This window comes from Pectobacterium odoriferum (genome assembly GCF_009931295.1).
GTDB classification, from domain to species: domain Bacteria; phylum Pseudomonadota; class Gammaproteobacteria; order Enterobacterales; family Enterobacteriaceae; genus Pectobacterium; species Pectobacterium odoriferum.
In genome coordinates this window covers 3054737-3112407 of record NZ_CP034938.1, presented here as the reverse complement: position 1 = coordinate 3112407, position 57671 = coordinate 3054737, and the positions used below count along the sequence as shown (strand labels likewise).

At 53.6% G+C, this 57671-nt stretch carries 57 protein-coding genes, 1 pseudogene and 1 riboswitch (1 of these 59 cut by a window edge); of the genes and pseudogenes, 46 read left to right on the top strand and 12 right to left on the bottom strand.

All coding sequences use genetic code 11. The features are described from left to right. Positions 1 to 255: 255 nt before the first annotated feature. The 6 genes from EO763_RS13970 (at position 256) to EO763_RS13945 (ending at position 5640) form a co-directional block, all read left to right on the top strand. Positions 256 to 735, top strand: a complete 480-nt coding sequence (locus EO763_RS13970; RefSeq protein WP_161529309.1) for an Hcp family type VI secretion system effector — start codon at positions 256 to 258, stop codon at positions 733 to 735. 81 nt (positions 736 to 816) lie between these two features. Continuing rightward, positions 817 to 1509, top strand: a complete 693-nt coding sequence (locus EO763_RS13965) for a hypothetical protein (protein ID WP_161529308.1) — start codon at positions 817 to 819, stop codon at positions 1507 to 1509. Beyond that, positions 1510 to 1941, top strand: coding sequence for a hypothetical protein (locus EO763_RS13960; protein ID WP_161529307.1), 432 nt, complete (start codon positions 1510 to 1512; stop codon positions 1939 to 1941). It abuts the gene before it with no gap. A 36-nt stretch (positions 1942 to 1977) separates the two neighbouring features. Next, positions 1978 to 2403 carry a hypothetical protein gene (locus EO763_RS13955; RefSeq protein ID WP_161529306.1) on the top strand — a complete coding sequence of 142 codons (426 nt, stop codon included), beginning with the start codon at positions 1978 to 1980 and terminating at the stop codon, positions 2401 to 2403. Between the two features lie 764 nt (positions 2404 to 3167). Continuing rightward, positions 3168 to 5180 (top strand): excinuclease ABC subunit UvrB, encoded by a 2013-nt coding sequence (gene uvrB / locus EO763_RS13950; RefSeq protein WP_103162972.1) that lies wholly within the window; start codon positions 3168 to 3170, stop codon positions 5178 to 5180. Between the two features lie 28 nt (positions 5181 to 5208). Further along, complete coding sequence (locus EO763_RS13945) at positions 5209 to 5640, top strand: VOC family protein (protein ID WP_161530400.1); 432 nt, start codon at positions 5209 to 5211, stop codon at positions 5638 to 5640. On the opposite strand, the gene yvcK is transcribed toward EO763_RS13945, so the two are convergent. Next, positions 5616 to 6548, bottom strand: a complete 933-nt coding sequence (gene yvcK, locus EO763_RS13940) for a uridine diphosphate-N-acetylglucosamine-binding protein YvcK (protein ID WP_161529305.1) — start codon at positions 6546 to 6548, stop codon at positions 5616 to 5618. The two genes, EO763_RS13945 and yvcK, sit on opposite strands and share 25 nt — an antisense overlap. Before the next feature lie 556 nt (positions 6549 to 7104). Continuing rightward, a riboswitch (molybdenum cofactor riboswitch) is annotated at positions 7105 to 7253 on the top strand. Here yvcK and moaA point away from each other — a divergent pair. The 6 genes from moaA to EO763_RS13910 all read left to right on the top strand — a co-directional run bounded on the left by moaA (position 7241) and on the right by EO763_RS13910 (position 10813). After that, entirely contained in the window at positions 7241 to 8230 is a 990-nt protein-coding gene (gene moaA, locus EO763_RS13935; protein WP_161529304.1) for a GTP 3',8-cyclase MoaA, read from the top strand. It overlaps the preceding riboswitch by 13 nt. A 34-nt stretch (positions 8231 to 8264) precedes the next feature. Then, positions 8265 to 8783, top strand: coding sequence for a molybdenum cofactor biosynthesis protein B (moaB, locus tag EO763_RS13930; protein ID WP_161529303.1), 519 nt, complete (start codon positions 8265 to 8267; stop codon positions 8781 to 8783). A gap of 18 nt (positions 8784 to 8801) precedes the next feature. After that, positions 8802 to 9296 carry a cyclic pyranopterin monophosphate synthase MoaC gene (gene moaC / locus EO763_RS13925; RefSeq protein ID WP_039512529.1) on the top strand — a complete coding sequence of 165 codons (495 nt, stop codon included), beginning with the start codon at positions 8802 to 8804 and terminating at the stop codon, positions 9294 to 9296. Then, positions 9293 to 9538: a molybdopterin synthase sulfur carrier subunit gene (moaD, locus tag EO763_RS13920; RefSeq protein ID WP_102118715.1), complete on the top strand. Its 246-nt coding sequence runs from the start codon at positions 9293 to 9295 to the stop codon at positions 9536 to 9538. The genes moaC and moaD overlap by 4 nt, the downstream gene beginning before the upstream one ends. A 2-nt stretch (positions 9539 to 9540) precedes the next feature. Beyond that, the gene (gene moaE / locus EO763_RS13915; protein ID WP_010297660.1) at positions 9541 to 9993 is read left to right on the top strand and encodes a molybdopterin synthase catalytic subunit MoaE; all 453 of its coding nucleotides are present in this window, start codon (positions 9541 to 9543) and stop codon (positions 9991 to 9993) included. Positions 9994 to 10105: 112 nt separating this feature from the next. Beyond that, positions 10106 to 10813, top strand: coding sequence for a Bax inhibitor-1/YccA family protein (locus tag EO763_RS13910; protein ID WP_010297658.1), 708 nt, complete (start codon positions 10106 to 10108; stop codon positions 10811 to 10813). Positions 10814 to 11214: 401 nt separating this feature from the next. Here the strand turns inward: EO763_RS13910 and EO763_RS13905 are convergent, their stop codons facing one another. The 4 genes from EO763_RS13905 to hlyD are packed head-to-tail and all read right to left on the bottom strand — an operon-like array spanning position 11215 to position 16292. After that, on the bottom strand, positions 11215 to 12351 hold the full coding sequence (locus EO763_RS13905) for an ABC transporter permease (protein WP_161529302.1): 1137 nt from the start codon (positions 12349 to 12351) through the stop codon (positions 11215 to 11217). Between the two features lie 9 nt (positions 12352 to 12360). Further along, the gene (locus EO763_RS13900) at positions 12361 to 13536 is read right to left on the bottom strand and encodes an ABC transporter permease (protein ID WP_161529301.1); all 1176 of its coding nucleotides are present in this window, start codon (positions 13534 to 13536) and stop codon (positions 12361 to 12363) included. Next, entirely contained in the window at positions 13529 to 15271 is a 1743-nt protein-coding gene (locus EO763_RS13895) for an ATP-binding cassette domain-containing protein (RefSeq protein ID WP_161529300.1), read from the bottom strand. Before EO763_RS13895 ends, EO763_RS13900 begins: the two co-directional genes overlap by 8 nt. Continuing rightward, positions 15264 to 16292 carry a secretion protein HlyD gene (gene hlyD, locus EO763_RS13890; RefSeq protein ID WP_161529299.1) on the bottom strand — a complete coding sequence of 343 codons (1029 nt, stop codon included), beginning with the start codon at positions 16290 to 16292 and terminating at the stop codon, positions 15264 to 15266. Before hlyD ends, EO763_RS13895 begins: the two co-directional genes overlap by 8 nt. Before the next feature lie 551 nt (positions 16293 to 16843). On the opposite strand from hlyD, the gene EO763_RS13885 reads away from it, so the two are divergent. The 7 genes from EO763_RS13885 to rhlE all read left to right on the top strand — a co-directional run bounded on the left by EO763_RS13885 (position 16844) and on the right by rhlE (position 25436). After that, positions 16844 to 18952, top strand: a complete 2109-nt coding sequence (locus EO763_RS13885; RefSeq protein ID WP_161529298.1) for a TonB-dependent receptor — start codon at positions 16844 to 16846, stop codon at positions 18950 to 18952. Continuing rightward, positions 18942 to 19961 carry an ABC transporter substrate-binding protein gene (locus EO763_RS13880; RefSeq protein WP_161529297.1) on the top strand — a complete coding sequence of 340 codons (1020 nt, stop codon included), beginning with the start codon at positions 18942 to 18944 and terminating at the stop codon, positions 19959 to 19961. The genes EO763_RS13885 and EO763_RS13880 overlap by 11 nt, the downstream gene beginning before the upstream one ends. Further along, the gene (locus EO763_RS13875; protein WP_161529296.1) at positions 19958 to 20947 is read left to right on the top strand and encodes a FecCD family ABC transporter permease; all 990 of its coding nucleotides are present in this window, start codon (positions 19958 to 19960) and stop codon (positions 20945 to 20947) included. Before EO763_RS13880 ends, EO763_RS13875 begins: the two co-directional genes overlap by 4 nt. Continuing rightward, positions 20940 to 21971: a FecCD family ABC transporter permease gene (locus tag EO763_RS13870; RefSeq protein WP_161529295.1), complete on the top strand. Its 1032-nt coding sequence runs from the start codon at positions 20940 to 20942 to the stop codon at positions 21969 to 21971. The genes EO763_RS13875 and EO763_RS13870 overlap by 8 nt, the downstream gene beginning before the upstream one ends. A 12-nt stretch (positions 21972 to 21983) precedes the next feature. Then, positions 21984 to 22835 (top strand): ABC transporter ATP-binding protein, encoded by an 852-nt coding sequence (locus EO763_RS13865; protein WP_161530399.1) that lies wholly within the window; start codon positions 21984 to 21986, stop codon positions 22833 to 22835. Continuing rightward, positions 22825 to 23634 carry an IucA/IucC family C-terminal-domain containing protein gene (locus EO763_RS13860; RefSeq protein WP_161529294.1) on the top strand — a complete coding sequence of 270 codons (810 nt, stop codon included), beginning with the start codon at positions 22825 to 22827 and terminating at the stop codon, positions 23632 to 23634. Before EO763_RS13865 ends, EO763_RS13860 begins: the two co-directional genes overlap by 11 nt. Positions 23635 to 23996: 362 nt before the next feature. Further along, positions 23997 to 25436: an ATP-dependent RNA helicase RhlE gene (gene rhlE / locus EO763_RS13855; RefSeq protein WP_161529293.1), complete on the top strand. Its 1440-nt coding sequence runs from the start codon at positions 23997 to 23999 to the stop codon at positions 25434 to 25436. A gap of 39 nt (positions 25437 to 25475) precedes the next feature. Here rhlE and EO763_RS13850 read toward each other — a convergent pair. Next, positions 25476 to 25742 (bottom strand): annotated as a pseudogene (locus tag EO763_RS13850) (EamA family transporter); the annotation flags it as partial. 1 nt (position 25743) lies between these two features. On the opposite strand from EO763_RS13850, the gene EO763_RS13845 reads away from it, so the two are divergent. Continuing rightward, on the top strand, positions 25744 to 25809 hold the full coding sequence (locus tag EO763_RS13845; protein WP_244322096.1) for a hypothetical protein: 66 nt from the start codon (positions 25744 to 25746) through the stop codon (positions 25807 to 25809). 42 nt (positions 25810 to 25851) lie between these two features. Here the strand turns inward: EO763_RS13845 and pepT are convergent, their stop codons facing one another. Then, positions 25852 to 27081: a peptidase T gene (gene pepT, locus EO763_RS13840; RefSeq protein ID WP_161529292.1), complete on the bottom strand. Its 1230-nt coding sequence runs from the start codon at positions 27079 to 27081 to the stop codon at positions 25852 to 25854. A 194-nt stretch (positions 27082 to 27275) separates the two neighbouring features. Between pepT and EO763_RS13835 the strand changes: the two genes are divergently transcribed. Next, on the top strand, positions 27276 to 28871 hold the full coding sequence (locus tag EO763_RS13835) for an ABC transporter substrate-binding protein (RefSeq protein WP_161529291.1): 1596 nt from the start codon (positions 27276 to 27278) through the stop codon (positions 28869 to 28871). Positions 28872 to 29143: 272 nt separating this feature from the next. On the opposite strand, the gene EO763_RS13830 is transcribed toward EO763_RS13835, so the two are convergent. Continuing rightward, positions 29144 to 29815, bottom strand: a complete 672-nt coding sequence (locus EO763_RS13830; RefSeq protein ID WP_161529290.1) for an epoxyqueuosine reductase QueH — start codon at positions 29813 to 29815, stop codon at positions 29144 to 29146. Positions 29816 to 30208: 393 nt separating this feature from the next. Here EO763_RS13830 and dusC point away from each other — a divergent pair, with 393 nt between their 5' ends. From dusC to pbpG, 8 genes are all read left to right on the top strand, one after another. Beyond that, on the top strand, positions 30209 to 31141 hold the full coding sequence (gene dusC, locus EO763_RS13825) for a tRNA dihydrouridine(16) synthase DusC (RefSeq protein WP_039493450.1): 933 nt from the start codon (positions 30209 to 30211) through the stop codon (positions 31139 to 31141). Positions 31142 to 31300: 159 nt separating this feature from the next. Next, complete coding sequence (gene mmuP / locus EO763_RS13820) at positions 31301 to 32713, top strand: S-methylmethionine permease (protein WP_161529289.1); 1413 nt, start codon at positions 31301 to 31303, stop codon at positions 32711 to 32713. Next, on the top strand, positions 32706 to 33653 hold the full coding sequence (mmuM, locus tag EO763_RS13815) for a homocysteine S-methyltransferase (protein ID WP_161529288.1): 948 nt from the start codon (positions 32706 to 32708) through the stop codon (positions 33651 to 33653). Before mmuP ends, mmuM begins: the two co-directional genes overlap by 8 nt. 16 nt (positions 33654 to 33669) lie before the next feature. Beyond that, on the top strand, positions 33670 to 34218 hold the full coding sequence (locus EO763_RS13810) for a hypothetical protein (protein WP_161530398.1): 549 nt from the start codon (positions 33670 to 33672) through the stop codon (positions 34216 to 34218). 376 nt (positions 34219 to 34594) lie between these two features. Next, positions 34595 to 35137: a class IV adenylate cyclase gene (gene cyaB / locus EO763_RS13805; protein WP_161529287.1), complete on the top strand. Its 543-nt coding sequence runs from the start codon at positions 34595 to 34597 to the stop codon at positions 35135 to 35137. Between the two features lie 61 nt (positions 35138 to 35198). Next, positions 35199 to 35555, top strand: a complete 357-nt coding sequence (locus EO763_RS13800; protein ID WP_161530397.1) for an FMN-binding protein — start codon at positions 35199 to 35201, stop codon at positions 35553 to 35555. A 78-nt stretch (positions 35556 to 35633) separates the two neighbouring features. Beyond that, positions 35634 to 36143, top strand: a complete 510-nt coding sequence (locus EO763_RS13795) for a DUF6622 family protein (protein ID WP_161529286.1) — start codon at positions 35634 to 35636, stop codon at positions 36141 to 36143. 150 nt (positions 36144 to 36293) lie between these two features. Next, positions 36294 to 37241 (top strand): D-alanyl-D-alanine endopeptidase, encoded by a 948-nt coding sequence (gene pbpG, locus EO763_RS13790; RefSeq protein WP_103157182.1) that lies wholly within the window; start codon positions 36294 to 36296, stop codon positions 37239 to 37241. 75 nt (positions 37242 to 37316) lie between these two features. On the opposite strand, the gene EO763_RS13785 is transcribed toward pbpG, so the two are convergent. After that, positions 37317 to 38003 carry a glutathione S-transferase family protein gene (locus EO763_RS13785; RefSeq protein ID WP_161529285.1) on the bottom strand — a complete coding sequence of 229 codons (687 nt, stop codon included), beginning with the start codon at positions 38001 to 38003 and terminating at the stop codon, positions 37317 to 37319. A 393-nt stretch (positions 38004 to 38396) separates the two neighbouring features. Between EO763_RS13785 and bglX the strand changes: the two genes are divergently transcribed. Then, positions 38397 to 40703 (top strand): beta-glucosidase BglX, encoded by a 2307-nt coding sequence (gene bglX, locus EO763_RS13780; protein WP_161529284.1) that lies wholly within the window; start codon positions 38397 to 38399, stop codon positions 40701 to 40703. A gap of 100 nt (positions 40704 to 40803) precedes the next feature. After that, complete coding sequence (idi, locus tag EO763_RS13775) at positions 40804 to 41379, top strand: isopentenyl-diphosphate Delta-isomerase (protein ID WP_161529283.1); 576 nt, start codon at positions 40804 to 40806, stop codon at positions 41377 to 41379. A 127-nt stretch (positions 41380 to 41506) separates the two neighbouring features. Here the strand turns inward: idi and EO763_RS23625 are convergent, their stop codons facing one another. From EO763_RS23625 to EO763_RS13765, 3 genes are all read right to left on the bottom strand, one after another. Further along, positions 41507 to 41614 carry a membrane protein gene (locus tag EO763_RS23625; RefSeq protein WP_039493465.1) on the bottom strand — a complete coding sequence of 36 codons (108 nt, stop codon included), beginning with the start codon at positions 41612 to 41614 and terminating at the stop codon, positions 41507 to 41509. A 121-nt stretch (positions 41615 to 41735) separates the two neighbouring features. Further along, positions 41736 to 42383: a LysE family translocator gene (locus EO763_RS13770; protein WP_161529282.1), complete on the bottom strand. Its 648-nt coding sequence runs from the start codon at positions 42381 to 42383 to the stop codon at positions 41736 to 41738. A 52-nt stretch (positions 42384 to 42435) separates the two neighbouring features. Next, positions 42436 to 43281 (bottom strand): helix-turn-helix domain-containing protein, encoded by an 846-nt coding sequence (locus EO763_RS13765; RefSeq protein WP_161529281.1) that lies wholly within the window; start codon positions 43279 to 43281, stop codon positions 42436 to 42438. Between the two features lie 164 nt (positions 43282 to 43445). On the opposite strand from EO763_RS13765, the gene dinG reads away from it, so the two are divergent. The 15 genes from dinG to EO763_RS13690 form a co-directional block, all read left to right on the top strand. Further along, positions 43446 to 45545: an ATP-dependent DNA helicase DinG gene (gene dinG / locus EO763_RS13760; protein ID WP_161529280.1), complete on the top strand. Its 2100-nt coding sequence runs from the start codon at positions 43446 to 43448 to the stop codon at positions 45543 to 45545. Between the two features lie 521 nt (positions 45546 to 46066). Beyond that, a complete protein-coding gene (locus EO763_RS13755) occupies positions 46067 to 47497 on the top strand; it encodes a serralysin family metalloprotease (RefSeq protein ID WP_039493473.1) in 1431 nt (476 codons plus the stop codon). Positions 47498 to 47602: 105 nt separating this feature from the next. Continuing rightward, on the top strand, positions 47603 to 47914 hold the full coding sequence (locus tag EO763_RS13750; protein ID WP_044203704.1) for a protease inhibitor Inh/omp19 family protein: 312 nt from the start codon (positions 47603 to 47605) through the stop codon (positions 47912 to 47914). Positions 47915 to 47931: 17 nt separating this feature from the next. Then, positions 47932 to 49659: a type I secretion system permease/ATPase gene (locus tag EO763_RS13745; RefSeq protein WP_161529279.1), complete on the top strand. Its 1728-nt coding sequence runs from the start codon at positions 47932 to 47934 to the stop codon at positions 49657 to 49659. Positions 49660 to 49686: 27 nt separating this feature from the next. Next, on the top strand, positions 49687 to 51015 hold the full coding sequence (locus EO763_RS13740) for an HlyD family type I secretion periplasmic adaptor subunit (RefSeq protein WP_161529278.1): 1329 nt from the start codon (positions 49687 to 49689) through the stop codon (positions 51013 to 51015). 2 nt (positions 51016 to 51017) lie between these two features. After that, positions 51018 to 52385: a TolC family outer membrane protein gene (locus tag EO763_RS13735; RefSeq protein WP_161529277.1), complete on the top strand. Its 1368-nt coding sequence runs from the start codon at positions 51018 to 51020 to the stop codon at positions 52383 to 52385. Between the two features lie 219 nt (positions 52386 to 52604). Next, complete coding sequence (locus EO763_RS13730) at positions 52605 to 52934, top strand: putative holin (protein WP_010281025.1); 330 nt, start codon at positions 52605 to 52607, stop codon at positions 52932 to 52934. A 1-nt stretch (position 52935) separates the two neighbouring features. After that, a complete protein-coding gene (locus EO763_RS13725; RefSeq protein ID WP_161529276.1) occupies positions 52936 to 53547 on the top strand; it encodes a transglycosylase SLT domain-containing protein in 612 nt (203 codons plus the stop codon). Next, positions 53537 to 54211, top strand: coding sequence for a hypothetical protein (locus tag EO763_RS13720; protein WP_161529275.1), 675 nt, complete (start codon positions 53537 to 53539; stop codon positions 54209 to 54211). Before EO763_RS13725 ends, EO763_RS13720 begins: the two co-directional genes overlap by 11 nt. Continuing rightward, on the top strand, positions 54201 to 54530 hold the full coding sequence (locus tag EO763_RS13715) for a hypothetical protein (protein WP_010294923.1): 330 nt from the start codon (positions 54201 to 54203) through the stop codon (positions 54528 to 54530). The genes EO763_RS13720 and EO763_RS13715 overlap by 11 nt, the downstream gene beginning before the upstream one ends. After that, positions 54523 to 54834 carry a hypothetical protein gene (locus EO763_RS13710; protein WP_103941275.1) on the top strand — a complete coding sequence of 104 codons (312 nt, stop codon included), beginning with the start codon at positions 54523 to 54525 and terminating at the stop codon, positions 54832 to 54834. The genes EO763_RS13715 and EO763_RS13710 overlap by 8 nt, the downstream gene beginning before the upstream one ends. 261 nt (positions 54835 to 55095) lie before the next feature. Beyond that, a complete protein-coding gene (locus tag EO763_RS13705) occupies positions 55096 to 55563 on the top strand; it encodes a Gp37 family protein (protein WP_039536940.1) in 468 nt (155 codons plus the stop codon). Beyond that, positions 55560 to 55757: a hypothetical protein gene (locus tag EO763_RS13700; protein WP_010281040.1), complete on the top strand. Its 198-nt coding sequence runs from the start codon at positions 55560 to 55562 to the stop codon at positions 55755 to 55757. Before EO763_RS13705 ends, EO763_RS13700 begins: the two co-directional genes overlap by 4 nt. Then, on the top strand, positions 55747 to 57174 hold the full coding sequence (locus tag EO763_RS13695) for a phage tail sheath subtilisin-like domain-containing protein (protein ID WP_130633475.1): 1428 nt from the start codon (positions 55747 to 55749) through the stop codon (positions 57172 to 57174). The genes EO763_RS13700 and EO763_RS13695 overlap by 11 nt, the downstream gene beginning before the upstream one ends. Continuing rightward, positions 57174 to 57671, top strand: the 5' portion of a protein-coding gene (locus EO763_RS13690) for a phage major tail tube protein (protein WP_005972713.1). The gene runs 27 nt beyond the window's last position; 498 of the gene's 525 nt are visible here — the first part of the coding sequence; it begins with the start codon at positions 57174 to 57176; the stop codon falls past the right edge of the window. The genes EO763_RS13695 and EO763_RS13690 overlap by 1 nt, the downstream gene beginning before the upstream one ends.

The following is a 57671-nucleotide window of genomic DNA, read 5'->3' as shown; positions in this document are numbered from 1 at the left end:
GGATGTTTTTTTATTATTGGCTGACTATTTTATGCCAAATGATAATGGTGTTATTTATTATTTCCTCACTCAATGGATTAACGCGATGTTTTTAATAAAAGCGCTAATCCATTTATTTTTAAAACCACGTTTAATTAATCTCTGGTTGCTCGTGAAATAAGGGTGGTAGAATAAATACCGTAATTTTTCTTTTATTAGGTGTGTTTTTATTAAAAGTATTTATGCGAACAACTAACGTGATTCAAGGAACGTATCATGGCGAATATTATTTACCTTTCACTTAATGGCGATAAACAAGGATTGATATCAGCAGGGTGTTCCACTATAGCATCGATAGGAAACCTGCATCGGTCAGGGCATGAAGACGAAATTTTTGTTTACGAGTTAAATACCAGCGTTATGCGGGAAGATAACGTTTCGTTCTATCCCCTCCAGATTAGAAAACCCATAGATAAATCAACCCCGCTAATATTCCAGTCCCTGGGCGATAAAGAGATATTAACCTGCGAACTTTCTCTCTATCGGACAGCAATGGCGGGCGGTAATGAGCTGTATTTCAAAATAAGGCTATTAGGCGGAATTATTTCGGGTATCAATGCTGTGTATCCTAATTCTTTGACGCATAACGATTTACAGCCAAGCGAAAGCGTGTCTTTTAAATTTAACACCATTGAATGGGAACATGTGGCTGCACGCACCAGTTCCTATCTGTTCTGGCAGGATGCCGCTATGTGAAATGATGACTGATTCATTTCATTCTGGCTATTTCTATCTTTCTGCGCTATTGCCTATAAATAAGAAGGCGTTGAGGGTTTTATGAGTAAACGATCGAAGATTGTGGGTGGTTCAACGGCAACGACGAATAAGAGCGGTTTAATTTACAGTGAGGTACTTGGCTGGATTGATTTAGGTCATGCCCAAGGAGACGATATCAGAAAGTTGTTACTGCAATTTGAGGCAGGCGAGAGTGGGGATAAACCGTATTACGATGTGAAATATTTCCAGGATATGCGGAAATTTAGGAAAAGAATCGGTACATCTAAATATACCGTCTGGCGCATCAAGAAAGGCGTGTCACGGAGCGAGCAGTTCAGCATCGCGTTAGCGATGATGATGGCAGTCGCTCCCCGTTTTGAGGGGTTCCAAGATGGCTTTCCGTTTAATTTTTTCACCGACAGCGGGTTTAGCGCCGAAGATCTCGTCTCGGATTTATTGGGCTTTTATCGCGTCGTTGATGGCATACATTACTTCTCTGAACTCAAACCGATTAGCAGGGATGAGGCATTAAAACGCTGGGATTTTTACGGTTCTATCGGGGCTTTCAAGAATAAATCATTCAGGCCGCTGCTCTTCCCCGATCCAGAGCTGAACCCGAATGCGCAGCCCTATTTCGGCGTGTTGCCTGCATTTATGACGAGAATAAAACCCTACACTTCCGTTCCGTCTGAACGGGTTGATATTGTGATTGATGATGGAACCGGGTGGCACCTGAATTTTTCAGGAGGGTAAATGGCGACGCTATATCGTTTGCTGCAAAATCTGCTTATGGGTTGTCTCATCGCTGTGGGGCTGTTGTGGTGGTTTTCGACTGGTTCTGATTCTGGTTTTGAATTTTACACAGTGGAGGACCAAGCCCTGTACGAAACGCTCACTGACGATATTGTCAAAGGCGCGCCGCGCATCTCGACAAATTATCGGTTTGTTTACTATCCACCACAGGAATCGGCATCGGAAGTGAGCGCGGTGTATTTTGAAGACACCACGGATGTCGCCTCGTTGAGAGACTACCTTATTTCCATCGGTTGTACCCTTGATAGGACGGAAGTAAATGTCGAAAACTGGCTAAGTAAGGATAAGACCAAAGCAATAACGATTTTTGTCGACCCAAAGGGAAAAACAGTGGGTTTGGAAATTCGATTGCCGCCACCGTCGTGGTGGTGATGAACTGGGGGACATGAGTGCTTTTGGGGAGGATAAATGGCGACGCTATATCGATTTCTGTGTGACTTGGGTATGGCTTGTATCATAGCGGCGGGGTTGCTGTGGTGGTTTTTTTCAGGCTTCGATCTTGAAAGTAAACATTACACTATGGAAGACAAAGCTCTCTACGAAGAGCTTACTGACGATATCGTCAAAGGTGTACCTCGTATATCGGCGGTTTATCAGTTTGTGAAAGCACCTCAAGAGGGCCCTGCATCGGAAGTGAGCGCAGTATATTTTGAAAACACCGCGGATATTGCCTCATTGAGAGACTACCTTATTTCCATCGGCTGTACCCTTGAGAAGGTGGAGGGAAACGGCGAAGAATGGCTGAGCAAGGATAAAACAAAAACGGTAGTGATTTTTGTCGACGCTAAGGGAAAAAGGGTTGGTGTGGAGGTTGTACTGCCAAAACAACTGTGATGGTGACTGTTGGCAAACCTTCGTCTGCGTTTAATCACGCAACGGTTTTTGTTGTTTTTTACCACCATCTGTTTCATGAGTGTAAAACCTACATTTTTATGCCGATTAATAGCTAAAACCTTCTTGAGTTTTCCCCTAACTCCCCGCTATGCCTGAATTGTTGCGATTTAGCCTTCTGCTGTTTTTAGTCTTTTTCCGTCTAATACTTATGCGATAAATCACAGAAAGAGTGTGAAGAAAATCCATATCAGGGGGGATCGCGAATGAAGCGGGTATTTCTCTAACTCAGTGCTGATGCGGTGTTGTGGGAGTTATCCACCATTTCTGTGGATAACTATGTGCATTATGGATAGACAACGCGTCCTAACCGAGAGCTGGCGCGGGTTGTCGCTGGGTTGGCGCTATTCTCCACGGTTTTTCTAATCTATTTATTATCATATGCTTAAGTAAAATCAAGCGTCTTGAACATCAATGGGGTGTAGTTGCATAAATTAGCGTCACCGCTCATCCCCGCATGTTACATTTTTACCAAATCTGGGGATAAATCACGATGATTTTATCTGGTAGATTGAAGAGGGATGTGCTAGCAAATTCATTTGTCGATTAATCATCCAATCCAGCGATAATTTCCTTGATGCTGTTTTTATATCCAGTATCATTGCGGTGGCGAATTTCATCATTGGGATTCAGAATAAAGTTCTGAGTATCCACCCACGAACCTCGCATTGCGCGATGGGTAATAACGATAAGTAGCGTGCTTAACGATGAGTAAAGTATTTACACTGAATTCCGACTTTAAACCGGCAGGCGATCAGCCTGAGGCCATTCGTCGTTTAAAAGAGGGTCTGGAAGACGGGTTAGCGCACCAAACGCTGCTCGGGGTAACGGGCTCAGGTAAGACGTTCACGATCGCCAATGTGATTGCCGACCTCAATCGGCCGACGATGATGCTGGCACCAAATAAAACGCTGGCAGCCCAGCTGTACGGCGAAATGAAAGAATTCTTTCCCGATAATGCCGTCGAGTACTTTGTCTCGTATTACGATTATTATCAGCCAGAGGCCTACGTTCCCAGCTCGGACACCTTTATCGAAAAAGATGCATCGGTTAACGAACATATCGAACAGATGCGTCTTTCCGCGACAAAAGCGCTGCTGGAGCGACGCGATGTCATCGTCGTGGCCTCGGTATCCGCGATCTATGGTCTGGGCGATCCCGATCTCTATCTGAAAATGATGCTGCATCTGACGCAAGGGATGCTGATTGACCAGCGGGCTATTTTGCGGCGTCTGGCCGAATTGCAGTATGCCCGTAACGATCAGGCGTTTCAGCGCGGTACGTTCCGCGTGCGCGGTGAGGTGATCGATATCTTCCCTGCGGAATCTGATGAAATTGCGCTGCGCGTTGAACTGTTCGATGAAGAAGTGGAACGGCTGTCGCTGTTTGACCCGCTGACGGGTCACGTTCTCCAAACGGTGCCGCGCTATACCATCTATCCCAAAACGCACTACGTCACGCCGCGTGAGCGTATTTTGCAGGCGATGGAAGACATCAAGGTTGAACTGGCCGACCGTAAAAAGGTGCTGCTGGCTAATGACAAACTGGTGGAAGAGCAGCGGTTGAGTCAGCGCACTCAGTTTGACCTGGAGATGATGAACGAACTGGGTTACTGCTCCGGTATCGAAAACTACTCACGCTACCTTTCCGGTCGTGGTCCCGGTGAGCCGCCACCGACGCTGTTTGACTATCTGCCTGCGGACGGGCTGCTGGTTATTGATGAATCCCACGTTACTGTGCCCCAGATCGGCGGTATGTATCGTGGCGACCGCGCGCGTAAAGAGACGCTGGTTGAATACGGTTTCCGGCTGCCTTCAGCGCTGGATAACCGACCGATGAAATTTGAAGAGTTTGAAGCGCTGGCTCCACAGACAATTTACGTGTCTGCGACGCCGGGTAACTATGAACTGGAAAAATCGGGCGGTGAAGTGATCGATCAGGTGGTGCGCCCCACTGGGTTGCTCGATCCGATCATCGAAGTACGACCTGTTGCGACACAGGTGGATGACCTGCTTTCCGAAATTCGTCTGCGTGCCGCGATTAATGAGCGGGTACTGGTGACCACACTGACCAAGCGCATGGCGGAAGACCTGACGGAATATCTGGAAGAACACGGCGAGCGGGTACGTTATCTGCACTCGGATATCGACACCGTCGAGCGAGTGGAAATCATTCGTGATTTACGTCTTGGCGAGTTCGATGTGCTGGTTGGGATCAACCTGCTGCGTGAAGGGCTGGATATGCCAGAAGTGTCGCTGGTGGCGATTCTGGATGCCGATAAAGAGGGTTTCCTACGCTCTGAACGTTCCCTGATCCAGACGATTGGCCGCGCAGCGCGTAATCTGAGTGGTAAAGCTATTCTCTATGGCGACAGGATTACGGCGTCGATGGCGAAAGCGATTGGTGAAACGGAGCGCCGCCGCGAGAAGCAGGAAGCCTACAACACCGAGCACGGCATTGTGCCGCAGGGCATCAATAAGAAGATTTCCGATATTCTGCAACTGGGTCGGCCGACGAACAAAGGCAAAGGGCGTGGCAATCGCAAAGCGGCGGAGCCAGCAGCACGCTATGAACTGATGACGCCGAAGGCGCTGGAGCTGAAAATCCGCGAGCTGGAAAGCAAAATGTTGACGCACGCACAGAACCTTGAATTTGAAGAGGCTGCCGCCCTGCGCGATGAAGTGCAGGCACTGCGCGCACAATTTATCGCTGTATCCTAACGATGCAAGCGCTCACTGAGGATCAATGATGGATCAGACTATACCGGGTGTTGAGGTGCTTTTTGTGGCAGGTTTTGGGCCGATTGTGAAATCCCTTTCTGCCAGCCATGCGCTCTATGTTGATACGCTGAAGTTGCCATTGAAGCCCGTTGCGGAAGGGAGCGACTATCTGGTGAGCGATGAAATGGAGGGCGTGAAGCATTTCGCGCTGTGGCCGCTCTCACAGGCTAGCGAGTCCTGTTTCGGGCACGAAAGTTGGCCTGCGGATCTTCCTGAACCGCAAAGCTGGCTGGAGTTCGAAGTGGCTGACATGGTGGAGGCGACCAGCACGCTGAAAGCGCAAGGCTATGCGTTGCTGGTGGAAAACCGTCTTGAGCCTTGGGGACAGCAGGTCACGCGTTTCCTGAGTCCCGAAGGCATTCTGATTGGTGTGACTTATACGCCATGGCTGCGGGATTGAGATCCCAGCAGCTGTAGCGCACGTTCGATGGCCTGACGCAGTAACTCACGGTCATGATGGTGGGGAACATCTTCTGCGGCCAGCGTCTGCTGCACGACCAGACGATCGCCGATCTGGCTGATATCGACTTTTGGACCGACAATCGCGACATCAACCACGGGTTTCCCTACCTTGTGTTCAATCCAGGATAGCTTCTCCACCAGCGTCAGGCGGGCTGCGGGGTTGCTCTGCTCATTGCCCAGATTGCCGATGTACACCATAGGGGCGGGCGTGCGGCGGAGTGCCTGTGTCAGATCCTCCAGCAACAGCAGCGGCATCAGGCTGGTCAGAAAGCTGCCGGGACCAATCAAAATCAGGTCGGCTTTTGCGATGGCATCAATCGCCTCGCGCGTGGCCTGCACCGTTGGATACAGCATCAAATCCTGCGGCAAGGCTGCCAACTGATCGATCTCGACTTCACCATAAACGGGGTTGCCCTGTTCATCAATCGCCATCAAATCGACAGGATGCTCGGACATCGGAATTAAAAACGCGTCTACCTTGAGCAGGTTGCGAATCAGATTGATAGCTTCCAGCGGACGCACGCTCAGGTGGTCGAGCGCTTTTAGCATTAGATTACCCAGATTGTGTCCGGCAAGTTCACCGTTACCGTTAAACCGGTACTCAAACATTGCGGATGCCACGCTGGGCGTTGTAATCAGTTGATTCAGGCAGTTGCGGGTGTCGCCCCAGGCAATGCCGCCTTCAGAACGACGGATGCGGCCCGTTGAACCGCCGTTATCTGTCGTCGTGACAATGCCGGTTAGCCGTGAACCCAGGGAAGAGAGCGAAGACATCACACGACCTAAACCGTGCCCGCCTCCGAGTGCGACAACCCTGTCGAGGTCGGCCAACGTGCGATTGCGCATAGAAAACCTTATGGATGAGCCAGAGTAATATGAATAACGTGTATACCCGTCATACTTCAAGTTGCATGTGCGTTGGCTGCGCTACTCGGCACACTTACGTGTACCTCGCCCCGTTGGGGCCGCTGCAAGCAGCGTTCAAACCTGCCTCTGGCAGATTTGTCAGTCACCCGAATCACTTACCTGAGTAAGCTCATCGGGATTCCTTTTCTTGCCGCGTTACAAGGCTTATAAATAAGCCTCGCCCTAGCGGGCCAACGCTCTGCGTTGTTCAAACGTTAACGTTTGTCCTGAAACTCGAATTATTTAGGGTATAAGAATTGTCGCTAAGGTAGCTGATTTCACCTTAAAACGCGAAAAATCCTCACGCAGGCATGACCTGAGACAATTTCTGTCGCGTATTTTTCCGTATGCTGTGCACCATAAGATATTGAAAATTCGATATATATTTAATTATATACCGATTTTGAGAGTGGTTGACTGTGCTTTTTCGCAGTAGACTGCTAAATGAAATCACGATTCTTGAGCGGTTATCTCGCGGCTGTTTAACGGATAACTGATAGGAATCAAACTCCTAGCCTTGGTGCCTAAGTGATGCGCTTGTTGCGCGTGATACGGTGCCTTGGCCGTGGCCTTCGCGGTCACCAGGGTGCGAGGCAGAAATGCCTGCATCTCCCGTATTTGGAAAGGTGTTTATGGTGAGTCAACTGACTGATGCGTTTGCGCGCAAGTTCTACTATTTGCGTCTGTCTATTACAGACGTCTGCAATTTTCGCTGTACCTACTGTCTGCCGGATGGCTATCAGGCCAATGGTACGAATCCACATCGCTTTTTATCACTCGATGAAATTCGTCGTGTCAGCCGCGCCTTTGCCGAATTAGGGACGGAAAAAGTCCGCCTCACCGGTGGTGAACCGTCTTTACGCCGTGACTTTGTCGATATCATTGCGGCAATCCGTGAAAACCCCGCTATCCGCACGCTGGCGGTAACCACCAACGGCTACCGTTTGGCTCGCGACGTTGCTCAATGGCGAGATGCAGGCCTGACGGCGCTGAATGTCAGCGTCGACAGCCTTGATGCACGCCAGTTTCATGCGATTACCGGGCAGGATAAATTCCGGCAGGTGATGGACGGCATTGATGCGGCCTTTGACTGTGGCTTTGCCAAGGTCAAAGTCAACACGGTGCTGATGCGCGATGTTAACGCCGGCAGCCTGCAAACTTTCCTCGACTGGATTAAACACCGCCCGATTCAACTACGCTTTATTGAACTGATGGAAACGGGGGAAGGGGGCGACGTGTTCCGCCGTCACCACGTTTCCGGTGAGGTGATCCGCCAGCAACTACTGCAACAAGGCTGGCAGCAGCAGCAACGTGCACGCAGCGACGGCCCGGCTCAGGTGTTCAGCCATCCCGACTATCAGGGAGAAATCGGGCTGATTATGCCGTATGAGAAAGATTTCTGCCTGAGCTGCAACCGCCTGCGAGTCTCTGCCATAGGGAATCTTCATCTGTGTCTCTTTGGCGAACAGGGCATTCCGCTGCGTGATTTGCTGGTCGACGATCGTCACCTCGATGATTTGAAAATGCGTATCTCGGGCGGGCTATCGGCGAAAAAGCAGACCCATTTCCTGCATGAAGGGAATAGTGGCATCACGCAAAACCTGTCATTTATCGGCGGCTAATCCGCGACATCACTGATTCTTAAAGGAGCCTGACATGAGCAAAGTCAGCAGCGAATTCGTTTCTCTCAATCTTGCGGTTCTAACCGTGTCCGAACGTCGTACGGCGGAAGATGACACCTCTGGCGACTATCTGCGCGAAGCGGCGCAGTCCTCAGGACATCGCATTGTCGACAGCGCCATCGTGAAAGAAAATCTGTACCAGATTCGGGCACAGATCTCGGCGTGGATTGCCAGCGATGAGGTGCAAGGCATTTTGATTAATGGCGGGACGGGCTTTACGGCTGGGGATGTGGTGCCGGAAGCCATCGGCGTCTTGTTCGATCGGGAAATCGAAGGCTTCGGCGAGCTGTTTCGCATGGTGTCGTACGAAGATATTGGCACGGCGACGCTGCAATCCCGCGCGCTTGCCGGTCTGGCTAACCAGACGGTAATTTTCGCTATGCCGGGTTCGACTCGCGCCTGTCGAACCGCATGGGAACGCATCATTCAGGAACAGCTGGATGCGCGCCAGAAGCCGTGCAATTTTTACCCGCACGTGAAAAAATCCTCTTAATGGTAAGCCTTATTCACTATGTCATCACTTAAGCCACAATTGACCCACATTAACGCCGCTGGCGAAGCCGCGATGGTAGATGTTTCCGCCAAAGTTGAAACCGTGCGTGAAGCCCGCGCGGAAGCTTTCGTTGAAATGGCACCGCAGACGCTGGCGATGATTATCGCTGGCAGTCACCACAAGGGCGACGTGTTCGCCACCGCGCGCATCGCTGGGATTCAGGCGGCGAAACGCACCTGGGAACTGATTCCGCTTTGTCATCCGCTGTTGCTGAGCAAAGTTGCTGTCGAGCTGGAAGCGCAGCCGGAGCACAATCGGGTTCGGATAGAATCCGTGTGTCGCCTGACAGGGAAAACCGGCGTAGAGATGGAAGCGCTGACGGCGGCTTCTGTTGCTGCGCTGACCATCTATGACATGTGCAAGGCCGTGCAGAAAGACATGGTGATTGGTCCGGTGCGTCTGCTGGCGAAAAGCGGCGGCAAATCCGGCGACTTTACGGCGGAGGGAGCATGATCAAGATTCTGTTTTTTGCACAAGTCCGTGAACTGATCGAGACAGACAGCCTGTCGTTGCCTGCCGAGTATGCCACCGTAGAGGACGTCCGACAGGCGCTATGTCAACGCGGCGCGCGCTGGGCGCTGGCGCTGGAAGCGGGCAAGTTGCTGGCTGCGGTGAACCAGTCGCTGGTTGAGCTCACGCACCCGTTACAGGACGGCGATGAAGTTGCATTTTTCCCACCGGTAACGGGAGGTTGATCGTGGCGGACACGCGTATTCTGGTTGGCGAAGAGAACTTCAATGTAGGGGATGAATATCAGTGGCTGGCGCAGTGCGATGAGGACGGCGCGGTGGTGACGTTCACCGGTAAGGTGCGTAATCACAATCTGGCGAAAAACGTTAGCGCGTTGACGCTGGAACATTACCCCGGCATGACGGAAAAGGCGCTGGCGGAGATTGTTGAGCTGGCACGCGAGCGCTGGGAACTGCCGCGTGTAAGTGTGATTCATCGGGTGGGCGCACTCTATCCGGGGGATGAAATTGTGTTCGTTGGCGTCAGCGCCGCTCACCGCAGCGCGGCGTTTGATGCCGCCCAATTCATCATGGATTACCTGAAAACCCGCGCGCCATTCTGGAAGCGAGAAGCGACGCCGGAAGGTGAGCGCTGGGTGGAATCACGCGACAGTGATAAACAGGCCGCGCAGCGCTGGTAGTCCATTTCTGTGTTAGGATAAAAGGATGGTGGGGAGAGAATATTCCGTCTCGATCCCCCAATCAGGCGGTTCGCGCCGCGTTAATCAGATAACTTCATGCAAAGGTAACATCATGGACAGATATCCACGCTCGGGTTCAATTGTTGAGCGCTCGCAGTCTGGTCTCCAGGCCTATATGGCACAGGTTTATGGCTGGATGACCTGCGGTCTGCTGCTGACGGCGTTCGTCTCCTGGTACGCAGCGAATACGCCTGCCGTACTGAATTTTGTTTTCTCCAGCCAGATCACGTTCTTCGGCCTGATCATTGCCCAATTGGGGCTGGTCTTTGTGATTTCCGGCATGGTGCAGCGCCTGAGCGGCACGGTCGCCACGTCGCTGTTTATGCTTTATTCCGCGCTGACGGGGCTAACGCTCTCCAGCATTTTCATCATGTACTCCGGTGAATCCATCGCCAGCACCTTTGTGATTACGGCGGGGATGTTCGGAGCGATGAGCCTGTACGGCTACACCACGAAGCGTGATTTGAGCGGCTTTGGCAGCATGCTGTTCATGGCGCTGATCGGGATTGTTCTGGCTTCGCTGGTGAACCTGTGGCTGAAAAGCGAAGCGCTGATGTGGGCAGTAACCTATATCGGTGTGGTGGTGTTTGTCGGCTTGACCGCCTATGACACCCAGAAGCTGAAAAACATCGGCGAGCAGCTGTCCGTTGATGACAAAGACAGCTTCCGTAAATACTCCATCGTGGGCGCATTGACGCTGTACCTCGACTTCATCAACCTGTTCCTGATGCTGCTGCGTATTTTCGGCAATCGTCGTTAAGGACAGCGCGATAATTTAAATGCTTCACTGCTTTATGTTAATCAGTGCAAAGGTTTCGGGCGTGTCAAACACCGTGTTTTTTGTGCCTCATCACACGCCCGACAAGGAGCGCTCAGTTGCCGCAGCTCCTTGACCTATGGCTCTATGGCGTTAATTGTGCCGCTACGCGGTGCCTTCGGCGCTCATGAACGCTGTTCGTGCCGCCAGTGACGCGTTTACTCGCCCCATAAATGGGGCTCACCCTTCGGGCCAGCACAAGTGCTGTTCAAAAACGGCTATTGCGTTTTTGTCCGACGCGGCACTGGCTTTCGCGGCGTCCTGCCGCTCACACATGCGGTCATGTCACCTCAGCACAATTTTTTACGCCTCTCTGGTTATGTGCTTCCCTTACCTGTCTGCTATTAAGCAATATTCCGTCTAAAAATGGCGTAGGCTGCCGAGCCAGTGGTTAGCGTGATGATAAACAGCGGCCATAGACTGCCCCAGATGATGCTGAAGTCCGCATCCTTGAGGTAAATCTGCTTGGTGATGTCGGTGAAGTGACGAATCGGGTTAATCCAGGTGATGTGCTGCAACCAGATCGGCATATTCTCAACCGGTGACACATAGCCGGAAAGCAGAATAGCGGGCATCAGGAAGACGAACACGCCGATAAACGCCTGCTGCTGCGTTGAACAGAGCGAGGAAATCAGCAGGCCAAAGCCCACTAGCGACAGGCCATAGATCAGCATCGTGGTGTAAAACAGCAGCAGCGATCCGGCGAAAGGGATATGGAAAATCAATATGCCCGCCAGCAGCACGATCGTAGCCTGAAACGTGGCGACAATCAGCGCGGGGATGGCTTTGCCAATAAAGATCTGGCTGGTGGACAGCGGTGAAACCAGCAGCTGTTCCAACGTACCCTGTTCCCGCTCACGTGCTACGGAAAGCGCGGTGACAATCAGCACGCCGATAGTGGCGATCATGGCAATCAGTGATGGCACCACGAACCATTTATAGTCCAGATTCGGGTTATACCAGTGGCGTACCACCAGCTCGCTGTTGTTTGGATTTGAATGGTTCTGAGTGGCGGCGTTTTGAGCCGGTCTGGCCGCCAGCAATGCTAACTGATAATCCAGTACGATGTGCTGCACGTCGTTGGCGGCGATCTGCGCGCTGTTTGAGCGCCTGCCATCCAGAATAAGTTGGATCGATGTACTGTTCCCGCTGGCGATATCGCGCGAGAACTGCGGGGGGAAGCGCAGGATGAGAAGCGCGTGCTGGTTATCCAGCGTCGGAGCAATATCCTGCGAGTGATGTAGCATCAGCACGTTAGAAAAGGATTTTGCCTTGGCAAAGCGCTGCGTCAGCTCTATGGCATGCGGCCCGTTGTCCTCGCTGTAAATCGCAATAGTCGCATTGGTCACGTCGAGCGTTGCGGCGAAAGGGAACAGGGAAACCTGAAGAATGACGGGCAACACCAGAATGGAGCGTGTTTGCGGATCGCGCAGCAGCGATTGCAGTTCCTTGATAATCAATGTCCACAGACGATGTAGCATAGTGGCTCCCTAATCCAGCCTGCGCCGGGTTTGCCAGGCCGTCAGGCCAATAAAGACCATCGCGGAGAGAATCAGAAACAGCAGGTTAGTCATCAGCACCGTACCGATATTTCCCGCGAGAAACAGCGTTTGCAGCGTGCTGACAAAATAACGTGCCGGGATGAGGTACGACACGCCGCGGACAAATTCCGGCATGCTGTCGATTTCAAAAATAAAGCCGGACAGCATGATAGCTGGCAGAAATGCAGCATTCAGCGCCACCATTGCGGCGTTGAACTGGTTGCGGGTGAGGGTGGAGATCAGCAGCCCCATGCCCAGCGTGCTGGCAAGAAACAGGCTGCTGATAACAAACAGCAAAATCAACGAACCGCGATAGGGCACCTGCATGATGAAGGTTGACACCAGAATACACAGCGTCATAGCGATCATCCCAAGGAAGTAATAAGGGATAAGTTTGGACAGCAGCAGCTCGGCACGGGTGACCTGCGTAGAGAGCAGCGCCTCCATCGTCCCACGCTCCCATTCACGGGCGATCACCAGCGAGGTGAGAATCGCGCCAATCACCGTCATGATGATGGTAATCGCACCGGGAATGATGAAATGCTGGCTGATGGCGGCCGGATTAAACCAGTAGCGCGATTGCACTTCGATAAGCTGCTCGAAGGTATCACCGCGATCTTCCGCCCGCTGCTGTTGCCAAAGTAGCCAGATGCCTTCCGCATACCCCTGCACAAAATTCGCCGTGTTGGGTTCGCTGCCGTCGGTGATGACCTGGATCGGCGCGCGATCGCCCGGCCGCGCCAGCCGTTCGGCAAAGTCCGTGGGGATGACGATCAGTCCGCGAATACTGCCGGCCTGCATCTGTTGAATCAGATGCTGACGATTATTGCTGATGGTCGGCGCGATAAACGACGAGGCTGCGAAGGCATTCGCCAGATCGCGTGCGTCTTCGCTCTGTTGCTCCATCAGGATACCGACGTGCAGGCGGCTGGAATCCAGATTGATACCGTAGCCAAAGATAAACAGCAACAGCAGCGGAATGACGAATGCAATCAGCCCGCTGCTGGGATCGCGCAAGATTTGGCGTGTCTCTTTCAGGCACAGCGCCCGCAGGCGACGCGTGGAAAAGTGCGTGCTGCCGCGCTGGTTCGTTTTATCCTGCTCAGATCTATTCTGTTCAACCATGTTCCGCCTCCCCGTCGTACGCCTGAATCAGCGCGATAAAGGCTTCCTCCATCGTCGGCGATGGTGTCTGTGTGCTGGCCGCCTGATGCTTCAACTCGTCCGGCGTACCGCTGGCGATCAGCTTGCCGTGATACACCAGTCCGATGCGGTCGCAGTATTCGGCTTCGTCCATGAAGTGCGTGGTGACCATCACTGTGACGCCACGATTGACCATGCCGTTGATGTGTATCCAGAACTCGCGTCGGGTGAGCGGATCGACGCCGGAGGTGGGTTCGTCGAGAAACAGAATATCGGGTTCGTGCATCAGCGCGCAGGCCAGCGCCAGCCGCTGCTTGAACCCCAACGGCAAGGCATCTGGCGTTTGGCGATAAATCGGCTGGAAGTTGAAGGCGTCGGTCATTCCGGCCATTTTATCGCGCTGCGCCTTGCCCTTAAGCCCATAGACGCCGGAAAAAAATCGCAGATTCTGTTCGACGGTCAGATTGCCGTAGAGCGAGAACTTTTGCGCCATATAACCCAAATGCTGACGGGCTTTACCGGAGCTGGTTTTCAGATCCATATCGAGCACCAGCGCTTTGCCGTCAGTCGGCACCAGCAGGCCGCACATCATCTTGAAGGTGGTCGATTTTCCCGCACCGTTTGGGCCGAGCAGGCCGAAGATTTCTCCTCGCTTCACCTGAAAACTGACGTGGTCGGTTGCAGCAAAATCACCAAATTTTTTCGTCAGCGCCTGGGCTTCAATCACCGTTTCACCGCCGCTGACGTCAATCTGCGGCATGATGCTCGCTAGCGATGAATCACTGGCCGGGCCGCCGCCCAACAGGTCGATAAAGGCATCTTCAAAGCGCGGATCGGTGTCGTGCAGGCTGCCAGCTTCCAGATGCAAGGCGGAGAGCAGCGATGCCCGATCCGCATCGGGCTTTAGCATCAGCCTAACGTACTGCCCCTGAATCACACCGTCGCTGACCTGTGGCAGGCGCAGCGCTTCCTGCAATACATCCCGATGTCGGCGATCGCCAGTATCCATCAAGATACAGCGTCCCGTCATGCGTGCGGTCAGATCGCGCGGCGCACCGCGATACAGCAGTTCGCCCTCGTTTAGCAGCAGCACATCCCGACACTGCTCCGCCTCATCGAGGTAAGACGTACTCCACAGGATCAACATGCCGTCGTCGGCCAGTTCGTGCACCATGTGCCACAGTTCACGACGAGAGATCGGGTCGACGCCCACGCCCGGTTCATCCAGCAGAAGCACCTTAGGTTGCCCCAGCAGCGTACAGGCCAGCCCCAACTTTTGTTTCATACCGCCAGACAGTTTGCCTGCCAGCCTGTCGGTAAAGCGGGTCAGGTCGGTAAATGACAGCAAGCGATCAAAGGTTTCTTTGCGCACATCGCCGGTGATACCGCGCAAATCGGCATACAGCGTCAGGTTTTCCATCACCGTCAGATCTTCATACAGACCGAATTTTTGCGGCATATAGCCCAAAATGGCATGGAGCTGACGATCCTCTTCGATGGGATCCAGATTTGCCACGCGCAGCGTACCGTGGCTGGGCGTTAATAATCCTGCCAGCATGCGCAGCAGGGTGGTTTTCCCTGCGCCGTCGGGGCCAACTAATCCGGTAACCGCACCGCTGCTTATCTCGGCAGTAAGGCTGGCGAGCGCGGGCTTTTCCTGTCCGGCGAAGCGTTTTTCCAGCCCGTCCAACGTAATCTGCGTGGAAGCATTAGTCATGACGAACGGGTTCGTTGGCGCGATTGGCATCTCCTATGTGCGCATCCTCAAAACGCAGCGTGACCGGCATCCCTTGCCGTAATCCATCATCGGGATCGGTAACGATAATGCGCAGTCGGTAAACGAGATCGGTGCGGAGATCTTCCGTTTCGACGCTTTTCGGCGTGAATTCGGCGCTGGGTGAGACAAAACCGACTTTACCTCGATAGGGCTGGCTGGGGCGGCCATCGGTGTAAATCAGCATTTGACTACCGGGCACGACGCGGCCGAGATCTTTCTCGCTCACGTAGGCGCGAACCCAAACCGGGCGAGTGAGGGAGAGGGTGAAAACGGTACTGCCCGGTGCCAGCATACTGCCTTTTTCGGCGGCGCGAGTGAGGATCACGCCGGGAGACGGCGCAAGCAGTTCGGCGTCCTGCTTATTCAGTTCCGCCTGAGCCAGTCCGGCTTCGGCCTGTGCCACCGCTGCCTGCGCAGCGGCAATTTCCTGCGGTCGGTTACCGCTTTCGAACTGGCTCAGCTTGTCTTTCGCCGCCTGTAGTGTTGCAAGCGCTTGATTGCGCGTCGTTCTGGCGTCGTCCAGCATGTTGGCGGAAATGGCGCGTTTGTCCCACAGCCCTTGCTGACGCTGGTAGAAGCTGTTGGCGTAATCATAGGCCGCCTGACTCTGGACAACCTGAGATCGCACCTGCGCGATCTCTTCCTGCCGGTAGCCTTCCTGCGCAAGCTGAAGCTGTGCTTGCGCGCTGGCGAGGTTCGCCTGTGCCTGATTTTGTGCATTCAGGTAAGGCGCGGCATCGAGCGTTGCCAGCGGTTGGCCGGCCTGCACGGCATCGCCCTCATCTACGTTCAGCTCGGCCACTCTGCCGCCGACGCGAAAGGCCAGATTGACGGTGCGGATATCGATATTGCCGTAGAGTGTGAGCGGTTTTTCCTGCTGCTGATGGTGGTGATAAAAGCCGTAACCCGCGCCGAGCAGGATAAGGACGAGGGAGGCGAACGCCAGTTTTCTCTTGTTCATCACGCATGGTTCCTTGTTTATCACGCATAGTTACTTGTTTGTCAGCGGTGTGCTTGTCGGCGGTAGCGATCCCGCAGGCCGTTAAGAGGGCAGTCGTCTCTTATTTCTGAAGGTTATTAATCATATGACGGGTTACAGGGGTTTATAGCGATTTAGAGTGATCTAGATCACAAAAATGCGTTACATCTGGTCGAGATTTTTGCGCAATACCGATGTTATCTGGCGTAACGCCTTTATTTTGTTAAAAAATGGAAGGAATTAGAAAAAATTGTAATTTATTCCGTTGAATGATAATAATTGCTATTAGCAATTACATGTTTATTGCTACCGATATAGTGATCCGGCAGCACTGGCGCGGTGTACAGCGTGAAAACCCTGTGTTCAATGCCTGAACCGATCATAACCCGCCAAGATGTTTCGCGTGAAACGAAGCATTTTGGCATTTTTTTGTCCGTGTCGCGGTGCCTGTTTTTTAGATAAGCCACCCGTCACCGGTAATGACTTTTATTCACGGTTGGATACATAACCAAAGGGGAAGGACAGTGAACCAGATGCGTACTTTACTCGCACTGATGCCATGCGTGCTGATTGCTCCGGCGTATGCACAGGATGACACGACCAAAAAGGATGAGGCGAGCGGCGATGAGATGGTGATTACCGCCTCACGCTCGAATATCCAGCAGCAGAAAGCGCCGCAGGTGGTCACCGTGATTACCAAAGAGCAAATCGAGCAGCAGATGCAGGTCACCTCCGACTCATCGCAAATTCTGAGCAATCTGCTGCCTTCGTTCTCCCCCAGCCGGCAGAAAATGAGCGGCAGCGGTGAAACCTTCCGCGGTCGTGCACCGTTGGTTCTGATCGACGGTATCCCGCAATCCAACCCGCTGCGTCCGACTTACCGCGAGATGCACACCATAGACTACTCGATGGTCGAGCGTATTGAAGTCATCCACGGTGCCAACGCGACCAACGGCATGGGGGCGACAGGTGGGGTGATTAACATCATTACCCGTCGCCCGGAAAACGGTTCGTTTAATCAGCACATCAATGTGCAAACAACAGTCCCAACCGAGAAGATTCGCGGTGAAACCGCCAGCTATAAAACCACCTATCGGGTCGATGGGCGTGAAGACTATCTCGACTACCTGTTCTCCATTGGTTATGAGAATCAGGGGCTGTATCTGGACGGTAACAATCGACCTGTCGGTGTGGATAATACCCAGGGCGATACTATGGACTCCCGCTCTTACGATCTGTTAGCGAAAGTCGGCTACTGGCTGGATGACTATCAGCGTGTTCAACTGAGCGTGAATCGCTATAACATCAAAGGTGAGAATAACTACCTCAGCGTAGACGGCGTGCGCAGACTTGGCATTCCAACAACGTCGGTACGCGGCACGCCGCCGGGTGAAGCGCCGCATAACAGTGTATGGACAACGGGGTTGACTTATGAACACCACGATCTGGGGGGAATGAAGCTGTCTGCGCTGGTATTTAATCAACGCTATGAGGCGCTGTTTGGTGCAACCCTGTCGGATACTTTTCAGGATACGTCCATTGCGCCAATAGATACGCTTTACGATCAGTCGCGCGCGATTTCCAATAAGTACGGTACCAAGCTGGCGCTGACGAAAGATGACCTGCTGGATGACACGCTGAAAGTCACGGTCGGTTTCGATACGCTGTACGATAAGGGTAAGCAGGATCTCTACCTGACCAAGCGTACCTATGTGCCCGAGATGGAATACACCAACTATTCGCCGTTTATTCAGGGCGAATATCAACTGCTGGATAACGTCACGCTGCACGCGGGCGTCCGCCATGAAATCGCTAAGCTTCAGGTCAACGATTACCAAACGCTAGCGTACTACAAAAATGTGACGGTACAAGGCGGCAGTCCGAAATTTAATGAGACGCTGTATAACGCGGGTATCGTCTATGCCGCGACGGATTCCCTCAGTCTGTTTGCTAACTACTCGGAAGGATTCGGTATGCCGGACGTGGGGCGTGCGCTACGCTCGATCAACCGTACGGGTGTTAACCTGAAAAATTTTGACGGCTTTAAGCCGATAGTCACGGATAACGTAGAGACGGGATTCCGCTTCAAGAAAGATCGTTTCGATCTCGAAGCCAGCTACTATCAATCCAACGCGAAACTGGGTGAACGCGTGGTGCAAACTGGGGATGTCTTTACTTCCCAACGTCAGCGAACTCGTATTCAAGGCGTAGAGGTCACGACGGGCTATCAGATCAATGAGCAGCATAAAGTCAATGCGTCTTACGCCCATATGGAAGGGAAATATGACAGCAATAGCGACGGTAAACTGGATAAGAAGCTTAACGGTTTGAACAATATTGCGCCTGACCGGGTTATTGCCAGTTGGTCGGCGAACTGGAACGATAAGTGGAGTTCATTTGTGCAGGCGAATTATGCTTTTGGCCGTAGCTTTGATGATGCAGGATTAGCGTTTGACGGTTACTTGCTGATGGATGCGGCTGTGGGGTACAAACTGCCGTATGGCCGACTCAATGTCGCAGTGGCTAACCTGCTGGATAAGCAATACATCACCTATTATTCACAGGCGGCGCAGGCCAATGATACGCGCTATTTCTCCGGCCGTGGCCGCACGGTGACGCTGGGTTATTCGATTGATTTCTAAGCTTAACCGGTTTAATTCCGCTCTCAATTCAGCAACACGACCGCGTTTTGCGCTGGCCGTGTTGCTGTCTTTTTTACTGGTGACGTTGGCGCAGGCGGCAGAGCCACCGCGTCAGATTCGGCACGCGCTGGGTGTGACCACGGTAACAGGGACGCCGCTGCGTATCGTGACGCTGTTTCAGGGCGCGACGGACTCTGCCGTCGCGCTGGGAATCAAGCCGATTGGCGTGGTGGAATCGTGGACGGAGAAGCCGATTTACCGCTACCTTCGCCCCGCCTTGCAGGGCGTCACGCAGGTTGGACTGGAAACGCAGCCCAGTCTGGAAACCATCGCGCTACTCAAACCTGACCTCATCGTGGCGTCTACGTTTCGGCATGAGAAAATCTACGGTCTACTGTCGCAGATCGCGCCGACGATTGCGTTGGACAAGGTGTCTGAATTTAAAGAAACGGTGCAGATGATGGGCGTAGCGCTGAACCGGGAAGATAAGGCGAACGAAATTTTATTCAATTGGGATCGGCGCGTGGATTCCCTGCGCGATCGGCTGAAAACCCGGTTCGGCGAACGCTGGCCGCTCAGCGTGTCTATTCTTGAATTCCGTGAAGATCACCTGCGTACCTATCTGCCCGCCAGCTTTGCTGGATCGGTGCTGTCGGAAATTGGTTTTGTCTGGTCGCGGCCGGAAAGCTATACGTCAGGCGTGATGCAAAAGCTTACGAGCAAAGAGAGCATTCCGGTGGTGGATGCCGATCTGTTCTTTGTTTTGCTGCGGTCAGACAAACCCGCGGTAGCGCAGAACTATCGTGACTGGCAGGCTCACCCGCTCTGGCAGCGGCTGCATGCGCCCCAGCAGCAACAGGTTTATTCGGTGGATAACGTAGCCTGGAGCCTGTCTGGTGGTATTTTGGGCGCGAATAATATGCTGGATGATATCGAACGGCAGTTTGCTGGCAAAGCTGAGACCGTGGGTAAAAAAAGCGATATCACCAAGGAGAACCCTACGCGATGAGACAGGGCATCGTGACGGCAGCGGGTGTCGTATTGCTGCTGCTGAGTATCGTCGCCAGCCTGATGCTGGGGCAGTCGACGATTTCATTTAGCGCCATGTTCAACGCGCTATTCCATTACGATCCGCAGCAGATCGATCACATACTGGTGCTGACGACCCGCCTGTCGCGGACGGTGATTGCCATCGTTGTCGGTGCCAGCCTTGCCGTTGCCGGCGCGCTAATGCAGGCGCTGACGCGCAACCCGCTGGCCTCGCCGGGGATATTTGGCATTAATGCGGGAGCCATGTTTGCCATCGTCCTGCTATCTTCGCTATTTACCTTTTCCTCGCAGATCGCGCTGGCGTGGACGGCCTATCTGGGCGCGGCCGTTGCTGGCGTCATGGTGTACGTGCTGGGAACGTTGGGCAATGCTCGTTCTAGCCACTTACGCATTGTGCTGGCCGGAGCCGCCATTAGCGCACTGTTTATTTCGTTTACGCAGGCGCTGCTGGTGATCAATCAGGACGGGCTGGATAGCATGCTGTTCTGGCTGGCCGGGTCGGTGTCCGGCCGCAGTCTGTCGATGCTGTTACCGCTCCTGCCGTACTTTGTTATCGCGCTATTGCTCGCGCTGCTGCTGGCGCGTCACCTGAATATTCTGGTAGCAGGTGACGAGATCGCCAAAGGGCTGGGACAGCGAACGGCGCTGGTGCGTGCGTTGTCTGGGCTGTGCGTGATCGGGCTGGCGGGCGGCGCGGTGGCGATAGCCGGAAATATCGGCTTTGTCGGGCTGATCGTGCCGCATATTGTGCGCCGCGTGCTGTCTGCCGATCACCGCTGGCTGCTGCCCGGCTGCGCTATTTTCGGTGCCACGCTGTTGCTGCTGGCTGATGTCGCCTCGCGTCTGCTGATCGTGCCGCAGGAAGTGCCGGTCGGGGCAATGACTGCGCTGCTGGGGGCGCCATTCTTCATTTATCTGGCGAGAAGGGGAATGCGGCATGGGTAAGGTGTATACCGTGCGCGTGGGAAGGGTCTCGCGCCAGATTGATCGCCGCACGTCTGCGGTGGCCTTGCCGCTCCTGCTGGTACTGTTAGCTGTCGTGTTCCTCTCGCTGTCGCTGGGCGAGGTAGTGCTGTCGCCCGCGCAGGTGATGTCTGGGCTGTTGGGAAAGGCAGACCGCGGCGTGCACTTTATCGTCAACGACCTGCGGTTGCCGCGTGCGCTGCTGGCGCTGTTGGTGGGTGGCGCGCTGGCGATATCCGGCTTGATTCTGCAAAGCATTGTGCGCAATCCGCTGGCCTCGCCGGATATTCTGGGGATTACCAGTGGCGCATCGGCAGCGGCAGTGTTCTTTCTCTCGTTTCTGGCGACGGCGATAAGCCAGCGCTGGCTTCCTGTGGCAGCGATGGGCGGGGCGTGGATCACCGCCGTCGCCATTTATCTGCTGGCCTGGAAACAAGGCGCATCGCCGCTGCGGCTGGTGCTGGTCGGCGTTGGGCTGTCTGCCATTATGGGCGCGGCGGTGACTATGATGCTGGTGTTTAGCCCGATAGGTACCACGCTGACGGCCTATGTCTGGCTGACGGGCAGTATTTATGGCGCACAGTGGCAGCATGTGTCGGCGCTGGCGGGCTGGCTGCTGCTCGGTGCGACGTTTCTGGTGGGGCTGGCGCGACACGTTAATGTCCACGAGCTGGATGACGCGCTGGCCTGCGGTGTCGGGCAATCTGTCGGGCGCATCCGGCTCGCGCTGTTGACGCTGAGCGTCGCGCTGGCAGGGGCGGCGATTGCCTATGCGGGCGCGATGGCGTTTGTCGGCCTGCTGGCCCCGCATATTGCGAAAAAGTTGGCGAGCCGTTCATTCCCCGGACTGGCGCTGGTGTCGGCGCTGACGGGCGGATTGCTGGTGATGGTGGCCGATTTGATTGGCCGCACGGCGTTCTTACCGCTGGATCTGCCTGCCGGTATTTTTATCTCCGTGCTCGGCACGCCTTTCTTTATCTATTTACTGCTTCGGCAACGTTACTGAGATCGCAAGATGATGCTAGAAAATGTGTTGCCAACACACGTCCCCCCAACTGACCGACAGGCGATTGCCAGCCAGTCGCTAACGCTGAGTTACGAAAAACAGGTCGTGATTGATGCGCTGGATATCACACTGCCCGCCCAGAAAATTTCGGTGCTGGTGGGCAGTAACGGCTGCGGCAAGAGCACGTTATTGAAGTCGTTTGCCCGCCTGCTGAAACCCACGAGTGGGACGATTATCGTCAACGGGGCGGATATTCATCGGCAGTCCACCGTTGAGGTGGCGAAGTCATTGGCGATTCTTCCACAAACGCCGACTGCGCCGGAAGGCCTGACGGTCTATCAACTGGTGAAAATGGGGCGCTACCCGCATCAGTCATGGTTGAAGCAGTGGTCGGCAACGGATGAAGAAAAAGTGCTTCAGGCGTTGCGCAGCACTGGCGTGCTGGCATTAAAGGATCGTGCGGTGGATTCGCTGTCCGGCGGGCAGCGCCAGCGCGTCTGGATCGCGATGACGCTGGCGCAGGATACCGATATCGTTCTGCTGGATGAACCGACGACCTACCTCGATCTGGCGCATCAGATGGAGGTGTTGGATTTGCTGCGGGAACTGAACCTTCAGCAGCAGAAAACCATCGTTATGGTACTGCATGATTTGAATCTGGCGTGTCGCTACGCGCATCACATGGTGGCGGTACATAACCGGACGGTGTTTGCGCAGGGAAACCCGCGCGACATTCTCACGGAAGCCACGGTAAAGACGGTGTTTAACCTGAACTGCCGCATCATTGACGACCCGTTCTTCGGCACGCCGCTGTGCATTCCATTTGGACGTGAAGCGGTGGAGCACGTGGCCGATGTCGGCTAACCGCCTGACGGCACCGCAGTGGGCGATGCTCTCCGGCACGCTGCAATTAACGGATGCCTCACAGCGGGCAGGGCAGGAGAGTTGCCCGAGCCGTCGGGTGCTGGATCCTGAGTATTGCCGCTGGCTGCTGGAAACGCTGACGCCGGTGTTGCTGTCGCCATCGATCAAGATTACCGCCTCGCTGCTGGCGAAGCGGATAGGGTTCTTAACCACGGCCGCCAGCCTGTACGCCATGTCGGTGTATAACAAAGGACTGAACATGACGCTGGATAACAGCGTGCTGGAATTCGGACACAACGGCCTGTGGACGTCCACCATGCCGCTTTACGATCTGACGGTGTTCCTGCCGGAACTGGGGCAACGAGACGTGTGGCGCGATAGCCTGTTCGACACGCTGTTTGCTCAACACGTGTCGCCGATCTTGCATACGCTGGCGACGGTGTCGGGCGCACCGCTGCGCATTCTGTGGGAAAACGTCGCCGTGCGGGTGTTTTCGTTATACGAGCAGCGCATTGAGTGGGACGATCCGGCGGCGGCATGTTCGCCGGGAATGACGCTGATACAGCAGGTGCAGCAGGATTTCGACGCCTTGCTGGCTGCGCCCGGCGAACGTTTTGGCTGTGATGACAACCCGCTGAAACCGTTCTTTCGTGCGAAAACGCGGGTTCCCGTCGTGGGGCGTTCGGTGAACTTTCGCGACGTGCGCTTTCGCCGCACCTGCTGTTTTTATTACAAGGCGTCGCAGCCGCAGGAATACTGCCAAAACTGCCCGCTACTGCGTCCCACTAGAAAAACGTAGGGAACGTTTTTGAGATTGCTGACAAAGTCCGTAGAGCGGGAATAACGGATAGATCGTAAAGACGCTGTGAATACGTCCATGTTCGCTCGGCTTGCGCAGATATGAATCTCATCCCTGCCCGCCATACAAAAACGGGCTAACGCAGATAAAAATCCCTTAGTGGTCAGAATCTCTGCTACAATCGTCGGCAGTCATGCACCGTAGTTGTGCTCGTTCACCGTGGTTGTGCGTATGTCATTGTTTTACGTAGATTGTTAAGTAAGTTGTTACGTTAATCGTGGCCCGCCAAACCCGTCTTATTGACCCTCTGAAAACTACACCGGCTGCTGTCCGGTCAGAGCGGATCTGGAGTTGTTCTTTTTATGTCATTTGATTCTCTCGGCCTGAGTGCCGATATTCTGCGCGCGATTGACGAGCAGGGTTATCGCGATCCTACTCCCGTTCAGCGTCAGGCTATTCCTGTCGTGCTGGAAGGGCGCGATTTAATGGCCAGCGCGCAAACTGGTACGGGCAAAACGGCGGGCTTTACGCTGCCGTTATTACAATTGCTGACCAGCCGTGAAGCGCAGCACAAAGGGAAAGGTCGCCGCCCGGTACGCGCGCTGATCCTGACGCCAACCCGTGAACTGGCCGCGCAGATTGATGAAAATGTGAAGGCGTATAGCAAGTATCTGAGCCTGCGTTCACTGGTCGTCTTCGGTGGGGTGAGCATTAACCCACAGATGATGAAACTGCGCGGTGGCGTAGATATTCTGGTGGCGACACCGGGGCGTCTGCTCGATCTGGAGCATCAGCGCGCCGTTGACCTGTCACAGGTTGAAATTCTGGTACTGGATGAAGCGGATCGTATGCTGGATATGGGCTTCATTCACGACATTCGCCGTGTACTGGCGAAGTTGCCTGCTAAGCGTCAAAACCTGCTGTTCTCCGCGACCTTCTCTGATGAGATCAAGGCGCTGGCGAACAAGCTGCTGACTAATCCCGCCTCGGTTGAAGTCGTGCGTCGTAATACGCCGTCTGAACTGGTTACGCAGCATGTGCATTTTGTTGATAAGCGCCGCAAGCGTGAACTGCTGTCGCAGTTGATTGGTGAAAATAACTGGCAGCAGGTGCTGGTCTTTACCCGCACCAAACACGGCGCTAACCATCTGGCTGAACTGCTGGAAAAAGACGGCATTACTGCCGCGGCTATCCACGGTAATAAAAGTCAGGGGGCGCGTACTCGTGCGCTGGCGAACTTTAAAGACGGCAGCATTCGCGTGCTGGTCGCCACGGATATCGCCGCACGTGGTCTGGATATCGACCAACTGCCGCACGTGGTGAACTATGAGCTGCCAAACGTGCCGGAAGATTATGTTCACCGTATCGGCCGTACCGGTCGTGCGGAAGCAACGGGTGAAGCGCTGTCACTGGTCTGTGTGGATGAACACAAACTGCTGCGTGACATCGAGCGTTTGCTGAAGCGTGAGATTCCACGTATCGCTATCGAAGGCTACGAGCCGGATCCGTCCATCAAGGCAGAGCCGATTGTGAATGGCCGTCAGGGCAACCGTGGCGGTGGCAGCAGTGGTGGACGTAACGCATCTCCTCGCGCACAGTCTGGCGCGCCACGCGGTCAGTCCGAGCGCAGCCAGAGTCAAGGCGAACGCCGTCCGGCCGATGGCAATCGCCAGCCGCGTAAAGCGGGCGGTAGTAGCGATAGCCCGTGGGGTGGTAATAAAGGTAATAGTGGTAAGGGCAGTGGCGAAGGCCAACGCCGCGCGCCGCGTCCGCAAAACCGCAGTAAGCCAGCGGACAAGTAAAATCGATAGGGAGCCCAGCGGCTCCCTTTTTTTATCACGTTATTTTGCTGTTGCAGGTTGCGCAACGGGACGACGTGGACGATAGAACATCGCTGCGTTGCCCGCCAGAATCAGCAACAGGCCGATAAGCGCGTTGGGCCGCCACTGATAATCTTCAAACAGCGTCGAAATCGACAGTGCCACCAGCGGAAAGAGCAGCGTGGTGTAAGCCGCCTGACTGGCACCGATGCGACCGATCAGGCTGAAGTAGGCTCCGAAGCCGATGACTGAACCAAAGACAGCCAGATAGAACAGTGAACCCAGCCACCTGAGCCAGCAATTCAAAAAGGAATACGGCCTGACGCCGTCGGCGCTGCGGCTGGCACAGAAGTAGGTGGGGCGGACGGATGTCCGCCTTTCTCTTTTCTGGACGCGATTATTTCGCCGCCAGCAGGCATAAATTCAGCGCCACTTCATACGATTTTACAAACGACGGTACGGGTAAAAATTCAAAGCGCGAATGGAAATTGTGCGCGCCGGTGAAGAAGTTCGGTGTGAGCAACCCTTTGGCAGACAGCGCCGCACCGTCCGTGCCGCCACGCATTGGTGTCACCTTGGGTTCAATGCCCAGCGTGTCCAGTGCGGCAAACAGCAGGTCGATGGCCCGGCGATCGTCAGTGATGGCGTTGCTGATATTGCTGTAGATATCGGTGAGGGTGTAGGTCACGCTGCCAGTCGGGTACTGCGCGCCAATCTTCTCTGCGATCGCGGCGATCTGCTGCTTCCGCTGTTCAAACGTGGCTAAATCAAAATCGCGGATAGACGCCTTAAGCTTCGCTTCATTGGCATTCGCCGTCAGATCGTTAAACCAGACATAGCCCTCGCGTCCCTCTGTGTGCTCCGGCGTCTGCTGGCGATCGAACTGGCTGATAAAGTCATGCGCCATGAGTAGCGGGTTAACCAGCACGCCTTTCGCCGACATCGGGTGAGCGGGCACACCGGTAAAGCGAATTTCCGCGGAAGCCGCATTGAAGTTCTCATACACCACTTCACCTAGCTCGCAGCAGTCGATGGTGTAGGCGAAATCGACATCAAAGCGTTTGAGATCGAGCGCTTTTGCCCCACGCAGCCCAATTTCTTCATCCGGCACGAAGGCCACCACGATATCGCCGTGCGGCGTCGCGTCGGTCAGGTTTTCCATGAGCGTCATCACCACGGTAACGGCAGCCTTGTTGTCCGCGCCGAGTACGCTGGTGCCGTCGCTAAAAATAATGTCCTGCCCAACATACGGCAGAATTTCCGGGTGTTCCGCCGTGCGCAGCCAGATGTCTTGTTCGGCATTCAGACACAGGTCTTCACCGGTAAAGTGCAACGTTTGCGGATGAATATGCGGCGACAGGCCGACGTCGACCGTATCGATATGGGTAATAAAACCGATGCGCGGTGCGGACGGACAGTTGCCCGGCTTCACGGCTGTCACGGTGGCGTGCTCATCAATGACCACATCCTGTAGGCCCAGTACACGCAGCTCGTCCGCCAGCAATCGCGCCATTTCATGCTGTTCCGGCGTGCTAGGCAATGTTGTCGAACTGGCATCGCTTTGGCTGGTGACGGCGAGATAACGGTAAAAACGCGTGCTGAGCTGGTGAGCCAAACGGTCTGTCATAACGAATCCTTTTTATTCAGTAATAGCTACGACAGTTATCCTAACGTAGAAATTATTTCATTCGATGGTTTTATTTGTCATTTTATGGTCATGGTTTTTATATTTCAGACAGCGGAAGTAAGAAAGCCAACGCACTAAATGGGACACGAATAACACTAAATAGGACACGAATAACACAATAAGCGAGGACTGGAATGAAAAAAGCAGGAATACGATTGACTCTGGCAGTGTTGACGCTGGCGATCGCTTCAGCGGCCTCGGCGAATACGCTGGTGTACTGCTCTGAAGGATCGCCGGAAAACTTTAACCCGCAGCTTTATACCTCGGGTACCAGCGTGGATGCCAGCGCCGTGCCGATTTATAACCGTCTGGTGGATTTCAAAGTGGGCACCACGGAGCTGGTGCCGAGTCTGGCAGAACGCTGGGACATTAGCGCCGATGGACGCGTCTATACCTTCCATTTGCGCAAAGGCGTGAAATTCCAGAGTAATAAATACTTCAAACCTTCGCGTGATTTTACCGCTGACGACGTTATTTTCTCCTTCATGCGGCAAAAAGATCCGCAGCATCCTTACCACAGTGTCTCGAAAGGGACCTATGCCAATTTTGAAAGTTTGTCCTTTGGCTCGCTGATCCAGAGCATCGAGAAAGTGGATGACCACACGGTGCGCTTTACGCTCTCCCATGCGGAAGCCCCGTTTCTGGCTGATTTAGCCTGGTACTTCGCGTCTATCCTCTCTGCGGAATATGCCGATGCGATGCTCAAAGCTGGGACGCCGGAGCGCGTGGATATGGAGCCGATTGGCACCGGACCTTTTGAATTAGCGCAGTATCAGAAAGATTCCCGCATTCTGTTTAAAGCGTTCCCTGCTTATTGGGAAGGCAAGGCCAAGCTGGATCGGCTAATTTTCACCATCACGCCGGATGCCTCCGTGCGGTACGCCAAGCTGGAAAAGAATGAGTGTCAGGTGATGCCGTTCCCTAATCCTGCCGACCTGCCGCGTATGAAAGAGAACAAGGACATCGTGCTGATGCAAAAGGCCGGATTGAACACCGGCTTCCTGTCATTCAATACCCAGAAGGCACCGACGGATAATGTGAAAGTGCGGCAAGCGTTAACGATGGCGATTAACAAGCCAGCGATTATCGAAGCCGTTTTTCAGGGAACCGGAACGGCGGCGAAAAACCTGCTGCCGCCAGGTGTCTGGAGTGCCGATAGCGACCTGAAAGATTATGACTACGATCCTGAGAAGGCGAAGGCGTTACTGAAAGAAGCGGGTTTGGCAGAAGGCACTGCCATCGAGCTGTGGGCGATGCCGGTACAGCGTCCGTATAACCCGAACGCCCGCCGCATGTCGGAGATGATTCAGGCAGACTGGGCTAAAGTCGGTGTGCAGGCCAAAATTGTCACCTTCGAGTGGGGCGAATACCTGAAAAGGGTGAAAGGCGGTGAACATCAGGCGGCATTGATGGGCTGGACAACGGCGACGGGCGATCCTGATAATTTCTTCGGACCGCTCTTTACCTGTACGGCAGCCAACGGTGGTTCTAACTCGGCAAAATGGTGTTATGCGCCGTTTGATAAAATCATTATTGAAGCGCGCGCTTCACAGGATCACGAGCAGCGTATTGCCCTATACAGGCAGGCACAGCAGATGATGCACGATCAGGCACCGGCCGTCATGATTGCGCATTCCACCATCTTTGAACCCGTGCGTAAGGAAGTGACTGGATATGAGGTCGACCCGTTCGGTAAGCATATTTTCTATCAGGTCGATGTGAAGAAGTAAGACGCAGAAAGTCCGGTACTGTGTGCTGGGCTCAGACTGTTGACAAACTTATTTGTCGAACGAAAACGGGAGTAACGGAATAGAAGAGTAAAGCGTTTGCGCCATGGACAAAAATGTCAGGAACGTTTTTGAACGTCGCTAGCGACGGCCCTGAAAGGGTGAATCTCAGGGATGAGATTCATATCTGCGCAATCCGAGCGTACAGGGATGTATTTACAGCGTCTTTACGATCTATCCGTTACTACCGCTCTACGGACTCTGGTGTGATGCGGTTACTCGGTTTCATCACCGTAATACAGCTTACCGATGCGGATAATATCGCGCCCCTGTGATTTGCGATGCTTATTGGAATCGCGCAGGGAATAAATGCAGCCGCAATACTCCTGTTGATAGAAACGTTCGCGTTTGCTGATTTCGATCATGCGCGACGAGCCACCGCCTTTGCGCCAGTTGTAATCCCAGTAGGTGACGCCGGGATATTTCTGCGCGGCGTTATGTCCACACTCGGTAATCTGCTGCATGTTTTTCCAGCGTGAAATCCCCAGTGAACTGGAAATGACGCTAAAGCCATTTTCTGCGGCGCACAGCGCCGTACGCTCGAAACGCATATCAAAACACATGGTGCAGCGAATGCCGCGTTCAGGTTCCCATTCCATGCCTTTGGCGCGTTCAAACCAGTTATCCGTATCGTAATCTGCGTCGATGAAAGGCACGTTATGCTGTTCGGCGAAACGGATATTTTCTTCTTTACGGATCAGATATTCACGCTGCGGGTGGATATTGGGGTTATAAAAGAAAATGGTGTAGTCGATGCCTGAAGCGGTGATGGCTTCCATGACTTCACCCGAGCAGGGCGCACAGCAGGAGTGCAGCAGCAGCTTGTCGGCATTATTCGGCAGAGAAAGCTGTGGGCGTTGCAGCGCGCCGGTTTTGATATTCGACATAGTTTTGACATTCGACATAGTTTTGACATTCGACATAGTTTTGACATTCGACATAAATAGACTCGTCATACTTCGTTGTGGTCCGCAAGGACGGCGTCGGCACAAATTCGTCACGAATTATTGATGATATGTTCACAAGAGGCAACCTCATGGTCCTTCCAGCGTTATCTTTCCCGTTGCGTTCCCCGTACAATACCCACTAACATTGCCTAATGCCGATCGTTTAAGGATCGAGATACCGGAGGCTACCACGGTGCGAGGTATCCCTGCGGGAACCTCATCACCGTGTTTCCTCCTAAATCCACGCTTAAGTGAACAGCATTACCCTAAGTTGCCTGCTTTTTTTGGCCTGACTGGCTGTGATTAACGATCGAATGGTTACCGAGTAGCGTTATGCGTGTTCTGCTTGCCCCGATGGAAGGGGTTCTCGACTCATTAGTGCGAGAACTGCTGACTGAAGTAAATGATTATGACCTGTGCATCACCGAATTCTTACGCGTGGTGGATCAGTGCCTGCCGGTTAAATCCTTTTATCGCCTTTGCCCGGAATTACACCATGCCAGTCGCACGCCGTCGGGTACGCTGGTGCGTGTGCAGCTACTGGGGCAATATCCGCAGTGGCTGGCGGAAAATGCGGCGCGGGCGGTAGAGCTGGGCTCGTATGGCGTCGATCTCAACTGCGGCTGCCCGTCGAAGCTGGTGAACGGCAGCGGGGGCGGGGCGACGCTGTTGAAAGATCCCGAACTGATTTATCAAGGCGCAAAAGCGATGCGTGAGGCGGTGCCCGCACACTTGCCGGTCACGGTGAAAATCCGGCTGGGCTGGGATTCGGGCGCTCGCCAGTTTGAGATTGCCGATGCGGTGCAGCAGGCGGGTGCAAGCGAGCTGGCCGTGCATGGCCGCACGAAGGAAGACGGTTACAAGGCCGAATGCATCAACTGGCAGGCGATAGGGGAAATCCGCCAGCGTCTGCGGATTCCGGTGATCGCCAACGGTGAAATCTGGGACTGGCAAAGCGCGCAGGACTGTATGGCGACGACGGGCTGCGATGCGGTGATGATCGGGCGGGGCGCGCTGAATGTGCCAAACCTGAGCCGCGTGATTAAGTATAACGAACCGCGTATGCCGTGGCCTGAGGTCATGCTGCTGCTACAAAAATATGTGCAGTTGGAAAAGCAGGGCGACACGGGACTGTATCATGTCGCACGCATCAAACAGTGGCTCGGCTATTTGCGTAAAGAGTATGACGACGCCACCGAATTATTCAGCGAGATCCGCACCTTGAAGACTTCGGCGGATATCGCCCGTGTGATTGGTGAGCCATAGGCGCTCACCGCTTTCCCGTTCTTGGTTTCCTGACAGTGTCTGTTCAGATTTAACGCACCTCATCGCTCTCCCGCTGGCCTGTACTTTACTTTACGAATCGGTTGACGGTATAACACTCCATCTATCTGGAAGTTTAGACGTCTATAAAGAAAGGTCATCATGGAACAACACGCATCAGGCACGGAAGGGCAGTTTAAGCGCACCATGAAAGCTCGCCATTTGGTGATGCTTTCTCTTGGCGGCGTCATCGGTACTGGCCTGTTTTTCAATACGGGCTACATTATTTCGACGACGGGCGCGGCCGGAACGCTATTGGCGTATCTGATCGGCGCGCTGGTGGTGTATCTGGTGATGCTGAGTCTGGGTGAGCTGTCCGTTGCCATGCCGGAAACTGGCGCGTTCCATGTATATGCTTCCCGCTATCTCAGTCCCGCAACGGGCTATACCGTGGCATGGCTGTATTGGCTGACGTGGACGGTTGCGTTGGGCTCCAGCCTGACCGCTGCCGGTTTTTGCATGCAGTATTGGTTTCCGCAGGTGCCGGTCTGGACCTGGTGCTTGCTGTTTTGTGTGCTGATCTATTTGCTGAATATTGTGTCTTCCCGCTTCTTTGCCGAAGGAGAATTCTGGTTCTCTATTGTTAAAGTCGTCACGATTCTCGCTTTTATCGTGCTCGGTGCTGGCGCGATGTTTGGCTTTATTCCGATGCAGGACGGTTCACCCGCGCCGTTCTTCCAAAACATTACCGCGTCTGGCTGGTTTCCACACGGCGGCCTGCCGATTCTGATGACGATGGTGGCGGTGAACTTCGCCTTCTCCGGCACGGAACTGATCGGCATCGCGGCTGGCGAAACCGAGAATCCGCAGAAGGTGGTGCCAATGGCGATTCGTACTACCGTCGCGCGGCTGGTGATCTTTTTTCTGGGGACGGTGTTGGTGCTGGCGGCGATCATTCCGATGGAAGAGGCCGATATTGCTAAAAGCCCGTTTGTGCTGGTGTTTGAAAAAATTGGTATTCCTTACGCGGCCGACATTTTTAATTTCGTCATTTTGACGGCGATCCTGTCCGCTGCTAACTCAGGGCTGTATGCCTCGGGGCGTATGCTGTGGTCGCTGTCTAACGAAGGCACATTGCCGCGCCGTTTTTCTCGCCTGACGCGTCGTGGCATTCCGCTTTTTGCCATTTCCGTCAGTATGCTGGGCGGGCTGTTGGCGCTGTTTTCCAGCGTGGTTGCACCGGATACCGTCTACGTGGCGCTGTCCGCGATTTCCGGCTTTGCCGTCGTGGCGGTGTGGCTGAGCATCTGCGCCTCGCACTATATGTTCCGCCGTCACCATGTCCGCGCGGGAAAACCGCTTTCCGACCTGCAATATCGCGCCCCTTGGTTCCCGATCACGCCGATTCTTGGTTTCCTGCTCTGCCTGCTGGCCTGCGTCGGGCTGGCGTTTGACCCAAGCCAGCGGATTGCCCTGTGGTGTGGAATTCCGTTTGTCGCGCTGTGCTATGGTGCTTATTATTTCACGCAGTCAATGAAGAAACGTAGATTAATGGGAGCGGAAGACATTGCGTAAAAATACGGTTACCGAAATGCTGGCGACGGCATCAACGATTGTGCTGGACGGTGCGTTGGCAACCGAACTGGAAGCGCGCGGCTGTGATTTAACGGATCCGCTGTGGTCGGCGAAAGTGCTGGTTGAAAATCCGGCGCTGATTTATCAGGTGCACCTCGATTATTTCAAAGCTGGGGCACAGTGTGCGATTACGGCTAGCTATCAGGCGACGCCGCAAGGGTTTGAGGCGCGCGGGTATAGCGAAGCAGAATCACTGGCGCTGATTGCCAAGAGCGTACAGTTGGCGGCTCAGGCGCGGGATGATTACCGGCGCGATAATCCGCAGACTGGCACGCTGCTGGTGGCGGGATCGGTGGGGCCGTACGGTGCTTATCTGGCGGATGGTTCGGAGTATCGCGGTGATTATCAACTGCCGCAGGCTGAGATGATGGCGTTTCATCGGCCGCGCATAGCGGCGCTGCATGAGGCGGGTGCCGATCTGTTGGCCTGCGAGACGCTGCCGTCTTTTGCCGAAATAGAGGCGCTGATTGCGCTACTAGCCGAGTTCCCTCAGGCGCAGGCCTGGTTCTCCTTCACGCTGCGTGACAGCGAACATCTCAGCGACGGCACGCCATTGCGCACGGTGCTGGATCGGGTCAACGCCTGCTCTCAGGTGGTCGCTGTGGGTATCAACTGCATCGCGCTGGAAAACGTGACGCCCGCGCTGACGCACCTGTCCTCGCTGACGGATTTGCCGTTGGTGGTTTATCCCAATTCCGGCGAGCAGTATGATGCGGTAACGAAAACCTGGAGCAGCGCTCACGACGACGCCTGCTCGTTGACTGCGTATTTGCCCGAGTGGCAGGCAGCAGGCGCACGGCTGATTGGCGGCTGTTGCCGAACCACACCCGCCGATATCGCCGGTATTGCACGCTGCTGCCAGCATGAGGGGCAGCACTGAATAAGGGGATGCCGTGATGGAAAATGATGTGAACCTGCAACAGGCGTATTCGCTTGCCAGACAGCGCGTCGCGCCGGATGTGCCGGTAACAGTACTGTATATTGGCGAGCAGCAGACGACCGTCGTCTGTGGGACGGCATCACAACCGTCTGCAACCCTGCAATTAACCATCGGTTTTGACAAAACGGCAGCGGCATTTTTCAAGCATCTTCCTCCAACGCCGGACGAAATGGAGCGGGCGATCATGGCGGTTGAGGATGAAATGACGCGTATTCGCCATGACATCCCTGCGGATTCCGTTCTGTTTTCTTTCGACTCCGCATTGGTGACCCTCGCACAGATTTCGGGAGCAGAAGAAGAGGACGCAGGCTGGCGTTTGCCACAGGATGACATGGAGCGGACATTTAAACGTCTGGAACGCGTCATGCTGGGGAGTCCGGCGACCTGGGAAGGGATTCCGCTAGAGAACGCTTTCTCCGCCCGATTGCTGATTTTGCGTGAGTTTATGCACCATCACGGCTTCGATTCTGCCCTGATTCTGCTATTACCTACCGTTGCGGCGTGAAGAACTAGCGGTTTTTCCCTTCTCAGCTACTATTAACGGCGGTCAGCGTCCAGCAAGGATTCTGACCGCATTTTTTTGCTGGGAAATCGCCGATAGCATTCGTCAACAGATATTCGTTGCCTAGAAATTGCGCTCGGGATATCTGCCGTTGTAAGGTAATAACGCCGCATGATTATCGCGGTGACAGGACGTAAGGTGTTAATCAAGGAGGGTGAGAGGACGGCCATTCGGCCATATTATGTTACCTGTATGATCTATTTTTGCGGATGACCGAATCATTATTATCTTGAATTTCCGTATGGCAGCGTAATAAAACGCTGTTTCGATATGGCGGGGAGTCAATGTTATTTCAGGGAGTCCAGTGAGGGGAAAGAACATGGTTGAACATTTCACAGGGAAATATGAAGTTGAACTTAAATTTCGCATCGACGATATAGCGGTTTTCAGAAATACGCTTTTTAGCCTTCACCCAGAGGCTTTCGTCTTTGAAAATAAAGAACACGATGTTTATTACGATGATGCAGAGAGGTGTTTACAGAAGCAAAATATCAAAATGCTGGTGCGACGTATGGAGCCATCGGGCATTAAGCTCTGGATCGTAAAAGGGCCGGGTGTCGATCGCTGCGAAGCGGTTAACGTTGAAGGTTTTGAAAAAACCGACAGCATGCTACAGACATTAGGGTATCAACCCCTTTTTGAAATTCATAAAATTCGCAGCATCTACTTTTTAAATGCCTTCCACATTACGCTCGATTATATTGAATCACTGGGTTATTTTGTAGAAATATCGGTAATGACCGATGATGAAACCCAGTTGAAAGCACTCAGAGATCGGTGTATAGAGTGTGCGCTACGGCTTCAATTGCCATTGGATAATATTGAAACGAAATCCTATTATCAATTATTAGGTTTTAATTAATTGTTCTATTCTAGTTATTGAATTGTTGTTTTTTATTGTTCGATTTACACACGGGGAAATGATGAAAAAATCTATTTCGGCGGTGCTGGTCACGTTAGTGATGGCTTTTTCTCTGGCCGCTCATGGTACCGATGTGGTGCACTATAAAGACGGTGCCTACATCGGTAAAGCGCAGGGGAGGGCGGCAGACGTTGAGGTCACGGTCAGCATTAAAGACGGGAAGATTGCTAATGCTGAAGTGCTGAAGCATGGCGATACCGAAGCGATGATGCTGAGCGCGACGGATCAAATTGTGCCAGAACTCATTGAGAAGCAGGACATTAGCAAAGTAGATGCGGTAACGGGGGCAACGTTATCGAGTCAGGGGGTGATTAACGCGGTGAAACAGGCGCTGGAACAGGCCAAAATCACGCCATAGTCGCACAGTTTTTGGACTATCACCGTTTATGAAAGCTTCATTGATGAAGGCTTAATTGATAAAGGAAATGGTACAGCCGTGGAGAACCTGCTGATTATTCTGCGTCACACGCCTTATTGGGTGTGGATCGTTTTGGGTTATCTGATTTATGTCGGCGTAAAAGCCAGTCGGCCGCGACAGCAATCACTGGTACGGATGTTAGTTGTGCCGATGGTTTTCATGGTGTGGGGTATTAGCGCAATTTTTCACACGTTGATGCTCCCGCTGGCGGCTGCGGGGGGATTTCTACTGGCGTTGATTATTGGGCTGGGCATCGGCTGGGCGTGGGGGAAGACGTCAGGAACCTACCTACCGGAATTGCGCCATTTTCAACGCACCGGCTCGTGGTGGCCGCTGGTCTTGATGCTGTTGACGTTTTGTTCTCGTTTCTATTTTTCCGTCCAACTGGCTCGGTTTCCCACGCTGGCGCATGACCCCGTGTTCTGCCTGTTGTCCGGTGCAGCGAGTGGGATTACCGCGGGGATATTCAGCGGCGTCAGCCTGCGTTTGCTCAACCACATGCGCAAAATAAGACCGCTTCTGACGTAATGCCATAAAAAACAGTGGGTTGCTATAATCGTTTGTCAAAATTTGTCACAAAGCTTTTTCTGCTGCACGAGTGCGTGGGAAAGGGCGGTAAATTATAATGCTGGTGCCTATCCCTTTCATTTAACAGAATACTGTTTAAGTTATTGAAGAATGACTAAAAATTTTAAGCTTTCTCTTTTTGGCCTGTTGTTGCTGTCAACCCATGCTGTGATGTTGCCTCAGGCTGTGGCGAAAGCGCCGACGTATTCCGCCGGCACTGCGCATCAGGAAATTGCTTCCGGTAGCGCTATGGTGGTGGATCTGCGCGATAACCATATCCTTTATTCCAGTAATCCTGATGTGGTAGTACCGATTGCTTCGGTGACGAAACTGATGACGGCGCTGGTGGTGCTGGATGCCAATCAACCGCTGGATGAAATCATCTCTGTCGATATCAGCCAGACGAAAGAAATGAAAGGGGTCTACTCGCGCGTTCGTCTAAACAGTGAGATCAGCCGCCGCGACATGTTGCTACTGGCGCTGATGTCATCTGAAAACCGCGCGGCGGCCAGTCTGGCGCACCACTATCCGGGCGGCTATCAGGCGTTTATCCGCGCGATGAATGCCAAAGCCCGTGCGTTGGGTATGGCCCACACGCGCTATGTGGAGCCGACTGGGCTGTCTATCAATAATGTCTCGACTGCCCGCGATCTCACCAAACTCCTGATTGCCAGCAAGCAGTATCCGCTGCTGGGTCAGCTTAGCACCACTCAGGAGAAAACGGCGACGTTCTCCCACCCGGCGTACAGCCAGCCGTTCAGAAACACGAATCATCTGGTCTATAAAGAGGACTGGAGCATTCAGCTTACTAAAACGGGCTTCACGAATCAGGCGGGGCACTGTCTGGTGATGCGTACGGTTATTAATCAGCGGCCTGTTGCGCTGGTGGTGTTGGATGCCTTCGGGAAATATACGCACTTTGCGGATGCTAACCGCCTGCGTAAGTGGATTGAAACCGGTAAGGTCAGCGAGGTGCCAGCCGCCGCGTTGAGCTATAAGAAACAAAAATCACTGGCTTCCCGCCAACCGCAGAGTATGGCGAACATCGAAATCGAATAACAGGTTCCCCCTTCCCAATGCTGTGGGAGGGGGACGTTTTGACGGTGGTCAAACAGGTTATCGCCTGCGGTGCCGCTAGGCGCGAGCGCGAAAATCTTCTATCACTTCACCCGCTTTTTTCACTTCATCATCATGCTCAGCTTCACGCCAGGTTTCTGCTAATGCATCCTCTAGCCAACGCTGCATGGCGGGCTGCGCTAACAGATGATCGCAATAGGCAGTGGCTTCCGGCGAAACGGTAAGTTGATAGGTTTTGATGCGGAAGACAACTGGCGCAAAAAAGGCATCCACGGCCGAAAATTGTTCTCCTGCCAGAAACGGTCCGCCAAAGCGCGTCAGCCCTTCCTGCCACAGTTCGCAGATGCGGTTAATGTCGTTGCTGAGGGCTGGTGATATTTCGTTCATTTTAACGCGCACGCCGCAGCTCATGGAGCAGATGTTACGCAGTGCGGTAAAGCCAGAATGCATTTCGGCAGCAGCACAGCGTGCCCAGGCGCGGGTTTTGGCATCGGCAGGCCAGACGCCGGGGTGCTTTTCAGCCAGATATTCGGTAATCGCCAACGAATCCCAGACGGTGGTCTCGCCATCGATCAGGCAGGGGACTTTTGCCGTCGGCGAAAAAGCCTTAAATGCCGGTTGTGACATCCCCGGCGCAAAAGCGACCAGTTTCTCTTCGAAAGGAATCGACAGTACTTTCAACAGCACCCACGGACGCAGTGACCAGGACGAATAGTTTTTATTGGCGATATACAACTGATACATGTCTGATGCTCCTTGTGTTAACGAAGCCTTAGGATTAGCACGAAAGGTGGGATAAATCATCCTCCTCTCCGTGGCTTATCTATCGGTTTTGCGCATCGCTATCAGGATGATGATGCAAACGGAAGGTAGGGAATGTGAATTATGCGTATCGTTTAGCATTATTCTTGCAGTTTTTAGTAAATGAAACCCCAATAAATGCACTATATTACGCGCTGTGCATTTGAGTGCGTCGGTGCGGCAACCACTATCGGGAAGCCTTATTTGCTTAAGGCAGGAGAAGGTGTTTTTCGCCTTGTCAGAGAAGGGATGTGACCGTCGGAATCTTCAACCTGTCTTGTGCTTCAGCGCTCTGTTCAGACTCTGACGCCTGGATTGACTGGGTCTTTATAACGAATGAAATGGCTTACTTCACTGACTATAGCAATTGGACTTGCCTGTAATCCGGCATTTGCGCAGGAGTTGACGTCTGCGCCGACATCAATATCGCCTTCACATCAACAACGTGATGCGTTTGTCACGGATCTGCTGAAGAAAATGACGCTGGAAGAGAAAATCGGCCAGCTCCGATTAATCAGCGTCGGGACGGATAACCCGAAAGAAGCCATTCGGGAAATGATCAGAAACGGCCAGGTTGGCGCGATTTTTAATACGGTGACCCGCCCGGATATTCGTGCGATGCAAGATCAGGTCATGCAGCTCAGCCGCCTGAAGATTCCACTGTTTTTTGCCTACGATGTGGTACACGGCCAGCGCACTATTTTTCCTATCGCACTGGGGCTGGCCTCTAGCTGGGATATGGATGCGATTGCGAAAAGCGCACGCGTAGCAGCTTACGAGGCGACGGAAGACGGTCTGAACATGACCTGGGCGCCGATGGTGGATATCACCCGCGATCCGCGCTGGGGCCGCGTTTCAGAAGGCTTCGGTGAAGACACTTGGCTGACCAGCAAAATTGCTGGTGTGGTAGTCAAGTCCTTTCAGGGCGATGACGTAACCGGACGCCACTCGCTGATGACCAGCGTAAAACACTACGCACTCTACGGTGCGGTGGAAGGGGGACGCGATTATAACACCGTGGACATGAGCCCTCAGCGCATGTTCCAGGACTATATGCCGCCTTACAAAGCGGCGATTGACGCGGGCAGCAGCGGCGTGATGGTCGCGTTGAATTCAATCAACGGTACACCAGCCACCTCAAATAGCTGGTTGCTGAAAGAGGTTCTGCGCGATCAGTGGAATTTCAAAGGCATCACTATTACCGATCACGGCGCGATTAAAGAGCTGATTAAGCACGGCGTGGCCAGCGATCCGCGTGATGCATCGCGTCTGGCGGTTAAATCCGGTATCGGCATGAGCATGAGCGACGAGTATTTCGTGCGCTATCTGCCTGAGCTGGTGAAAAGCGGGGCGGTGAGCGTGCAGGAGATTGACGATGCCAGCCGTCAGGTGCTGAATGTGAAATACGATATGGGGCTGTTTGAAGATCCGTATCGTCATTTGGGGCCAGTCGGTTCCGATCCGGTAGATACTAACGCGGAAAGTCGCTTACACCGTCTGGACGCGCGTGACGTGGCGCGTAAGAGTCTGGTGCTGTTGAAAAACCGCCTGCAAACGCTGCCGTTGAAGAAAGAAGGCACGATTGCCGTGGTGGGGCCATTGGCTGACAGCCAGCGCGATACGATGGGTAGCTGGTCTGCCGCAGGCGTCACGAAACAGACGATTACCGTTTATCAGGGCCTGAAAAATGCCGTCGGCGATAAAGCCACGATTCTTTATGCTAAAGGTGCCAACGTCAGTAATCACAAAGGCATTATCGATTTCCTGAATCAGTATGAAGATGCCGTTCAGGTGGATAAACGTCCTCCGCAGGTGATGATCGATGAAGCCGTAGCCGCAGCGAAAAAGGCGGATGTCGTCGTCGCGGTTGTTGGCGAAGCGGCCGGGATGGCGCATGAAGCGTCCAGCCGTTCGAACATCGACCTGCCGCAAGGCCAGCGTGACCTGATTGCCGCGCTGAAAGCCACGGGTAAACCGCTGGTTCTGGTGCTGATGAACGGACGCCCTCTGGCGCTAGTGCGTGAAGATCAGCAAGCCGATGCGTTACTGGAAACCTGGTTTAGCGGTACGGAAGGCGGCAATGCGATCGCCGATGTGCTGTTTGGCGACTATAACCCATCTGGCAAGCTGCCGATGTCCTTCCCACGCTCCGTCGGCCAGATCCCGATTTATTACAATCACCTGCCGTCAGGTCGTCCTTACACGCCGGAAAATCCAGGCAAATATACCTCTCACTACTACGATGAAGCTAATGGGCCGCTCTATCCGTTTGGTTACGGCCTGAGCTACACCACGTTTAGCGTGTCAGACGTGCGTTTGTCGAGCCAGACGATGAAGCGTGACGGGACGATCAACGCCAGCGTAACGGTGAAAAACACCGGTAGCCGCGCAGGGGAAACGGTCGTACAGCTGTATCTCCATGACGTGGTGGCTTCCATCAGCCGTCCGCTGAAAGAGCTGCGTGGCTTTGAGAAAGTGATGCTACAGCCGGGAGAATCCCGTACGGTCACCTTCACGCTCGATCAGGACGCACTGAAGTTCTACAATGCCCGCATGCAGCAGGTGGTGGAACCCGGTAAATTCGACGTGATGATTGGTCTGGATTCACAGCGTGTGAAGAGCGACAGCTTCACCCTGCTATAATGATGTTTGTCTCGCCGTCGAAAACGTCGGCGGCGAGACGCGTTGTGATGATCGTAATACAGTGTAATCGTCGGAGAATCAGGTATTGCAGGAGAAAGGTATGCCGTTGACTGAAGTGGTGCTGGTTGATGAAAATGACAGGCCAACGGGCGTAATGGAAAAGCAAGAAGCGCATGTAAAAGGAGCATTACATCGTGCGATTACCGTCTATATTTTCAACTCTCGCCAGCAGTTGTTATTGCAGCAGCGGGCAGAGGGGAAATATCACAGCGGCGGTTTATGGAGTAATACCTGCTGTAGCCACCCTGCGCCCGGTGAAGAGACGTTGCAGGCAGCACATCGCCGCTTGTATGAAGAAATGGGGCTACGCTGTGCGCTGACGCCGATGTTCACGCTGACCTATCGTTTGCCGCTGGATAACGGGCTGATTGAGCATGAACTGGGGCATGTGTATTTTGGCGTGACGGACGACGTTCCGCAGATGAATCCCGATGAAGTGTCGAGCTATGAATATCAGTCGATAGACGAGATTGCACAGCGGATGGCGACGACACCTGAACAGTTTACGGCCTGGTTTCAACTGACCTTCGCGCGTATCCCTGATTATTGGCAGACGTTTCAGTCTGAGCAATCGCATGAGTCAAAACAATTGCATGAGTCAAAACAATCACGTTAGCGTAAACATTCACGTAACGTAAACAACCACGTTAGCCTGGACAAGCGCGTTAATTGCCTCGTTTCCATGCTGCACCGTTCGTGCATTCGTGCCGTAGAAATTGGGGGAGTGCTGCGGGCCGAAAGCCTCAGCCCGAGTGCACGATAATAATGTAACCCACCAGCATCATGCCGGAAATGCCTCCTAAGGCAAGCAGGGCAAAGAGACCGATAATACCGATTTTTTGAAGAGTCATCAGGTTGTCCTTTTGTTAATTGCCCCGAATTATAAAGCCTTCCGTCCATGAAACAAGGTCGAAGCGCCCCCCGTTTTTTAAATACACCACATTACCGAAATATCTATTAGCGAAATAACAATTACCGAAATAACAACAGCAGACCGAAAAACATCAGAATGACGCCGGCTCCGCGCTCAATCGGGTTAAGCCAGCGGGTTAAATGCTGTTGAATCAGCGGACGAGCGATCAGCGCGGCGATCAGCAAATCCCACACCAGAACGACAGAAAACATCCAGCTACCGCTGACGACTTGCTGCGTAGGTGTCACATGTTGCCCAAGAATACTGGTCATCAGGCTGATGTAGAACAGCATATTTTTGGGGTTTAACAGCGCTGAACCAAGCCCCAGCAGGATTTGTTTACGCAACGTCGGGCAACGATCGGACTGCTGTTCCGCCTGTAGCGATAGCACAGAGCGACTTTTCACTAACTGATAGCCAACCCAGAGCAGATAAGCCGCCCCGGCTAATTCGATGAGGATAAACAGCGTGGGCGAATGTTGAATACCTGCCCAGCCGATCGCTGCCAGCAGAATGTAAATGCCGTTGCCCAGTGCGATGCCCAGACAAATTCCCGCACTGCCGCGCAGTCGGTAGCGAATGGCGTAGGCCGTCAGCAGAAAGAAGTCCGGGCCTGGGCTCAGTAGCGCCACAAAATGCGCCAGCGCCAGAGCAGGAAAGTGGGTGGGAAAGAGAGATTCGGCGGAAAAAAGGGTATTGATGAACATGCTATTTCTGACCTCGATAAGTAATCGAGGTCAGTCTAGACAAGGTGTTCGGCTATTTATTGTCAAATATTGATCGCGCGTACTGACCCGGTGTCGCAGCAGTGTATTGCACAAACGTTTTGTGAAAGTGGCTTTGATCGCAGAAGCCGCTTTGATAGCTGACATCAACCAGCGGCGTGCCCTGTTTCAGCAGCGATTTGGCATACTCAATGCGGGCATTATTCAGGAAGGCCATCGGTGTAATGCCGGTATCGTGACGAAACTGTCGCACGATGGTTTCACGTCGCAGGTTTAACTCCTCTGCCAGCGTTTCCAGCGAGGGTGATTCTTGCAAATTATTCAGCAGACGCTCGCGTACGTGGCGCGTCGTGGTTTGCGAAGCATGACGGGGTAAGGCGGGCAAACAGGACGGCGCAGGCAGGCAATATTGCCGCCAAATCGGCTCCAGCATTGCTCTGAGGTGATGATCTGCCGATGTGATTTCTCCCCGATACAGCAGGGTCACTACGTGCTGATAACGTATAAACAGTGCGGGATCGCGCAGGACAACGCGGCTGCAACGCAAGGTATCCGCTTGATAACCACAGTGAGTCGCAATCTGATCGAGACACCATTCGGTATCCAGATAAAGCATGTGATAACTGCGTGTTTTTCCTGGAAGTGGGTTACAGCTGTGCGGCTGTTGAGGATCGATGAAAATCAGATCGCCAACCTGTAAGTGATGGGTATCGTTGCGATAATGGCAAAGCGTTTCGCCGTGTTCTATCGCCCCAATCGAGAATTGCGCGTGGCTGTGTGTTTTATAGGCGTGGCTGCTATTGCGCGTGCTACGGCTTTCAACATGCGGTAACCGTGGCGAAAACCAGTACGATTGGTTAATGGCGTGGACTGAAGACATAATTTACCGAAGATATAGGTTACCGCTCGCGACACAGGTAGGGTTTACCCTAATCGCTGAGCGGAAGATTGTCGAGATCGGAATTGTCGCGAACGTGATATCGGCTGACGTCGCCGGGCGTCTGTGGGACAATGGCCGTCAGATTACACAGATATAGAGTATGCATGACGCTGTCCCCCGCAATAAAATTGCAGATTGGTCAATGGTATAAGGCCCTGCAAGCGCAAATCCCGGATTTTATTTCCCGCGTTCCCCAGCGACAGATGATTGCCGAAGTGGCGAAAGCGCTAGCGGGCGATTACCCGCGCCATTTGGCTATTGAAGCACCAACCGGCGTCGGGAAAACGCTTTCTTACCTGATTCCGGGTATTGCGGTAGGGCGTGCGGAGGACAAAACGCTGGTGGTCAGCACCGCGAATGTGGCGTTGCAGGATCAGATTTACAGCAAAGATTTGCCACTGTTGCAGAAGTTTATTCCCGAACTGAAATTCACCGCTGCATTTGGCCGTCGTCGTTATATTTGCCCACGTAATCTGGCGATGTTGGCAACCGATCCCGATGCGCAGGGGGATTTACCACTCTTTCTGGACGATGAAGTCATGTCTGCCAGCAAGGAGGAAAAACGTACCTGTGTGCGGCTTGAAAAAGCGCTGCAAGGTCATGCTTGGGATGGGCTGCGCGATCATTATAAGGATTCAATTGACGATAGCCTGTGGCAGAAATTGTGTACGGACAAAGCGAACTGTCTCGCACAAAACTGCCATTATTACCGCGAGTGCCCGTTCTTTATCGCACGGCGTGAGATCGAACAGGCCGATGTTGTCGTCACCAACCATGCGTTGGTGATGGCGGCGATGGAAAGCGAATCGGTACTTCCTCCCCCTAAAAATCTCCTGTTGGTGCTCGACGAAGGGCACCACATTCCCGACGTTGCCCGCGATACGCTGGAGATGTCTGGCGATATTCATCCGGCTTATATGATGGCGCAACTGGAACAGTTGGTGCAGCTTGTCGGCCAGTGCATGGCGCAATTTGCCCCTAAGTCACCGCCGCGACTCGCTAACAGCGAGCGGTTAACCAGCCACTGTGAGGAGATCCGCGAGTGCGTGCTGTCTTTCTCGCAAATGTGCGGGTTGTTTCTTCCGCATGACGGGCAGGAAACCGAATACCGTTTTGCGATGGGCAAAATGCCGGATGAAATGCGTGAACTCTGCGTGCGGTTGTCCAAACTGACCGACACGCTGCGTGCGCTGGCAGAGTATATGCTTAACGATCTCAGCGAGAAAACCGGCAAACATGACGTGGTGCGGGTCTATCAGGCACTGCTGAAAATGAGCCGCCAACAGGGTTATCTTGAGTCAATGAGCAAGCTGTGGCGGCTGGCGGCGATGGAGAAATCGTCGAACGCGCCGGTTTCCAAATGGATCACGCGGGAAATGCGCGATAACCAGCCGCATCTTCACCTGCACTGTGCGGGGATTCGCGTCTGCGATCAGCTTGAAAGGCTACTGTGGGGGAAGGTGTCGCACGTCGTGATGACTTCGGCAACGCTGCGCTCGTTGAACAGTTTTGCGCGTATACAGGAGCTTTCTGGTCTGAGCGAGCAGGAGGGGGACACCTTTATCGCGCTGGATTCGCCGTTCAACCACCGTGAGCAGGGGCGTCTGGTGATTCCCAAAATGCGTTATGAACCGCTGATGGAGTCAGAGGCGCAGCATATTGCTGAAATGGCAAAATTTTTCCGGGCAGAGTTAAAACAGGATAAGCATAAAGGGATGCTGATGCTGTTTGCCAGCCAGCGTGCCATGCAACTCTTTCTGACGCAGGTGACCGATTTACGCCTGATGCTGCTGGTTCAGGGAGATAAGCCGCGTTACAGGTTGGTCGAGCTACATCGTCAGCGGGTACAGGAAGGCCAGACCAGCGTGTTGATTGGCTTACAGTCCTTTGCGGAAGGGTTGGATCTGAAAGGGGATCTTCTTTCTCAAGTGCATATCCATAAAATTGCGTTCCCGCCCATCGACAGCCCCGTGATTCTGACGGAAGGCGAATGGTTAAAAAGTCTCAAACGGCATCCGTTTATCGTACAAAGTTTGCCCAGCGCCTCGTTTAATCTCATCCAACAGGTTGGACGCCTTATTCGTAGCCATGACTGCTTTGGTGAAATCGTCATTTACGATCGTCGTTTGCTGACCAAAGGCTATGGCGCACAGCTACTGGCGGCGCTGCCCGTTTTCCCGATCGAACAGCGGGATATGCCATAGCAAATTCCTATATATTCGTTTGCAGAATAAAGGGGTAATTAATCCCTATTTAGCGCTATATTTTTTTATTCTTATTTGTTAGATTTGTCTCGGAACAGCAAGGATGCCGTTAATACGTGTGACAAAGTGTGTCATTACGCAGTGCGGTTTTTATCAACCAAGGACAGGTATCATGATGAGAATTAACGCAGTGAATAAAATTTCCTTCCTTTTCAAAAACGAATGCTGTCTGGCATCCGTTTCTCTTGCTGTTCATATCAATACCAATAATAAAAACTAGTCACCGTGACTTTATTATTTATCATTTGATAATAACGAAAATAATTGACGTTTTTTCTTAATTATTTCCTTATAGAGATAGTTTTTATTTATATGCGTTTTTTGGATATAAATATTTTTAGTGAGCGTTATCTAGCCAGGAGACGATTAGACTGCGGCTATGCGCGGTACATGCAATACCTCGATTGCATGAAGGGATTTAGGATTCTGATCATCCCGATCAGACTTATGGAGAAGAAAAGATGGCTTTACGAGATGAAGATAAGGATACCGCTGAATCGGCATTGCATGCAGCGGGTACGGGATATAGTGATGTGTACGATCTGTATAATTACCACTCCCGTGGCGATGGACAGTTAAATGGCAAACCCTCGTTCACAAGCGATCTGGCAGCCAAGGAAATTGTCCGCGACGGCCTGACCTGGAATGGCACGAACGTATTCGGTAAATCTGCTAATTTGACCTATTCGTTCTTGCAGAACGTGCGGTCTATCCCTTCTGGCGATCAGGGCTTTGTGAAATTCAGCGCAGCTCAGGAACAACAAGCTAAACTGTCTCTGCAATCCTGGTCAGATGTCGCTAATATCACGTTTACTCAGGTTAGCCCTACCCAAAAAGCTACCATCACGTTTGGTAACTACACCCGTGATTCAAGCGGTCGGATGGACTACGATACTCAGGCTTACGCTTATATGCCGGGTAACCACTCGGCAGCGGGCAGCGCCTGGTTTAACTACAACTCCGACACGGTGCGTAACCCAGCAACGGAATACGGCAAGCAGACGCTGACGCATGAAATCGGTCATGCGCTGGGCCTGAATCACCCAGGGTCTTACAATGCGGGCGAAGGCAACCCGACCTACCGCGATGTGACCTACGCGGAAGATACTCGCCAGTTCAGCCTGATGAGCTACTGGAGTGAGCAAAACACCGGAGGCGATTTCCAGGGGCACTATGCTGCGGGTCCGCTGATTGATGACATCACGGCAATCCAATATCTGTACGGTGCAAACATGAACACGCGTACCGGTGACACGGTATACGGTTTCAACTCCAATACCGGCCGTGATTTCTATACCACCACCAGCAATAGCCAAAAACTGATTTTCTCCGTTTGGGATGCAGGTGGTAACGATACATTTGATTTCTCTGGTTACAGAAACGATCAGCGGATCAACCTGAATGAAGGCGGATTCTCTGATGTTGGCGGCCTGAAAGGTAACGTGTCCATCGCCCACGGTGTCACGATCGAAAACGCCATTGGCGGCTCCGGCAACGATATTATTATCGGCAATGACGCGAATAATATTCTGAACGGTGGTGCAGGCGACGACGTCATTTACGGCGGCGGCGGTGCTGATACGCTGACGGGCGGTGCGGGCAAAGATATTTTTGTCTATGCCAGCGCGAGTGACTCTTCCTATAAGAACGGCTATGACACTATCACGGATTTCCAACGCGGCATCGACAAAATCGATCTGTCAGCATTGAATCAAAAAGGTGATTTGCAGTTTGTCGATTCCTTCACCGGACGTGGCAATGAAGCACTGCTTAACTGGGATGCAGGTAGCAATACCACCGATTTGTGGCTGAATTTTGCGGGTCAGACCACGCCAGACTTTGTTGTGCATATTGTTGGTCAGCCTTCTGTGGCAACCGATTTTATCGTGTGATGTAGCAAGGACGGGGTGATCCCCGTCCTTTTCTGTTATCGACTTGGGGCCACTATGAAAAAGTTAATCATCGCGGCGCTGTTAAGTGCAATAAGCGGGGGATGTATGGCGAGTAGTTTGAAGTTGCCTTCAGCAAGTGAGCTAAGCGGCGTATGGCAATTGCGTGGCGGGGAACAGCAGTGCGAGGTTGTGCTGCACAATACGCCGTTAGCGGATAACACCTGGCGTTTTGAGGGTGATGCGCCATGTTTAAAAGCGCTGCTGCCGGATGTGCCTGCGGGATGGCGGCCGACGCCGGACGGTATCACGCTGACGAAAGAACAGGGCCAGTCCGTGGCGTTCTTTAGCAAGGAAAAAGAGGGCTATACGCTGATATTGCCTGATGGCAGTGCACGTACGTTGCATAAACAGCCCTGACAGGAGAGGCAAACGCAGTGAGTCAACTAGCAAATAAGGAACGTTCGTTGTTGAGTATACTGCGTCCTTTCCGGCGCAGCTTTTGGAGCATTGGGATTTTCAGCGCCATCGTTAATTTACTGATGCTGTCGCCTTCGATTTATATGCTGCAGGTTTACGATCGCGTATTGGCTTCGGGGAATGGCACCACGTTGCTGATGCTCACCCTGCTGATTGCCGGTCTGGGGATATTCATGGCGGCACTCGAATGGGTGCGAAGCCTGGTTGTCGTGAGACTTGGCACTCGTATAGACCTACAGCTGAATCAACAGGTTTTCAACGCCGCGTTTGAGCGCAACCTGGAGGCCGGTGAGGCCAAAGCGGGTCAGGCGCTGAACGATCTCACGCTATTACGGCAGTTTATTACGGGCAACTCATTGTTTGCCTTCTTCGATATTCCCTGGTTTCCCTTCTTTTTACTGGTGCTGTTCCTGATCCATCCGGTGCTCGGCCTTCTGGCGCTGGGGGGAACGGTGGTGCTGGTGCTGCTGGCATGGCTGAATCAGTATCTCACCACGTCGCCTTTGGAAGAGGCAAACCATGAAGCGCTACAGGCAACCCATCTTGCAGATACGCAATTGCGTAATGCAGAAGTCATTGAATCAATGGGGATGCTGCCTAATTTACGCCGCCGTTGGCTAGGGCAACACTACCGTTTTATTACGTTGCAAAATCTGGCAAGTGAACGTGCCGCGGTTGTCGGGGCCGCATCAAAACATGCGCGTATTTTTCTGCAATCGCTGATGCTCGGCGTGGGGGCCATGTTAGCGATTAAGGGCGAAATTACGCCGGGGATGATGATTGCGGGGTCAATTCTTGTCGGGCGCGTGTTGAGCCCTATCGATCAGTTTATCGGTATTTGGAAGCCGCTGAGCAGTGCACGGCAGGCCTGGTATCGACTCAGCCGTATCATGACGGCTTATCCGCCCAAGGCGGAGGCGATGGCGCTGCCTGCACCCGTTGGCCAGCTCAGCGTCGAGAATGTGTTATTGCAGACGCCGCAAGGGGCATCAAGATTGCAGGATATCCATTTCTCGCTTCAGGCGGGAGAAACGCTGGCGGTTCTGGGGGCATCGGGTTCAGGGAAATCTACGCTGGCACGTCTGCTGGTTGCGACGCAAGCACCGACGCGTGGCAAGGTTCGACTGGATGGGGCCGATCTTAGTCAGGTAGATAAAACGGCATTTGGCCCGGCAATGGGCTACCTGCCACAGGATGTGCAGCTCTTTAAAGGCACGCTGGCGGAGAATATTTCCCGCTTTGGCGAGCATGACGCGGAAAAAATTGTCGCAGCGGCGAAGCTGGCTGGCGTCCACGAAATGATTCTTAGCCAACCGCAGGGATATGACACGACTCTTGGCGCTGACGGCAACGGGCTGTCGGGCGGACAGCGGCAGCGTATCGCTCTGGCGCGTGCGGTGTATGGCGATCCCTGCCTGCTGGTACTCGATGAGCCCAATTCCAGTCTCGATAACGAAGGTGAAATGGCACTGGCGCAGGCGATCTCGCATCTTCAGAAGCGGGGTGCGACGGTGGTTCTGATTACGCATCGTCCTGCATTAACCACGCTGGCGCATAAAATTCTGGTGCTCAATCAGGGTAAGCAACAGCGCTTTGGGCCAGCGCGCGACATTCTGAACGAATTGCAGCCGCGTCGTGCCGCCAATCAAGCACAAATGACACCTGCTGCCGCTGTCCAGCAGTAACAGGGAATGACGAATACAGGGAAAGACATGTCCGCATCAGAAATAAGTGAAGAGAGTATGAACCAGACGGCGCGGTGCGATGAAAAACGTGCAGTGCGTCTGGGGTGGTTGCTGGTGCTCGCTGGGTTCGGCGGTTTTCTTCTGTGGGCGCTGTTTGCACCGCTGGACAAGGGCGTCATGGTTAATGGCAGCGTTGTGATTTCCGGTAACCGCAAAGTTGTGCAACACAATCAGGGCGGTATCGTCGATAAAATCCAGGTGAAAGACGGCGACAGGGTTGAAGCCGGTCAGATTCTGCTCACGCTGAATGAGGTCGATGCGCGTTCGGCGAGTGAAGGGCTGGATGGTCAGTATTTACAACTGGTGGCGCGTGAAGGTCGGCTGCTTGCTGAGCAGCAGCGCCTGGGTGACATGGTGATGACACCTCGCCTGCAACCGCTAGCGGAAAAGCCGGAGATGCGCGTGATTACGGCATTACAGCGTGATTTACTGCACAGCCGTCAGCAGTCGCTCAAGCTTGAAGCGGAAGGAATGCGCTCAAGTATCGCGGGGATGGAGGCGTCACTCAGCGCCCAGCGTCAGGTGATGTCCAGTAAGCAGAAACAGCGGGAGACGCTGGAACAACAGCTGCAAGGGCTGCGTTCACTGGCGGCGGAAAATTATGTGCCGCGCAACAAAATGCTGGAGAACGAACGTCTGCTGGCGCAGCTTAACGGCGATATCGCCCAGTTGGCGGGGGATATTAATCGTACCCGTCGTGATATTGAACAACAAACGCTGCTGATTGCCCAGCGTCAGCAGGAATACGACAAAGAAGTGAACAGCGAGCTGGCCGAGGTGCGGGCGCTGCTGAGCGATGTGGGCAGCAAGAAGGAAAAAGCCGATTTCAATCTGGCGAATATCCAGATGCGCGCGCCGGTTTCGGGTACGGTGGTCGGGCTGAAAGTGTTTACGGAAGGCGGTGTGATTGCGCCGGGTCAGACACTTCTGGAGATCGTACCGGACGATCAGCCTTTATTCGTGGATGCGCGTCTTCCCGTTGAGCTGGTAGATAAAGTCTGGCCGGGATTACCCGTTGAACTTCAGTTCGTCGCGTTTAATCAAAGCACGACGCCACGCGTGGCGGGAACGGTCGAACTGCTGTCCGCCGACCGCCTGCTGGATGAGCGGGACGGCTCACCCTATTACAGCCTACGCGTTCAGGTGGATGAGGCTGGGAAACGTGCGCTGGAGGGGCTGGAAATCAAGCCAGGTATGCCGGTGCAAGGATTTGTTCGTACCGGAGAGCGGTCGTTTGTCAATTATCTATTTAAGCCTTTAATGGATCGCCTGCATCTGGCATTAACGGAAGAGTAATCATGCAAAGGATCGCGATAATCGTGCTGTTTGGGCTGTTTTCTTCAGGTGCCAACGCATTAGGGCTGCTTGATGCGTGGGAGTTGGCGCTACGTAATGACGCGCAGTTTCGCGCGGCGGGGTTTGAGCATGCCGCGGGTCAGGAAGAGGAGACGATCGGGCGTGCCAATCTGCTTCCTAATCTCCAGTATGGCTATAGTGCTAACCGTAGCCATTCCAAAGTCACTCAAACGGATAGCTTCACGGGTAACACATTAAAACGCGATTATGACAGCTACACGTCAACGCTGTCACTGCGCCAGCCGCTGCTGGACTATGCGGCCTGGGCACGTTATCAACAGGGTGTTGCCCGCACCTTGATGGCCGATCAGCGTTTTCGCGATCGCAGTCAGGATTTGATGGTGCGGTTATATAAAGCCTGGAGCAGCGCGCTGCTGGCGCAGGAAAAACTGCAATTGCTGGATGCGGAGCAGCGGGCGTATCAGGAACAGCTGGCGCTGAATAAACGCCTGCTGTTGGCGGGCGAAGGCACGTTAACGGATGTACGCGAAACGGAAGCGCGTTTTACGCTGATCGAAGCGCAGCGGATTGAGCAACAGGACAACGTGGATGCTGCGATCACCGATCTGGAAAATATGACGGGGACGGTGCTGGATATCACGACGCTGTATCCTCTGGCGCTCACTCAACCGCCGTCTGCGGAGTCAAGTAAGCAGACACTGGCACAGTGGCGCGATCTTGCCGTGCAGCACAATGCCAAACTGGCGACGCAGCGTGAGGGGCTGGCGGTCAGCCGCTATGAAGTCGAACGCAGCCGCGCCGGGCATTTACCTACGCTGTCGCTGGTGGCATCGTCGCGCAATAGTCGTTCGGAAAGTGAATATAACTACAATCAGAAATACGACACGCAGAGCGTCGGTTTGCAGCTGAATGTCCCACTTTACTCTGGTGGTTCCGTCTCGGCATCAATGCGACAGGCCGCAGCGGAATATCAGCAAAGTCAGGCGGAGCTGGACGATCAAACCAAGCAAACGCTGGCGGAATTGAAAAAGTACTACAATCTGTACAATAACGGGTCGGCGAAAATTAAGGCTTGGCAAATGACGGCCTCATCTGCCCAAGAAGCCGTTAATGCCACACGGCTGAGTGTTGCCGGGGGAGAACGTATCAATCTGGATATTTTGCTGGCCGAGCAGGATTGGTATAACGCTCGACGAGAGCTGGCGGAAGCGAAATACAGCTGGCTTCAGGCATGGCTATTACTGCGCTATACCGCAGGTACGCTGAACGAGAAAGATATTCTGGAACTGGCGGCCTGGTTTCAGCCTGCAACAGCGTCATTAGCCAACAACAAGATCAGCAGAAACTAAAACAGATGATAAAAATCATATACGGATAATCAGTTATGATTTTTATCAGCAGGAAGTCTAGGTATGGGCAATGTGAAGGATGAAGACTAGAAAGGGATGACGAATAGAAATGGTTCGATTCTGTGGGATCTTGCGCCTTAGTAATACTTAAACTCCTTTAAAATCATCAAACCCCTTCATTTTGCATAATGGCCTCCATTCTTATCAGGAGGCTTTATCGTGAAAAAAATCAAAAAACCGCGTCTTACTGGCTGGATTGTGACATCCGCTTTTCTCTTTGCTGTTATCGGGCTGATTTCACCGCAACAGCTTCCCGTCACCGTCTATAAACTCTCGCTTATTTCACTCGCTGCGGTATTAGGCTATTGGCTGGATCGCTCGCTGTTTCCTAAAGCACGTCCTGGTCTGTTCCTCGAACAAGGTGATGAACCTGTACCGCGTGGACGTTTCCCGGTTCGGGACGGTCACCACACCGTATTTGCCGCCGCGATGTTACGACGTGCGCTGATTGTGTCAGCCGTTTGCATCGGCGTAGCGATGGGGTTGTGATATGCGACACCTCCTCATCACGCTGTTTGTTAGCCCGCTGCTTTTTAGCGCGACGGTCTGTGCCGACACGATCCCTCGTGCTGCGCAGGCGTACCGCAGTGATGTGATCCGCAGCGCACGGTTGGATTGGGGCATGAATGCCCCGATTGCTGACTTTGCGGCGCAGTTGCATCAGGAAAGCGGCTGGAATCCTCGGGCCGTTTCACCCGTCGGTGCGCAAGGGCTGGCGCAGTTTATGCCGACCACCGCCGACTGGTTTAGCGGTATCGTTCCTGAACTTCGCGCTAATCAACCGTTTAATCCTGCCTGGGCTATTCGTGCTCTGACCGGCTACGATCGCTGGCTGTGGACGCGAATCAGCGCCAGCAACGACTGCGAACGTATGGCAATGACCTTGTCGTCCTACAACGGCGGGCTTGGCTGGTTACAGCGTGATAAACAGCGCGCGAAGATCGCCGAGAAGGACATACTCCGCTGGTTCGATCATGTGGAAACCGTCAATGCCGGGCGCAGTGCCGCCAACTGGCGTGAAAACCGCCATTATCCCGACCGCATTTTGCATCAGCTGGCGCCACGGTATTTGAGCTGGGGGAGGGCGAGCTGTGTGGAATAGTCTGTTTCTCAATAGCCTGAAATCCTTTCTTTCACCACGCGTGGTCGCGGTCCTGCTTGTCGTGATGTTGTTACTCGTGGTCTATCTGACCGGTCGTAATCAGGGTTATCAACTGGCGCAAGCACTGGGGGATGCTGCGCTGGCGAAACAGCAGGCGGCATTCAACTTGCTACAGCAGCAGCAGGCCGAAACCCAGAACCAGCTACTACGTGTGGCGGCGGAGCAATACCAGCAACAGGTAGAGCGTGGGAATCAACTCGAACAGCGCTATGTCGCAGCGCGTCAAAAACTGTCGGCGGATAACGCCGCGCTACAACGGAAAATTGACCATGTTACTCAGCAATATATTGACGAAAAAGGCAAAGTTCAGCCTGTGCAGTGCGTGTTTACTCGTGGCTTCGTGCAGCACTACAACGCCGCTTTCGGTCTGTCCGCCAACAGTGCTTCAGACATTACCGCCGCTGCCCGCCGCACTGGCGCAGCGTCCGGTGCCAGCGCAACCGCTGACGCCGAATTACAACGTTCAGGCGTCTCCCAGCGCGATATTCTCGCCAACATCAGCGACAACGGAGAGCGCTATCAAGCACTGAGTGCGCAGGTTAACGCGCTGCTGGATTACATAGAAACGTTACAACAGGCAGGGGAGGTAACACGTGAAGATTGAAGTGGAATTCTGGTCGTTGGTCGGCCTGTTGTTGTCGTTTATGAGCTTCCTGTTTGCCGCTGGGCGGATTTTGCTCACGCAGATTGAAAAGCGGCTGAACGAGCGTTTCGCCGCCCTTGAGAATGCTCGCCAGAAGAGCGAGCAGGGATGGACGCGGCTGGAGCGTGAGTTTCTGGAATTCCGCGCCGATTTACCGCTGGTTTATGTACGACGTGAGGATTACATCCGTGGTCAGACGGTCATCGAAGCCAAACTGGATGCGCTTTATAACAAGCTGGAATTGGTGCAGCAGCGGTATTCGGGAGGCAATCATGGCTGATACGCAGCGTATCCGACAGGAATCGATGCGTTGGCACTTGCTCATCGCATTAAATAAAACGCGGCCTTACACCGCGAATGAAATGTTCCTGCTAGCGCTGATGCAGCGGCTGTATGCCGATGCTTCAGAGCCGGAGCTGCGTCATGCACTGGATTATCTGGCCGATCGCAAGATGGCGGTATTGACCAAGGAGGTGGGCGGTGTCTGGCTGGCGAATCTCACCCGCCTTGGCATAGATGTCGTGGAATATGCGGTTGATTGTATGGTTGGCATCGCCCGGCCGGAAAAATATTGGGATCGGTAATCCCATTGCATTGCTTTCACTTCTGTCTTTACGCGTTATCAGTGTCGTCATCTTCCTTTGCGCCAGCACGATTGTGCTGGCGTTTTTTTATCGAAATAATTTTTATTTTTCAGCGTATTAACCGTATTTTTTCAAATAAATCACGTCGCTGTTTTTTCTAAAACAGATTAAAAGCCGCAGCCAACCCTTATCCGGATACTAGCGCCATCAACACGATGTGCCACCAAAACAGTGTGCCATCAACACAGTGGGTGAACGGATATGAATACCAGACCAATTATCGATGCGGTGATAGCCCGCCTCCAACAGCACTTACCGGCACGGCGGATTGTGTCCTGTCCAGAAAACATTCTGATCGGGCCAGACCTTCTGACTGCTGGCGATGTGCTGGTGGGGTATCGCGGTTCCGAATTTTCCGCACCGGAAGATGCGGATTCTCCGGTTCAGACGCAGCGGCCACAGCTGATGGTTGCCGTGCTGTTACCGGAGCTGGATGGCGAAGACGGCGTACTGGCCACACTCGATACCGTCCGTCAGGCGCTGGGAGGATACCGACTGCCTGACTGTCATCGCGGTATTCGGCTAGTACGTGACCGTTACGTTGGTCACACCGAAGGACGCTGGCATTACGCCATCGATTGCACCACAGAAACCCTTTTTATCGAAGACCGCGAGCAGACGGATGGTCCGCTGCTTACCACGGTTAATTATGAGGAGAAAGACGCATGAAATACCGCTATACCGGCCCCGCCAGCGGCGTCACGCTGGCAGATGGTCAGGAAATTCTGCTTTGGCCCGCTCAGGTGACTGAACTGCCAGCAGATCATGAGTACGTGAAAACGCTGATCGCGCTGGGCTATTTGCTGCCTGTCGCGGATCAGGTTCTGGCTGATAGCGCAACGGAGGTGACCCTTGGCCGCTAATTATTTACATGGTGTAGAAACAATTGAAGTTGAAACCGGTGCTCGTCCGGTGAAAACCGTCAAATCTGCGGTGATTGGGCTTATTGGTACGGCGCCGCAGGGTGCGGTAAATGACATTACGCTGTGCCTGTCCGAAAAAGACGCAGCACAGTTTGGTAGCCAGTTCGGCGGCTATACCATCCCGCAGGCACTGGATGCGATTTACGATCATGGTGCGGGTACGGTTCTGGTCATCAACGTGCTGGATCCGGCGAAACACAAATCGTCTGTGAGCGCAGAAAACGTCACGTTTGACAAAGCGACTGGTACGGCACAACTGGTAAACCGTGTGGTTGCCAAGCTGGTGCTGACAGCGGCAGAAGGCGGTCAGCCGTTTATCGAAGGTCAGGACTATACGCTGGATGCGCAAACCGGCGTCCTGAAAAATCTGGGTAAAAATATTGATGTTGCTGCCGTAGTTAGCGCGTCTTATGACTTTGCTGATGTCACGAAAGTGACTGCCGCCGACATCATCGGCAGCATCAACGCCGCGGGCAAACGCACCGGTATGAAGCTGCTGAACGATACCTACAACCTGTACGGCTTCTTTGCCAAGATTCTGATTTCGCCGGTGTTCTGTACGCAAAATAGCGTAACGACCGAGCTGATCTCGCTGGCTGACAAACTGGGCGCGATTGCCTATATCGATGCGCCAATCGGTACCACGTTTGCGCAGGCGCTGAGCGGTCGTGGCCCAGAAGGCACGATCAACTTCAACACCAGCTCTGAACGCGCTCGTCTGTGCTATCCGCACGTAAAAGTGTACGACGCGGAAACCAACAGCGAACGTCTGGAGCCGCTGTCGGCGCGTGCCGCTGGCCTGCGTGCCAAAGTTGATCTGGAGAAAGGTTTCTGGTGGTCGTCATCCAATCAGGAAATCAAAGGGATCACCGGCGTAGAGCGCCAGCTGTCCGCGATGATCGACGATCCGCAGAGTGAAGTGAACCTGCTGAACGAGCAGGGCATCAGCACCATTTTCAACAGCTATGGTTCTGGCCTGCGCCTGTGGGGCAATCGCACCGCTGCCTGGCCGACCGTGACGCACATGAAAAACTTCGAAAACGTGCGTCGTACTGGCGATGTGATTAACGAATCCATCCGCTATTTCAGCCAGCAGTACATCGACATGCCGATCAATCAGGCGCTGATCGATGCGCTGGTGGAATCCGTCAACGCCTACGGCCGCAAGCTGATCGGTGACGGCGCACTGCTGGGCTTCAAGTGCTGGTTCGATGCTGCGCGTAACGAGCAAACCGAACTGGCGGCAGGACACCTGTTGCTTAACTACAAATTCACTCCGCCGCCGCCGCTTGAGCGTCTGACCTTTGAGACGGAGATCACCTCGGAATACCTGGTAACGCTGGAGGGCACTAACTGATGGCCGGGAAAATTGAAGTAAACCGTATTACCAACGCCAACATCTATATCAACGGCACCAACCTGCTGGGGCGTGCGCAGGAAATCAAACTGCCGGATGTCTCCATGATTATGCAGGAGCACAAGGCGCTGGGCATGGTCGGCAAGATCGAATTGCCTGCGGGCTTCGACAAGCTGGAAGGCGAGATCAAATGGAACTCCTTCTACCGCGAAGCGATGCTGGCGGCGGCGAATCCTTACCAGTCGCTGGCGCTACAGTGCCGCTCCAGCGTGGAACGCTACGGCTCTCAGGGCCGTATCGAAGAAGTGCCGCTGGTGACGTACATGACTATCATGTTCAAAAAGAACCCACTGGGCACGTTCAAACAGCACGAAAACCCGGATTTTAGCAGCGCGTTCAACTGTACCTACATCAAGCAGGTGATGAACGGTGAAGATCTGCTGGAGCTGGATTATATGTCCAACATCTTCATGGTGGGCGGCGTGGATCAACTGAAC

Coding starts and splice junctions, on each gene's coding strand:
- EO763_RS13970 (WP_161529309.1), top strand. CDS start 256: ATGGCGAATATTATTTACCTTTCACTTAATGGCGATAAACAAGGATTG.
- EO763_RS13965 (WP_161529308.1), top strand. CDS start 817: ATGAGTAAACGATCGAAGATTGTGGGTGGTTCAACGGCAACGACGAAT.
- EO763_RS13960 (WP_161529307.1), top strand. CDS start 1,510: ATGGCGACGCTATATCGTTTGCTGCAAAATCTGCTTATGGGTTGTCTC.
- EO763_RS13955 (WP_161529306.1), top strand. CDS start 1,978: ATGGCGACGCTATATCGATTTCTGTGTGACTTGGGTATGGCTTGTATC.
- uvrB (WP_103162972.1), top strand. CDS start 3,168: ATGAGTAAAGTATTTACACTGAATTCCGACTTTAAACCGGCAGGCGAT.
- EO763_RS13945 (WP_161530400.1), top strand. CDS start 5,209: ATGGATCAGACTATACCGGGTGTTGAGGTGCTTTTTGTGGCAGGTTTT.
- yvcK (WP_161529305.1), bottom strand. CDS start 6,548: ATGCGCAATCGCACGTTGGCCGACCTCGACAGGGTTGTCGCACTCGGA.
- moaA (WP_161529304.1), top strand. CDS start 7,241: ATGGTGAGTCAACTGACTGATGCGTTTGCGCGCAAGTTCTACTATTTG.
- moaB (WP_161529303.1), top strand. CDS start 8,265: ATGAGCAAAGTCAGCAGCGAATTCGTTTCTCTCAATCTTGCGGTTCTA.
- moaC (WP_039512529.1), top strand. CDS start 8,802: ATGTCATCACTTAAGCCACAATTGACCCACATTAACGCCGCTGGCGAA.
- moaD (WP_102118715.1), top strand. CDS start 9,293: ATGATCAAGATTCTGTTTTTTGCACAAGTCCGTGAACTGATCGAGACA.
- EO763_RS13910 (WP_010297658.1), top strand. CDS start 10,106: ATGGACAGATATCCACGCTCGGGTTCAATTGTTGAGCGCTCGCAGTCT.
- EO763_RS13905 (WP_161529302.1), bottom strand. CDS start 12,351: ATGCTACATCGTCTGTGGACATTGATTATCAAGGAACTGCAATCGCTG.
- EO763_RS13900 (WP_161529301.1), bottom strand. CDS start 13,536: ATGGTTGAACAGAATAGATCTGAGCAGGATAAAACGAACCAGCGCGGC.
- EO763_RS13895 (WP_161529300.1), bottom strand. CDS start 15,271: ATGACTAATGCTTCCACGCAGATTACGTTGGACGGGCTGGAAAAACGC.
- hlyD (WP_161529299.1), bottom strand. CDS start 16,292: ATGAACAAGAGAAAACTGGCGTTCGCCTCCCTCGTCCTTATCCTGCTC.
- EO763_RS13885 (WP_161529298.1), top strand. CDS start 16,844: ATGCGTACTTTACTCGCACTGATGCCATGCGTGCTGATTGCTCCGGCG.
- EO763_RS13875 (WP_161529296.1), top strand. CDS start 19,958: ATGAGACAGGGCATCGTGACGGCAGCGGGTGTCGTATTGCTGCTGCTG.
- EO763_RS13870 (WP_161529295.1), top strand. CDS start 20,940: ATGGGTAAGGTGTATACCGTGCGCGTGGGAAGGGTCTCGCGCCAGATT.
- EO763_RS13865 (WP_161530399.1), top strand. CDS start 21,984: ATGCTAGAAAATGTGTTGCCAACACACGTCCCCCCAACTGACCGACAG.
- EO763_RS13860 (WP_161529294.1), top strand. CDS start 22,825: ATGTCGGCTAACCGCCTGACGGCACCGCAGTGGGCGATGCTCTCCGGC.
- rhlE (WP_161529293.1), top strand. CDS start 23,997: ATGTCATTTGATTCTCTCGGCCTGAGTGCCGATATTCTGCGCGCGATT.
- pepT (WP_161529292.1), bottom strand. CDS start 27,081: ATGACAGACCGTTTGGCTCACCAGCTCAGCACGCGTTTTTACCGTTAT.
- EO763_RS13835 (WP_161529291.1), top strand. CDS start 27,276: ATGAAAAAAGCAGGAATACGATTGACTCTGGCAGTGTTGACGCTGGCG.
- EO763_RS13830 (WP_161529290.1), bottom strand. CDS start 29,815: ATGTCGAATATCAAAACCGGCGCGCTGCAACGCCCACAGCTTTCTCTG.
- dusC (WP_039493450.1), top strand. CDS start 30,209: ATGCGTGTTCTGCTTGCCCCGATGGAAGGGGTTCTCGACTCATTAGTG.
- mmuP (WP_161529289.1), top strand. CDS start 31,301: ATGGAACAACACGCATCAGGCACGGAAGGGCAGTTTAAGCGCACCATG.
- EO763_RS13810 (WP_161530398.1), top strand. CDS start 33,670: ATGGAAAATGATGTGAACCTGCAACAGGCGTATTCGCTTGCCAGACAG.
- cyaB (WP_161529287.1), top strand. CDS start 34,595: ATGGTTGAACATTTCACAGGGAAATATGAAGTTGAACTTAAATTTCGC.
- EO763_RS13800 (WP_161530397.1), top strand. CDS start 35,199: ATGAAAAAATCTATTTCGGCGGTGCTGGTCACGTTAGTGATGGCTTTT.
- pbpG (WP_103157182.1), top strand. CDS start 36,294: ATGACTAAAAATTTTAAGCTTTCTCTTTTTGGCCTGTTGTTGCTGTCA.
- EO763_RS13785 (WP_161529285.1), bottom strand. CDS start 38,003: ATGTATCAGTTGTATATCGCCAATAAAAACTATTCGTCCTGGTCACTG.
- bglX (WP_161529284.1), top strand. CDS start 38,397: ATGAAATGGCTTACTTCACTGACTATAGCAATTGGACTTGCCTGTAAT.
- idi (WP_161529283.1), top strand. CDS start 40,804: ATGCCGTTGACTGAAGTGGTGCTGGTTGATGAAAATGACAGGCCAACG.
- EO763_RS23625 (WP_039493465.1), bottom strand. CDS start 41,614: ATGACTCTTCAAAAAATCGGTATTATCGGTCTCTTTGCCCTGCTTGCC.
- EO763_RS13770 (WP_161529282.1), bottom strand. CDS start 42,383: ATGTTCATCAATACCCTTTTTTCCGCCGAATCTCTCTTTCCCACCCAC.
- EO763_RS13765 (WP_161529281.1), bottom strand. CDS start 43,281: ATGTCTTCAGTCCACGCCATTAACCAATCGTACTGGTTTTCGCCACGG.
- dinG (WP_161529280.1), top strand. CDS start 43,446: ATGACGCTGTCCCCCGCAATAAAATTGCAGATTGGTCAATGGTATAAG.
- EO763_RS13755 (WP_039493473.1), top strand. CDS start 46,067: ATGGCTTTACGAGATGAAGATAAGGATACCGCTGAATCGGCATTGCAT.
- EO763_RS13750 (WP_044203704.1), top strand. CDS start 47,603: ATGGCGAGTAGTTTGAAGTTGCCTTCAGCAAGTGAGCTAAGCGGCGTA.
- EO763_RS13740 (WP_161529278.1), top strand. CDS start 49,687: ATGTCCGCATCAGAAATAAGTGAAGAGAGTATGAACCAGACGGCGCGG.
- EO763_RS13735 (WP_161529277.1), top strand. CDS start 51,018: ATGCAAAGGATCGCGATAATCGTGCTGTTTGGGCTGTTTTCTTCAGGT.
- EO763_RS13725 (WP_161529276.1), top strand. CDS start 52,936: ATGCGACACCTCCTCATCACGCTGTTTGTTAGCCCGCTGCTTTTTAGC.
- EO763_RS13710 (WP_103941275.1), top strand. CDS start 54,523: ATGGCTGATACGCAGCGTATCCGACAGGAATCGATGCGTTGGCACTTG.
- EO763_RS13705 (WP_039536940.1), top strand. CDS start 55,096: ATGAATACCAGACCAATTATCGATGCGGTGATAGCCCGCCTCCAACAG.
- EO763_RS13700 (WP_010281040.1), top strand. CDS start 55,560: ATGAAATACCGCTATACCGGCCCCGCCAGCGGCGTCACGCTGGCAGAT.